55 protein-coding genes and 1 pseudogene (1 of these 56 running past the window's edge) are annotated in these 57,671 nt (G+C 24.9%); 13 read left to right on the top strand and 43 right to left on the bottom strand.

Annotated elements, in window-relative coordinates; genetic code table 11:
* Together MBBAR_RS09365 and MBBAR_RS09360 are read right to left on the bottom strand one after the other, a co-directional pair.
* Positions 1–371, bottom strand: the 5' end (the start) of a protein-coding gene (locus MBBAR_RS09365; RefSeq protein ID WP_080461082.1) for a replication factor C large subunit. 1,252 nt of this gene lie to the left of the window's left edge; the window shows 371 of its 1,623 coding nt (coding positions 1–371); its start codon is at positions 369–371; its stop codon lies off the left edge, out of view.
* Positions 372–540: 169 nt separating this feature from the next.
* A complete protein-coding gene (locus MBBAR_RS09360; RefSeq protein ID WP_080461081.1) occupies positions 541–1,488 on the bottom strand; it encodes a replication factor C small subunit in 948 nt (315 codons plus the stop codon).
* A 628-nt stretch (positions 1,489–2,116) separates the two neighbouring features.
* Here MBBAR_RS09360 and MBBAR_RS09355 point away from each other — a divergent pair.
* From MBBAR_RS09355 to MBBAR_RS09345, 3 genes are all read left to right on the top strand, one after another.
* Entirely contained in the window at positions 2,117–2,533 is a 417-nt protein-coding gene (locus tag MBBAR_RS09355; protein ID WP_158082577.1) for a pentapeptide repeat-containing protein, read from the top strand.
* A 110-nt stretch (positions 2,534–2,643) separates the two neighbouring features.
* Positions 2,644–3,573: a hypothetical protein gene (locus tag MBBAR_RS09350; protein WP_080461079.1), complete on the top strand. Its 930-nt coding sequence runs from the start codon at positions 2,644–2,646 to the stop codon at positions 3,571–3,573.
* Between the two features lie 353 nt (positions 3,574–3,926).
* Positions 3,927–4,886, top strand: a complete 960-nt coding sequence (locus MBBAR_RS09345) for a zinc metalloprotease HtpX (RefSeq protein ID WP_143746188.1) — start codon at positions 3,927–3,929, stop codon at positions 4,884–4,886.
* Positions 4,887–5,118: 232 nt separating this feature from the next.
* Here the strand turns inward: MBBAR_RS09345 and MBBAR_RS09340 are convergent, their stop codons facing one another.
* From MBBAR_RS09340 to MBBAR_RS09300, 9 genes are all read right to left on the bottom strand, one after another.
* Complete coding sequence (locus MBBAR_RS09340; RefSeq protein WP_080461077.1) at positions 5,119–5,496, bottom strand: zinc-ribbon domain-containing protein; 378 nt, start codon at positions 5,494–5,496, stop codon at positions 5,119–5,121.
* 177 nt (positions 5,497–5,673) lie between these two features.
* Complete coding sequence (locus tag MBBAR_RS09335; RefSeq protein WP_080461076.1) at positions 5,674–6,105, bottom strand: ACT domain-containing protein; 432 nt, start codon at positions 6,103–6,105, stop codon at positions 5,674–5,676.
* Positions 6,106–6,217: 112 nt separating this feature from the next.
* On the bottom strand, positions 6,218–7,519 hold the full coding sequence (locus tag MBBAR_RS09330) for a phenylacetate--CoA ligase family protein (RefSeq protein ID WP_080461075.1): 1,302 nt from the start codon (positions 7,517–7,519) through the stop codon (positions 6,218–6,220).
* Between the two features lie 423 nt (positions 7,520–7,942).
* Positions 7,943–8,686: a sugar phosphate isomerase/epimerase family protein gene (locus tag MBBAR_RS09325; protein ID WP_080461074.1), complete on the bottom strand. Its 744-nt coding sequence runs from the start codon at positions 8,684–8,686 to the stop codon at positions 7,943–7,945.
* A 347-nt stretch (positions 8,687–9,033) separates the two neighbouring features.
* Positions 9,034–9,594: an FmdE family protein gene (locus MBBAR_RS09320; RefSeq protein ID WP_080461073.1), complete on the bottom strand. Its 561-nt coding sequence runs from the start codon at positions 9,592–9,594 to the stop codon at positions 9,034–9,036.
* A gap of 247 nt (positions 9,595–9,841) precedes the next feature.
* Complete coding sequence (locus MBBAR_RS09315) at positions 9,842–10,177, bottom strand: DUF2149 domain-containing protein (RefSeq protein ID WP_080461072.1); 336 nt, start codon at positions 10,175–10,177, stop codon at positions 9,842–9,844.
* Positions 10,178–10,231: 54 nt separating this feature from the next.
* Complete coding sequence (locus MBBAR_RS09310) at positions 10,232–10,888, bottom strand: MotA/TolQ/ExbB proton channel family protein (protein WP_080461071.1); 657 nt, start codon at positions 10,886–10,888, stop codon at positions 10,232–10,234.
* Positions 10,889–11,104: 216 nt separating this feature from the next.
* Complete coding sequence (locus MBBAR_RS09305) at positions 11,105–11,815, bottom strand: DUF2162 domain-containing protein (protein WP_158082576.1); 711 nt, start codon at positions 11,813–11,815, stop codon at positions 11,105–11,107.
* Positions 11,816–12,520: 705 nt separating this feature from the next.
* Positions 12,521–14,275 (bottom strand): right-handed parallel beta-helix repeat-containing protein, encoded by a 1,755-nt coding sequence (locus MBBAR_RS09300; protein WP_080461069.1) that lies wholly within the window; start codon positions 14,273–14,275, stop codon positions 12,521–12,523.
* Between the two features lie 937 nt (positions 14,276–15,212).
* On the opposite strand from MBBAR_RS09300, the gene MBBAR_RS09295 reads away from it, so the two are divergent.
* Positions 15,213–16,820: a right-handed parallel beta-helix repeat-containing protein gene (locus tag MBBAR_RS09295; protein WP_080461068.1), complete on the top strand. Its 1,608-nt coding sequence runs from the start codon at positions 15,213–15,215 to the stop codon at positions 16,818–16,820.
* Between the two features lie 166 nt (positions 16,821–16,986).
* On the opposite strand, the gene MBBAR_RS09290 is transcribed toward MBBAR_RS09295, so the two are convergent.
* The 3 genes from MBBAR_RS09290 to hisS all read right to left on the bottom strand — a co-directional run bounded on the left by MBBAR_RS09290 (position 16,987) and on the right by hisS (position 20,841).
* Positions 16,987–18,867, bottom strand: a complete 1,881-nt coding sequence (locus tag MBBAR_RS09290) for a PINc/VapC family ATPase (protein WP_080461093.1) — start codon at positions 18,865–18,867, stop codon at positions 16,987–16,989.
* Between the two features lie 146 nt (positions 18,868–19,013).
* Positions 19,014–19,442 (bottom strand): phosphoribosyl-AMP cyclohydrolase, encoded by a 429-nt coding sequence (hisI, locus tag MBBAR_RS09285; RefSeq protein ID WP_080461067.1) that lies wholly within the window; start codon positions 19,440–19,442, stop codon positions 19,014–19,016.
* A gap of 37 nt (positions 19,443–19,479) precedes the next feature.
* Positions 19,480–20,841, bottom strand: a complete 1,362-nt coding sequence (gene hisS, locus MBBAR_RS09280) for a histidine--tRNA ligase (protein WP_080461066.1) — start codon at positions 20,839–20,841, stop codon at positions 19,480–19,482.
* 517 nt (positions 20,842–21,358) lie between these two features.
* Between hisS and aroE the strand changes: the two genes are divergently transcribed.
* The 3 genes from aroE to MBBAR_RS09265 all read left to right on the top strand — a co-directional run bounded on the left by aroE (position 21,359) and on the right by MBBAR_RS09265 (position 23,834).
* Complete coding sequence (aroE, locus tag MBBAR_RS09275) at positions 21,359–22,264, top strand: shikimate dehydrogenase (protein WP_080461065.1); 906 nt, start codon at positions 21,359–21,361, stop codon at positions 22,262–22,264.
* A gap of 188 nt (positions 22,265–22,452) precedes the next feature.
* Positions 22,453–22,785, top strand: a complete 333-nt coding sequence (locus MBBAR_RS09270) for a NifB/NifX family molybdenum-iron cluster-binding protein (protein ID WP_080461064.1) — start codon at positions 22,453–22,455, stop codon at positions 22,783–22,785.
* 68 nt (positions 22,786–22,853) lie between these two features.
* Complete coding sequence (locus MBBAR_RS09265) at positions 22,854–23,834, top strand: hypothetical protein (RefSeq protein ID WP_080461063.1); 981 nt, start codon at positions 22,854–22,856, stop codon at positions 23,832–23,834.
* A 150-nt stretch (positions 23,835–23,984) separates the two neighbouring features.
* Here MBBAR_RS09265 and MBBAR_RS09260 read toward each other — a convergent pair whose 3' ends face one another.
* From MBBAR_RS09260 to MBBAR_RS09240, 5 genes are all read right to left on the bottom strand, one after another.
* Positions 23,985–24,494, bottom strand: a complete 510-nt coding sequence (locus MBBAR_RS09260; protein WP_080461062.1) for a ferritin — start codon at positions 24,492–24,494, stop codon at positions 23,985–23,987.
* A gap of 97 nt (positions 24,495–24,591) precedes the next feature.
* On the bottom strand, positions 24,592–24,753 hold the full coding sequence (gene rd, locus MBBAR_RS09255) for a rubredoxin (protein ID WP_080461061.1): 162 nt from the start codon (positions 24,751–24,753) through the stop codon (positions 24,592–24,594).
* Between the two features lie 214 nt (positions 24,754–24,967).
* Positions 24,968–25,129 carry a rubredoxin gene (locus MBBAR_RS09250; RefSeq protein ID WP_211272931.1) on the bottom strand — a complete coding sequence of 54 codons (162 nt, stop codon included), beginning with the start codon at positions 25,127–25,129 and terminating at the stop codon, positions 24,968–24,970.
* Positions 25,130–25,393: 264 nt separating this feature from the next.
* Positions 25,394–25,789, bottom strand: coding sequence for a universal stress protein (locus tag MBBAR_RS09245; RefSeq protein ID WP_080461060.1), 396 nt, complete (start codon positions 25,787–25,789; stop codon positions 25,394–25,396).
* A 157-nt stretch (positions 25,790–25,946) separates the two neighbouring features.
* Positions 25,947–27,770, bottom strand: coding sequence for an ATP-binding cassette domain-containing protein (locus MBBAR_RS09240; protein ID WP_080461059.1), 1,824 nt, complete (start codon positions 27,768–27,770; stop codon positions 25,947–25,949).
* Between the two features lie 326 nt (positions 27,771–28,096).
* Here MBBAR_RS09240 and MBBAR_RS09235 point away from each other — a divergent pair, with 326 nt between their 5' ends.
* Both MBBAR_RS09235 and MBBAR_RS09230 read left to right on the top strand, forming a co-directional pair.
* Entirely contained in the window at positions 28,097–28,636 is a 540-nt protein-coding gene (locus tag MBBAR_RS09235) for a nicotinamide-nucleotide adenylyltransferase (RefSeq protein WP_080461058.1), read from the top strand.
* Between the two features lie 365 nt (positions 28,637–29,001).
* Positions 29,002–29,451: a molybdenum cofactor biosynthesis protein MoaE gene (locus MBBAR_RS09230; protein WP_080461057.1), complete on the top strand. Its 450-nt coding sequence runs from the start codon at positions 29,002–29,004 to the stop codon at positions 29,449–29,451.
* A gap of 224 nt (positions 29,452–29,675) precedes the next feature.
* On the opposite strand, the gene MBBAR_RS09225 is transcribed toward MBBAR_RS09230, so the two are convergent.
* Entirely contained in the window at positions 29,676–29,885 is a 210-nt protein-coding gene (locus MBBAR_RS09225; protein ID WP_080461056.1) for a TOBE domain-containing protein, read from the bottom strand.
* A gap of 363 nt (positions 29,886–30,248) precedes the next feature.
* Here MBBAR_RS09225 and tsaA point away from each other — a divergent pair, with 363 nt between their 5' ends.
* Entirely contained in the window at positions 30,249–30,740 is a 492-nt protein-coding gene (tsaA, locus tag MBBAR_RS09220; RefSeq protein WP_080461055.1) for a tRNA (N6-threonylcarbamoyladenosine(37)-N6)-methyltransferase TrmO, read from the top strand.
* Positions 30,741–30,936: 196 nt separating this feature from the next.
* Positions 30,937–31,761 (top strand): molybdenum cofactor guanylyltransferase, encoded by an 825-nt coding sequence (locus tag MBBAR_RS09215; protein ID WP_080461054.1) that lies wholly within the window; start codon positions 30,937–30,939, stop codon positions 31,759–31,761.
* 262 nt (positions 31,762–32,023) lie between these two features.
* On the opposite strand, the gene MBBAR_RS09210 is transcribed toward MBBAR_RS09215, so the two are convergent.
* The 22 genes and pseudogenes from MBBAR_RS09210 to MBBAR_RS09105 form a co-directional block, all read right to left on the bottom strand.
* Positions 32,024–32,224 (bottom strand): pseudomurein-binding repeat-containing protein, encoded by a 201-nt coding sequence (locus MBBAR_RS09210; protein ID WP_042703778.1) that lies wholly within the window; start codon positions 32,222–32,224, stop codon positions 32,024–32,026.
* Positions 32,225–32,439: 215 nt separating this feature from the next.
* Positions 32,440–33,201, bottom strand: a complete 762-nt coding sequence (locus MBBAR_RS09205) for a hypothetical protein (RefSeq protein WP_080461053.1) — start codon at positions 33,199–33,201, stop codon at positions 32,440–32,442.
* A gap of 39 nt (positions 33,202–33,240) precedes the next feature.
* Positions 33,241–33,804, bottom strand: a complete 564-nt coding sequence (gene cbiT / locus MBBAR_RS09200; RefSeq protein WP_080461052.1) for a precorrin-6Y C5,15-methyltransferase (decarboxylating) subunit CbiT — start codon at positions 33,802–33,804, stop codon at positions 33,241–33,243.
* 46 nt (positions 33,805–33,850) lie between these two features.
* Positions 33,851–34,399, bottom strand: a complete 549-nt coding sequence (locus MBBAR_RS09195) for a UbiX family flavin prenyltransferase (protein WP_080461051.1) — start codon at positions 34,397–34,399, stop codon at positions 33,851–33,853.
* Positions 34,400–34,767: 368 nt separating this feature from the next.
* The gene (locus tag MBBAR_RS09190) at positions 34,768–36,015 is read right to left on the bottom strand and encodes an HD domain-containing protein (protein WP_080461050.1); all 1,248 of its coding nucleotides are present in this window, start codon (positions 36,013–36,015) and stop codon (positions 34,768–34,770) included.
* Between the two features lie 300 nt (positions 36,016–36,315).
* A complete protein-coding gene (locus tag MBBAR_RS09185) occupies positions 36,316–37,188 on the bottom strand; it encodes an Rpn family recombination-promoting nuclease/putative transposase (RefSeq protein WP_080461049.1) in 873 nt (290 codons plus the stop codon).
* A gap of 392 nt (positions 37,189–37,580) precedes the next feature.
* Positions 37,581–39,062, bottom strand: a complete 1,482-nt coding sequence (guaB, locus tag MBBAR_RS09180) for an IMP dehydrogenase (protein ID WP_080461048.1) — start codon at positions 39,060–39,062, stop codon at positions 37,581–37,583.
* 87 nt (positions 39,063–39,149) lie between these two features.
* The gene (locus tag MBBAR_RS09175; RefSeq protein WP_080461047.1) at positions 39,150–39,866 is read right to left on the bottom strand and encodes a (5-formylfuran-3-yl)methyl phosphate synthase; all 717 of its coding nucleotides are present in this window, start codon (positions 39,864–39,866) and stop codon (positions 39,150–39,152) included.
* Positions 39,867–40,284: 418 nt separating this feature from the next.
* Entirely contained in the window at positions 40,285–40,512 is a 228-nt protein-coding gene (locus tag MBBAR_RS09170) for a hypothetical protein (RefSeq protein WP_042703767.1), read from the bottom strand.
* A gap of 625 nt (positions 40,513–41,137) precedes the next feature.
* On the bottom strand, positions 41,138–42,451 hold the full coding sequence (locus MBBAR_RS09165; RefSeq protein WP_080461046.1) for an LUD domain-containing protein: 1,314 nt from the start codon (positions 42,449–42,451) through the stop codon (positions 41,138–41,140).
* Between the two features lie 234 nt (positions 42,452–42,685).
* Positions 42,686–43,402, bottom strand: a pseudogene (locus tag MBBAR_RS09160) ((Fe-S)-binding protein); the annotation flags it as partial.
* A gap of 348 nt (positions 43,403–43,750) precedes the next feature.
* Positions 43,751–44,149, bottom strand: coding sequence for a DUF2304 domain-containing protein (locus tag MBBAR_RS09155; RefSeq protein WP_080461044.1), 399 nt, complete (start codon positions 44,147–44,149; stop codon positions 43,751–43,753).
* A 127-nt stretch (positions 44,150–44,276) separates the two neighbouring features.
* Positions 44,277–45,014, bottom strand: a complete 738-nt coding sequence (locus tag MBBAR_RS09150) for a glycosyltransferase family 2 protein (protein ID WP_080461043.1) — start codon at positions 45,012–45,014, stop codon at positions 44,277–44,279.
* Positions 45,015–45,476: 462 nt separating this feature from the next.
* Complete coding sequence (gene ribC / locus MBBAR_RS09145) at positions 45,477–45,935, bottom strand: riboflavin synthase (RefSeq protein ID WP_080461042.1); 459 nt, start codon at positions 45,933–45,935, stop codon at positions 45,477–45,479.
* A 234-nt stretch (positions 45,936–46,169) separates the two neighbouring features.
* Positions 46,170–47,012 carry an ATP-binding cassette domain-containing protein gene (locus MBBAR_RS09140; RefSeq protein WP_211272932.1) on the bottom strand — a complete coding sequence of 281 codons (843 nt, stop codon included), beginning with the start codon at positions 47,010–47,012 and terminating at the stop codon, positions 46,170–46,172.
* A gap of 221 nt (positions 47,013–47,233) precedes the next feature.
* Complete coding sequence (locus MBBAR_RS09135; protein WP_080461040.1) at positions 47,234–48,340, bottom strand: DMT family transporter; 1,107 nt, start codon at positions 48,338–48,340, stop codon at positions 47,234–47,236.
* A 291-nt stretch (positions 48,341–48,631) separates the two neighbouring features.
* Positions 48,632–49,306 carry a cobalt ECF transporter T component CbiQ gene (gene cbiQ, locus MBBAR_RS09130; protein WP_231493735.1) on the bottom strand — a complete coding sequence of 225 codons (675 nt, stop codon included), beginning with the start codon at positions 49,304–49,306 and terminating at the stop codon, positions 48,632–48,634.
* Between the two features lie 71 nt (positions 49,307–49,377).
* Complete coding sequence (locus MBBAR_RS09125) at positions 49,378–49,674, bottom strand: energy-coupling factor ABC transporter substrate-binding protein (protein WP_080461039.1); 297 nt, start codon at positions 49,672–49,674, stop codon at positions 49,378–49,380.
* A 21-nt stretch (positions 49,675–49,695) separates the two neighbouring features.
* A complete protein-coding gene (cbiM, locus tag MBBAR_RS09120) occupies positions 49,696–50,394 on the bottom strand; it encodes a cobalt ECF transporter S component CbiM (protein WP_080461038.1) in 699 nt (232 codons plus the stop codon).
* A 563-nt stretch (positions 50,395–50,957) separates the two neighbouring features.
* Positions 50,958–51,605 carry an orotidine-5'-phosphate decarboxylase gene (gene pyrF / locus MBBAR_RS09115; protein WP_080461037.1) on the bottom strand — a complete coding sequence of 216 codons (648 nt, stop codon included), beginning with the start codon at positions 51,603–51,605 and terminating at the stop codon, positions 50,958–50,960.
* Positions 51,606–51,684: 79 nt separating this feature from the next.
* Positions 51,685–52,668, bottom strand: coding sequence for an ATP phosphoribosyltransferase (locus MBBAR_RS09110; protein WP_080461036.1), 984 nt, complete (start codon positions 52,666–52,668; stop codon positions 51,685–51,687).
* A gap of 444 nt (positions 52,669–53,112) precedes the next feature.
* Positions 53,113–54,552 (bottom strand): MFS transporter, encoded by a 1,440-nt coding sequence (locus MBBAR_RS09105; RefSeq protein WP_080461035.1) that lies wholly within the window; start codon positions 54,550–54,552, stop codon positions 53,113–53,115.
* Between the two features lie 449 nt (positions 54,553–55,001).
* Between MBBAR_RS09105 and MBBAR_RS09100 the strand changes: the two genes are divergently transcribed.
* Both MBBAR_RS09100 and MBBAR_RS09095 read left to right on the top strand, forming a co-directional pair.
* Positions 55,002–55,169, top strand: coding sequence for a TIGR04165 family Cys-rich peptide (locus MBBAR_RS09100; protein WP_080461034.1), 168 nt, complete (start codon positions 55,002–55,004; stop codon positions 55,167–55,169).
* A gap of 219 nt (positions 55,170–55,388) precedes the next feature.
* On the top strand, positions 55,389–56,525 hold the full coding sequence (locus MBBAR_RS09095) for a TIGR04083 family peptide-modifying radical SAM enzyme (RefSeq protein ID WP_080461033.1): 1,137 nt from the start codon (positions 55,389–55,391) through the stop codon (positions 56,523–56,525).
* Between the two features lie 146 nt (positions 56,526–56,671).
* Here the strand turns inward: MBBAR_RS09095 and MBBAR_RS10355 are convergent.
* The coding region (locus tag MBBAR_RS10355) for an Ig-like domain-containing protein (protein WP_158082575.1) at positions 56,672–57,671 on the bottom strand (1,000 nt) is incomplete at its 5' end.

Raw genomic sequence — 57,671 nt, 5'->3', positions numbered from 1 at the left:
TTACCAATAGCTTTAGTTCCACCTCTATCATCAGTTCCATGAATACCATCGATTTCATCTAATATAATAAGTTTATACTCATTATCATTAGTAAAGAATGATTTTGTAGTTGCTGATTGACCTACAGTATTCATGATTATGTCATATGAACGTTTATCACTTGCATTAAGCTCAATAAAGTCTGAAAATTCACGAGCTATTACATGAGCAATGGTTGTTTTTCCAGTCCCAGCTGGTCCAACAAGTAATAAGCATGGCTGAGGATTACCTTCCTTCCATTCTTTAACCCATGCTTCAATTTCTTTTTTTTGTTTACCGTTTCCAATAATTTCATCAAAATTTTTTGGTCGGTATTTTTCTGTCCAACGCATATTACTTACCTAGATATAATAAATAGCTAATCTAATGCTAAATAGCTTAATGTTAAATAGCTTATCTAATGCTAAATAGCTTAATGTTAAATAGCTAATCTAATGTTAAATAGCCACAATGCTAAAATATAATAATCCAATACATTAAATATTTTATAATATAATTTAATTATAAGAATTTAGTTAAAAGCGCTTCTAATTGAATCCTTGGGTTTGCACCTTCTCTAATTCTAAAGTCAGAATTAGCTATAGCTTCAATTAAGGGAATATACACTTCTCCATCCATTTTCCCTTCCATTGCTCTTTTAGTAACATCTTGATAAATCTGATTTACCATATCTTCTCCACTAGTTCCTTGTAAAACCATAGCTTCACGAAGTAAGTCTCTCGCACCCATGAAATCACCAGTAAGAGCCTTAGTAACCATATCACTAATATCCTTTGGCCTTGCCTTTGAAACAACATCATATATCCTATCTTCTGTTATTGTACCTTCACCAGATGCTGCAGCTTGAAGGAGATTAATTGCTTTACGTAGGTCTCCTTCAGCAAAGTAAACTATAGTTTCAATAGAATTTAATTCATAGTCTAGATTTTCTTGATTAGCTATGTATTCTAATCTATCTGCAACATCTTGACCTTTAATTGGAGCAAATCTAAATATAGCACATCTTGATTGAATAGGGTCAATAATCTTAGAAGAGTAATTACATGAGAGTATAAATGAAGCAGTTTTAGTATACATCTCCATCTCACGACGCAATGCATGTTGAGCATCTTTAGTCATGTTATCAACTTCATCTAAGAAAATTATCCTAAATGGAGCTCCAACAGGTTTTAAACGACAAAAATTCTTAATATTAGTACGAACAGTTTCAATACCTCTTGCATCTGAAGCATTTAATTCTAAAAAGTTTTGACGCCAATATTCACCTAGAATAGATTTAACTAGAGCAAGCGCAGTTGTTGTTTTTCCAACTCCTGCTGGACCTGTAAACATTAAGTTTGGCATTCCTTCCTCATTTACATAATTTTTTAATCGTTCAATAATGTGTTTCTGCCCTACGACATCTTCTAAAGTTTGTGGTCTGTATTTTTCTACCCAAGGTCCTTTCATTATATCACCAATTAGCTAATAAATATAATTGATTTAAAATTTCATTTAATTATAAACATTCAGTAAAAATAAATCATTATTTTTGATATTAATATCATTCATTACTAATAATATAACTATCTTTTATATATTATACTATAAGATTTATAAAATAATATTTTAACTATTTCTATACTTCATAATATTATTTTATCTATTATTACTTTATCATAATTTTATATCATAACACTTATATTATTATTTTTTATAACATTATTTCTTTTATATTATTATTTAATAAAATATTATTTTTGTTAGTAGATGAAAAATATTCTAAATAATAAAAATAATAATGATTTAAATGAATTTAATAGTTTTATAAATATCTTTATTTTTGTTATATTTATTTATTACCATTATAAATTTTTTATTTAAAATATAAAAAAATTCTCATTGAAATATAAATAATTTTTATATAAATAATTTTTATAAAAAAGTTATTATAAAAAAATCTTTATTATTATAAAAGAATTTTTATTCTATTATTAACATATATTATCAATATATCTAATAACAATAATTTATTTTTATTTAAAAATACATGTTAATTAAACTCTTATGGAATTTTAAATCTATTAGGAGGAAAATTATGAAAGATTATAGAAAAGCTAATCTAGTAGGGTCTGATTTAAGAAAAATGGATTTTAATAATATTGATTTCAGACGTGCTAATTTAAGCAATGCTAACTTAGCAAAAATCAATATAGAAAATTGTGATTTTACATGTGCTAATCTTAAAGGTGCAAATTTGCAGGGGTCTGATCTAAAAGGTGTTAATTTTCGTGGAGCAGATATGAGTTACTGCAATCTTAAAAATGTGAATCTTGATGGAGCAGATCTATCTGGAACTAAACTATATAATGCTAAATTAGATGGTTCAAGCTTAAATAAAACATATATTAGAGGAACAGACATTAGAGGAGTAAACTTTGATAATGTCGATACAAAGAATGCCATTATAAAACTTGTATATGATGGAAATTATAAAAGAACAAGAAGCTTATAGTATATCAAATAACTAATAATCAACTTTTACTAATAACTAATAGCTAAACTATCAAATAATAGCTAAAATATTTAAAATAATCAAAAATAATCATGAAATGGATTGGTAATATGTTTGGGAGATTTAAAAAGAAAGAAAAAATATCTGATGAAAATATGATTGAATTGGATATTGAAGAACCTGTTGATTGTCTTTGTGATTTTACATATAATTTTTATTGGAATCATAAAGGAGAAAAAATGGGTTTAACCGATAAAATCCCCAACAACGATTATACTTTCCAAGACCTTGTTGAACATTTGAAAAAAGGAAATTCTATAAAGATAAATGGAGATGTAGGCCATAGACTTTGTTCAAGTATGGGTGTTGATTTAGTATATTTTGGTGGAACTGGATCTGCAATTTCAGTCGGTAATGTATTCATAAATGGGAATGTAGCTAGTAGAATGGGAATAAGTATTAGAAAAGGAAATATTTATGTTAATGGGAAGATTAAAGATCCAATTGGAAATTTAGTTGAAATTGAGTCTGATATTAAAGGATATAGAAAATTTATTTCAGTTACAGAGCTATTAATGGATGAACCTAAAAATATTAAATTGATAGGTGCAAATATCTCTGGTAAAAAGCTTGAAATTAGTGATGGGTTAATAAGAGATACTTTAGGTGCTAGATTAGATAAAAATTTTGAAATTATCTTAGCTGGAGATGCTGATCTTTCAACAGGAATTTTAATGAAAAATGGAATTGTTAGGATTAATGGGAATGCTGGAAACAATACAGCTGCTCTTTTAAATGGAGGAACTGTTATAATAAATGGAAATTGTGATGATTTTACAGCAGTTGAAATGAAAAAAGGCATTGTTATTGTTAATGGAGATGCTGGAAAATTTTTAGGTCCTAAAAAAGTTTCTGGAAAAATATATTGTAAAAAAGGAAGTCCAATACATCCAATAAAAAAACAAAAATTAGACATTGAAGATAAGAAGATTCTGCAAGAATATAAATTTAATCCAAACGGGTTTTTTAAATTTGATTAAATAAAGTGAAATTATCATGAATTTAATCTTAAAAGTTAATTTTTTTTAAGTATGTCTTAATATATCTATATAAAATTAAAATAACAATTTGTAATAATAACAAAATTTATATAGATAAAAATACATACTAATATCGATATTTTAATATTATATATTTAAGACCATATATTTTCTTAAAAATTATTTTAATTAAATTTTAAAAAATTAAAATACTTTATCAAATCTGAAAATGTATAGTTAATAAAAAATAGTATTAATCATGAATAAATAATAAATAAAGAAACTATAATTAAATAAATCATAGTTAATAGATTATAAATAAAGAATATTTTATAATAAAAGGTATTTAAATGATTTCAAACACATGGAAACTTAAAATAAGATTATTTTTAGCTGTAGCCCTATTAATGGGTTTAATATATGCTATCGTAATATTAATAGCGACATTTCTAGGTTATGGTGGTAATTACACATTATTTGCAATAATGGGATTCGCAATAATATTTATACAATATTTAATAAGCCCTTCAATTGTTGAAAAAACGATGGGGGTAAAATATGTTACAGAACAACAAGCCCCAGAATTACACCAAATGGTTAGTGAATTAGCTATGAATGCAGGAATTCCAAAACCTAAAATCGGAGTTTCTGAAACAAATATTCCGAATGCATTTGCTTTTGGAAGAACTAAAAGAGATGGAAGGGTTTGTGTTACAAGAGGAATTCTTAATACATTAAACAAGGATGAACTAAAAGCCGTTCTTGGACATGAGTTATCCCATATTAAACATAATGATATGGCTGTTACAACCTTAGTAAGTGCAGTTCCACTTATATGTTATTATATTGCTCTTTCATTTATATTTAGTGGAGACAGTAGGAATGGTGGAGGTATTTTAATCGGAGTTTTAGCTATTGCTGCTTACTTCATAGGTCAATTAATTGTTTTATTCATATCAAGAACTAGAGAATATTATGCAGATCAGGGAAGTATTGAAATTGGTGGAAAACCAGATAAATTAGCTTCAGCTTTATATAAACTTGTTTATGGTGCTGCAAAATCTCCTAAAGAAGAAGTTAAAGATATTCAAGGAGTAAAAGCATTCTTTTTAAATGATATATCAAATGCTAGAGATGATATAGAACAATTATCTCAACTAGATCTAAATAGAGATGGTGAAATATCTGAAATTGAGTTAGCTCAATTAAAAAGTAAAAATGTTAATATAAAAACTAGTGATAAAGTTATGGAATTGTTTTCAACCCATCCAAATATGTTAAAAAGAATAGAAAGATTAGCTGAGTATAGCTAATCAATATTTAATTTTTAATTCTTTAATTTTTTAATTAATTAGTTTTTAATAATTAATTTTAGTTAATTTTTAGTTAATTTTAGTTAATTAGTTTTTTAATATTTAATTATTCAATTTTCTTTGTTTTTTGTATTTTTTTGTTTTTAATTTTATCTTTTAAGTAATTATTGCTACTAATATACCTATTATCATTAATAATTTTTCTTTAATCTACTTATAAATAAACAGATTATTAGTAAATACCTGCATTAATATCTTTAGCTGTATTATAAGCATCATAAATAGCATATACCCATAAAATTACTGCTATGACAGGCGGAATTATAAGGAAGAATAAAGCTATACATATATATGATACAACTAATAGAATTAATCCTTTAGCAATTTCTCCATTATATATTTGACCTAAACCAATAATTAAGAATGATAAAACAGCTGCTAAACCAGGACTTTTCTCATCTTTAACTATTATTTTTGTTTGTTCATAAGTACTTTCATTGTTTTTTTCAAAATCATTTACACTTTCAGAATTAACTTTAGTTCCACAATCAGAACAAAAGTCACTTCCTTCTTCTAATTTTTTCCCGCATTCTGGACAATAACTATCCATTTTTTCACCTTTTTATATTTTTATAAAATATAAAGTTAAGATATGATAAAATTAAGAAATAATAATATTAATAATAATTATTAACTAGTAATACTTAATAATAATTAGTATTAGTTAGTAATAATTAATAATAATTAGTATTAATTAGTAATAGTTAATAATTAATAATAAGAATTTTTACAAGTTATAAACTTCTTTAGATGGAACTATATTAACATTATTATTTTCTAAAACATTTATAAGGATATCTAAATCTTTAGATTGAAGTAATAATATAGCCTTTTCTGTTTTTTCATGAGTAAAAGCGTAAATATATTCCAAATTAATATTATTTTCATTCAATAATTTTAAAACATTAGCAAGTCCTCCAGGAGTATCATCTAACTCAACTCCAACCACATCAATAATTTTTACAATAAAATCATTTTCTTCAAGTATTTTTTTTGCTTTTTCTGGATCATGAACAATAATTCTTAAAATTCCAAAATCAGAAGTATCTGCTAATGATAATGCTCTGATATTTATCCCACCATTAGCTAGAGCATCTAATGCATTCCATAATCTTCCTTCTTTATTTTCTAAAAATATTGATAATTGACTAATTTTCATTATATCCCTCACATTATTACTAACAAATTTTTAATCATATCCCTATATAAACTAATTTTCAATTATATCCTCATATCATTATTAAGATAAAGCTATTTAATACAAATTTTATTTAATGCAAATCTCTTTTATCTATTACCCTAACAGCTTTTCCTTCACTTCTAGGAATACTTTTAGGTTCAACAAGTGAAACTTTAACCCTTAGACCAATTTCATTTTCAATATAATCTTCAATCTTCTTTTTTATATTAATCATTTCTTTTACTTCATCAAAAAATATATCTGGAGATGCTTCAACCTTAACCTCAATTTCATCCATTAAATGAGGTCTATTCACAATAATCTGATAATGAGGTTCTATACTATCAATTTTAAGTAATGCCTTCTCAATTTGAGATGGAAAGATAGCTACACCTTTAACTTTAATCATATCATCAGATCTACCAGTTATTCTATCCATTTTTACAAAAGTCCTAGTACATTCACATTTGTCATAATGAAGAGATGTAATATCCTTTGTTCTAAAACGAATAATAGGCATTCCCTCTCTTTCTAAATTTGTTAAAACTAATTCTCCTTTTTTTCCTTCTTCTAATTGTTTTCCAGTGTTAGGATCTATAATCTCTGGTAAAAAGTAATCTTCAGAAATATGTAATCCATTTTGAGAGCTACATTCAACAGCTATTCCTGGTCCCATTAACTCAGTTAGCCCATAAATATTAAATGCTGGAGCATTAAAATCATTTTCAATTTTTTTTCTCATTTCTTCAGTCCACATCTCAGCTCCAAATCCAATAGCTTTTAATCCAACAGATTTTGGATCAATTCCCTCTTCTTTTGCTACTTCAGCAAGATATAAACCATAAGAAGGAGTGAATATCAATGTAGTAGTTCCAAAATCTTTCATAATTTCAATTTGTCTTCTTGTTTGACCAGTAGAAATTGGAACAACTATTGATCCGATTTTTTGAGCACCATAATGAACTCCAAAGCCTCCAGTAAAAAGACCATAACCATGAGTATTTTGAATAATATCCTCTTCATGAATACCCATCATATTAAGACCTCTTGCCATAATTTCACTCCAATTATCCAGATCTTTTCTTGTATAACCTGAAACAACAGGTTTTCCAGTGGTTCCAGAGGAGCTATGAACTTCCACTATTTCTTTTGGAGGTACTGCAAACATACCAAATGGATAACCCTCTCTAAGATCATCTTTAGTAGTGAAAGGAAGTTTGTTAATGTCTTCAAGAGTTTCAATATCTTCAGGAAATACTCCTAATTTTGTATATTTTTTATTATAATATGGTACATTTTCATAAGCTTTTTTAACAATCTTTTGTAGCTTCTTTAGTTGAATTTCTCTTAATTCCTCTCTAGACATACATTCTGCTTCTTCATTCCATATCATATTATTTACCTTTCCTTATTTACCTTACCTTCAAAGATTTTAATAAAATAAATTAATATTAATTAATTATAATAAATTTTAATAATATTATAAATATAATAGATATTAAAAATATTATCTAATATTACAAGTATTAAAACGATCCAATCTATTAAAACTATTAAAAATATTAAATAATAAGTATTAATAGCTATAATAACTATTAATAATTACAATAATTAATACTGTACTAATTAATAACTCTAGTAACTCTAATAACTATAATAACTATAATAACTATTAATCAATAAACATGATATTTATAAATAAATATTAGTTTTTATTTTTATTATATGAATAATCTTTATTATATAACTCTTTATATATAATTTCTATTTTTATATTATACCTTGTTAAAAATTAAAAATAGTTTATAAATTTAATTTATAATTTTTCTAGATATTCTAAACTCTTTAGAACAGATTCTTTATCATTTACTTCAATTACATATATACCATCATAATTATTTTCCTCAAAGTTTTTAATCACTGCCTTAAAATCGATTGATCCTTCACCTAAAGCATAGTGCATATCATGATCATGATTATTATCAGATAAATGTACATGTTTAATTGAATCAAAATACATATCATTTTCTAAAAAACCATTAACACCAGCATGACCAACATCAAGAGTCATTCCTATATCTAAATTAATTAACAGTTTATTAAGCTCATTAATATCTTTATAAAGAAAATCATCAATATTTGGCATATTTTCAACAGCTATATTAACTCCCAAATCTTTAGCATAATTTTCACAAGTTATAAGTGACTCACGACACTTAACTAAAACTTTATCAATATAGCCACGTGCTAAAAAAGGAACAGAACCAGGATGAACAACAACAATATTACTATCAAGACTATTAGCTAAATCTATAGATTTTCCAACTTCATTTATAGAAGCCATTTGAATAGATTTGTTCAAAGAGGCAATGTTCAAATCAATAATAGGAGAATGAATCGTATAATGAAAATTAAATGAATTTAATAAATCAACATCAATATTAGAATTTGGATACTCTTGTAATATTTCAACATAATCAATATCCAACTCTTCTAAAAATTTTAAGTTTTCATATAATTCATTATTATTAATAGCTAATGTTGATACTCCTATTTTCATTTTATCACACAAATTATTTTAATTCTTCTTGCTATTTATCAGATTTTATTATATAATTTTATTTAAAATATTTCATAATAATTTATAATATACTCTAATTATAATAATGTTTAAAAGATTAATATAATTTATTATTTGTAATTTGACTTTAAAACATATCTTATTTTAATAAAATTAATATATAAAAATATCAAAATAATTGTTCATAAAAAAGAATAAAATAAGAAATATCAATAAATAATAACTAAATAAAAATAGACATTCTAATAGCTAATAATAGTAATTAAAAAGAATAACTAATAAAATAGGAAAAAACATTGTAATTAATGTTTAATTATAATTAATGTTTAGATTATTTCATAATAAGATCCTTTAAAACAAGACTGACAAATAGGCTTACCATTAATTAATGAATGCTTATTATCTAAAACAACTTCATCACAAACAGAACATCTTTTTTTAATTGTTGGCATGCCAGGCAAATTATTTTCATCAAAAAAGACTTTAACATCTTCGATTTTAAATAATTCATTAGCAGGTGTGTTTTTATACCTCTCAATTCTTTCATCTATAGTTTCACCAGTATTAACACTTGAACTTGCATCAACATCAGTTAATCTAATAGCTTCATCAGTTTCCTTATTATAAAAAGTAACTGCAAATTTTCCATAGTCTATTAGTTTAACAGACTTAGTTCCAGTTGAACCTTGTGTAATAGCTTGAACCGCATCATAAACACAACGATCAATTTCAACAATAGCTATTAATTCAGGATTTTTTTCATTAAAATTGAGATTAAGTTCTTCAATTGCATAAATTGTCATTTTAGTTCCTGTTAAAACTCCACCGCATATTTCTCCATGAAAATTTTTAGCTTTCTCTAATTGTTCATTAAAAATATTATTCATTATATTACCTCCATATTTATTTAAAAGAAATATCAAAAAATATAATATTAGAAAGATGAAATTAAAAAGATTATTAAAAATATATATTAAAAATATACTAATAGAATATAATATTATAGATATAATATTATAATTATAATATTATAAATATAGTATTATAAATATAGTATTAAAATTATAAGTATCAAAAAAGATTATATAAAACAATTATATAAAAATCTTGAAATACTTAAAAAATAGTTTCATATTACTCAACCATTATTAGCTTCCCCGTGTTTGGATCTTTGTAAACTTTACCCATTTCCACATATCCTTCACCAGAGCTATTAGATGAGTTTATATTATCATCTATTTCTTTTCCTTGTTTTACTTCAGAAACACTTTTTATTTTCTCCATAGTTGATTCTTTTTCTTCAGGAGTCATATCAGCATTAAAAACAACAGATTGCATATTCCATGACATTACAAGAAAAACTAATAAACCTACAGATATCACAAGCATTGCATCAACAAGATTAGTTGTACCTGCCATTGGATCCTCTTCAGTTCTTGAAGACCTCCTATTTTTTTTGGACCTAACCATAAAAACCACAAATAACTTTTATAAATCAAATAACTCATAAATTTATTGAAAGTATTAATTTTGATAATTTTTTTTCATAAAATCAAGTACTGCATCTGAAAGTGCATCTAAATTAGATAAGTAATCATCATACCATCTTTTTCTTATTTTAGATACAAAATAACCTACTGCACCTGCACCAATACCAACGACAGTTGTATCAAAAGCAACAATAATTGCATTAGCAAGGCCAGTGACATCACCACTACCTAAAGCTGCAAGTCCTGGACCCATAGGAATTAAAGTTCCCATCAAACCTAAAGTTGGACCAATACGAGCCATAATATCAGTTTTTTCAAGAATTTTATCTATTAAATTCTCTTCATTCTCAATCAATTTCCTAGCTAAAGCTTCGCGAGATTCTTTAGATAAATCTTCAGAAGATATTAAATCTAATAAATCCTCTTTTTGCTTTTCAGGAATTTCTGAAGAATTAATAGCACTTTTGGCAACTTCAGCATTTTCAGCTAAAGAAATATCATGAATTAAATTTTTCATAACTGAAACTGGAACCTTCTTTCTAGAACTATACTCAGAAATAAGACTACCAATTGTAATAACTGCATAAACAACAAATACTAACAAAAGAATAATAACAGGAATCAGCAAACTTTGAGAAATCACATTTAAAGTTGAAGTTAAAATTCCACTTCCAGGAATACTTAAAACCATTTAACCACCTAATAATTTAAAAACATCAAAAATATTTATTTTTAGTTTTAATTTTAAATTTATATTTATATTTATATTTAGAAAATAATCAACCACAGACAACCAATAAAATATAATCAATAAGATATAACCAACAGAATATAACCAACAAGATATTTTTAACAAGATATAACCAATAATATATACTTATTTTGAATACATCCATTATTTAGAATATCAATTATTTAAAAAACTATTTTTCTTAGAGAAGAACACTCCAATAATCATTAATATTATTATTACAGGAATTAAGTATATTATAAGGTTTGCATCAATTAAACTAATGGGTTTCATAATTTTTTTGAATCCATCAATTAAATTTGGAAGCAATAACGCAGCAAGCAAAAAATAAATTCCTAAAAAAAGCATGAAATTTCCAAGAATAACTGGATAAGGTTTTTTAATCAATTTAACAATTATATTTGCAAAGAAATATGATAATATAATTACTAATGCTAAAATTACAGCTATTATGGGACTTAATTCACCAATAGACAATCCTAATATCGGAGCAACAAATATAGCAGTTATAGTGATAGATAAAAAACAACAAGGAGATGGTGCAATTACAGCAAGGGCAGATGTTGTTGAAGTGTTGCATTTATGAACTTTCCATTCTCTTATAGTTATTAAACCAGCTAAAATCATTATTATAGACATAGCTATAAATATAGGAGTATTATACGATATAACAAAATTTGTAAATTGGCTTGAATAAATCGATGCAATTTGAGTAGTGATATAGATACCAACACCATAAATAGATATAAGTAACAATATTGCTTTCTTTGAAAGGTTAGCCATAGAGGAACCTAAACCAATTTTAACACCAAAGACTATAATTGCTGCTATCACACCTGCTTGCCATAAAATATCCATTGGATTCATACTTTTACCTATAATTAAGTTCTTAATTAGATATATTTTAGTCATACATGTTCTAATCAGATATAATTTAATCTGATATATTTTATTCACATATTTCTAATCAGATATAATTTAATCTAACAATTTAATAATTTCAATAATAATCATAATTCTTATAAAATTCTTAATTCTTAAAACTATTAATTCTCATAAAAATTAATTCATATAAACAATTAATTTCTACAACATTCTTATTTATACAATCCATAAATATAAATGTTATCATGACGACATTATTTTTTAAAAAATTAACTTGATTTAAAATTATTAATTTATAATTAAAAAATTTAATTAGAGTAAAAAACTTTAAAAATTCTTATAATCTTTCAATTTTATTTATATTATAATAAGTTGAATCAGTGCAAATTTAAAAGAAATAATAATCGATAATAAATAGTATTCTATTAAAAATAAAAAATAAAAATATAATATAAAATATGATTAATATTCATAGAAATAGTATATAGTAGTAATAATTATAAAATAATAATAAATATAAGATGGAAATAAGCAGAAAATAGTAATAAATAGAATATGTTAATAAATAGAAGATAGTAAAAACTGTTAAATATAATTTAATACATATCTCCTATTTATCTTCATATTTATCTTCCAATTTATATTTCAATGTATATTTCCATATATAATATTAGTATTCTAATATTATTATTTAACAACTTTTACAGATTTGGTTTGTGATTTGCCGTTTGTTGTTACTTTTACTTTTTGTGTTCCAGTTTTTGTTGCTTTGACTTTCATTTTTAAAGTTATTGATTTTTTAGCAGGAACTTTTTTGACTGTCCATGTTTGGCTTTTTTTGTTGTATGATGCATAGCTACTTTTACTTACTGTTGCTACTTTTAATCCTTTGGTGGTTGCTATTTTACTATTGAATGTACTGGAGTTATCTAATCCAGTGTTTTTAATTGTAGTTGTTACATAGAAATATTTATTTCTCTTTACTTTACTTGCACTGAATGCATTACTACTAGATACTTTAATATCTTTATCTACAGTTAATGTAGTTTTAGTTCCATTAAGATCAACCCAATTGTTACCTTTGTTCAAGTTATCATTATAGGTTGCACTAATAGTATTAGCAAAAGTTCCAGATTTTGAAGGTTTTGCATAGAAAACTAAAATAGCATCATTATCATTAGATAATGAATCAATAGTCCATACACCATTAGAAAAGTTACCTTTAGTTACAATTACAGAATTTGCACTTACTCCACTAGGTAAAATATTAGAGATAGTTATATTGCTTCCAGAAGCATTTCCAGTATTAGATACTTTAACAGTATATTTTACAGTCTGCCCATTAGTTATAGAAGCCTTTTCATAAGAAGAATCTATAGAAATTTTTGCAGGAGTTTGAGAACTATCAGAATAAGTTCCATCAACATTAGAATTAGAAGTTGCAGTATTTGCAGTTACTAAGTTATATCCAAAGTTAGGAGAGGTTGATTTTGAAGTGTAAGTGAAATTATTGTCAGTTAAAGTTATATTACGGTAGCTACTAGCTAATAAAATACCAATAATCCCATTTTTCATAGTATTATTTTGAATTAAAACATCATATGCCCCATAAACAGTAATAGCACTTAAAGTAGTATTAATTATTGTGTTATTTGCAAATATATGTCCACCAGAATGCATAGTGTAGATACCTTCACTTGCATTGGTTATTGTATTATTAGAAACTACTGTATTTGAACTGCTTCCATGCCTTACATCTATACCATGCCTTCCAACATTAGATATTGTATTATTATTAATTATAGCTGAACCAGAACCAAAATTGATTATACCAGTATCTGCCATATTAGTAACAACATTATTATAAACTGACATTGTAGTTGCACCAGTACTCATTGCTAAAAATACACCCCATGCAGAGTTATTAAGAGTATTATCATGAATACTTATATTATTAGTATTACGTAATGCATAAATTAATGCGTTTTTTGAAGTTGCAGAAGAATTATCTAAATAGTCAAATCCAGGCATACTAGTAATGTTTAAACCGTGAATATCACTATTATTAGACCCATTTACAAAATAAAATGCTGCTGCTCTATCAATAGCATATTTAGAAATATCACCTGTGTCCAATGTTGAATTATCAACTATGGCCTTTATGAGAGCGTTTGAACTAGCAGTTATGGTTATAGTCTTATTAATAATTAAACCTATATTTTCAAATACTCCCTCATTAAAAAACAAAGTATCTCCATCTGACATTCCATTTATAATATCTTGTATCTCATTATTTGAATTGGTAGAATTTACATCATAAATAGTTGCAGCAGAAGAAGTATTAATGCTTAAAGCTATTCCACCAATAACCAATAAGACAAAAAATATAAAAGCTATGCTTTTATTAGAATCATCTTTACTCTTTAATTTAATATTATTCACATCCTTAATATTATAATAAATATAAATTGTATTTTATAACCACAAAACAATAATGCATACAATGACATATAAATAATGAATATAGACATATAATTAATGAATATAGATATATTAAATAAATATAAATAAAGTATTTAATTAAATAGACTTAAATAAACTATTTGATTAGATAAATTTAATATTATATAAATTCCATATAAGATAAATCTGATATATTGATATAAGATAAATCTGATATAAAATAGAATATATAACTATAGTTATGTTGAGTATTATAAATACTAAAAATTTTCAAACAATATTAAATAATAAATATATAATAAAAATATTAATAAAATATGACTGGATTCCATATCATATTTACATATAATTTATTTATATAATTTATAGCCATATATACTAGATTTATCTACATTAATAGTTTTAATAATTAATTCTGAATAAAATTCATTAATTATAATATTAATATACACAAATTATACAAATATCGTTATGTAATTATATAATAATCGATTTGGTATACATTATATTTAAATATTACTATTATAATATATTTTAAATAAAAGTAATCTTTTAATCATATAAGATAAATAATTACAATTACAGCTTAAAAACAAATAAATATATAAATTACAATCTAATAATATTTAAAAAATACAAAAAATAAAAATAATAATTTAAAATAGTAAAAAAAGAATAAAGCAGCTTAAAATGTTAAAATAAAAGATATTAAGTGATATATATCAACATAAATTAAACGATATGTAGAAATATATTAAAAAATAATTATTATTTTTGACAAGGCAAAAATCTATATATTAGATTAAATTGAATTTATATGATTATAAAGAATTAATATAATGCAATATTCAGTTAATTTTCATTATATTAATTTAAGATAATGAAAATTTAAAATAATAAAAATTGGACTGTTTAAATGGATAAATTTAAAAAAATAAAAAAAAATAGAATTAAATATCTATGCTTATCGATTTTATTTATTATTTCTATTTTTATTTTTATTTCTCCCAGCTACTCTGCAACGATAAAAGTTGAGCATAATGCAACAAATCAGGAAATACAAAGCTTGATTGATTCAGCCAAATCTGGAGACATAATTCAATTTAAAAATTCAACTTACAATGAAATATCACTAATAATAAACAAAAAATTAACTTTAAAAGGAAATGGAACTACAATCATCACAAATAATTCAAAAGAGAATAATGGAAATGCAAATATTGGAAATAACACTTTTGGATTTTATTTTACAAAAAGTGCTTTAGGTAGTCAATTAATAGGATTTAATATAATTAGTAACTCTGACTATGCTGTGATAGTTAATTCCTCATCACTGACTATGACTTCAAATATCATTATTGGAGGTCAAAAAGGAGGAGTATTATTCAATAATAGTAAAGATTCCAAAATAAACAACAATAATATATCTAATTCAAAAGGTTATGGAATAAATATTATAAACTCCAAGAATATTAACATCACATCAAGTAATATAAAAAATAATAATGATTCAGGAATATTAATATATAAATCTTTATATGTTTCAATTTTTAATAGTGCAATATTCAATAATCTAAAACATGGAATTGAATTAATACATTCAAACAATACAAAAATAGTTAAAAATAAAATTGAAAATAATTATGATGGAATATTTTTATCAAACACAAAATTAGCTAATATAACCGATAATCTAATTAATAATAATAAAAGAAATGGAATAAATCTTAATGATAGAACTGAAAAAAGTTATATTATAAATAATACTATTTCTAAAAATGCTAATGGAATTCAATTAAATGGTAAATCGATTAATGATATAATAAAATTTAATCTTATTAAAGAGCAAAAACAAACAGCTGATACAGATGTAGATATGTTTGAAACAGGAAATGGAATTGTAATAGGAGATAATTATGATCCTTCTTCAAGTTTTACTATAGAATATAATTCTATTTTAAATAATGAAAATTTTGGTATTAAAAATAAGCCACAATTTGATGAAGTAAGTGTTGGAGCTAATTATTTTGGAGATAGTGGAAACCATATATGTCCAAGAATACTTGCTTCTATTTTAACAGCGAAATTATCTGCTTCTGGTGAATTACATCTGTTTGATGGTAAAAAACAAACAGGTTATATTATTGGTGCTGATCAAAGAATCTATTCTGCTAAAAAAATAGGAACACCATCAAAACCTCCAAATACAAGTTCTAATAATACTAATAGTAATATTAATACTAATACTGATTCTGGTTCAAATGGAAACTTAAATAATGCTTCCATTCAAAATGGAACTAACAATGCTAAAACACAAAGTAATAATAACCCTAAAAAAACAAATACAACCACTAATCAATATTCAGTTGGAGACAGTGGAAAACCATTATTAAGTAAAGTATATGAAGTAATATCCAATCAAATTGCAAAAGCTATGGGAGAAAATTCTATACTTCCTTATTTAGTTCTTATTATAATAGCAGGAATATTTGGTTTAGGCTATTTAAAAAAGAGAAAAATATAATGAATAATTAATATAAAATATAGTGAATGATTTTATAATCAAAATTTAGAATAATATCTAAAAATAATTATCCAAACAAATAATTATCTAATAAATAATTATCTAATAAATAATTAATAAAATTTAAAAAGCTAATAAAAAAGTTAATAAAAAATACTATAGATAATTATCTAAAAGTTCCTATAATAGGAACATCCATATCAATAGCATCTAAAAGTATTTCAGTAATTTCAAGACCCTGTTTCAACCTAACAAGTCCTTTTTTACCAACAGTAGCTGTAAAAAGATATTCCCCATTAACAGAAACATCAAACTCCTCACCAATGTTCTCATAACCAATATCAAGATTTAAATGTTTTTTAGATATTTCATAAGGAATTTCAAACTCTTCACTAAACTTTTTAGATTTAGTTTTATTATCATTTTTATCATCATAATCTTTTAAAGATTCAATAGGCTCAACACCAATACTAATTCCTACTTTTCTTTCAAGATCATCGATTCTTTTTCCTTTTTTACCAATTATTTTTGGAATAAACTTTTCATTTACAAAAATTTTTATTCTATCATTAGAAACAAGTTCAGCTTGAACAGTAGCTTTTGGAACTATCTTTTTAACAGCACGAATAACTTCCTTTTCAACAATCTTATCTACAGCTGATTTAGAATCACTACTCTTTGAATCCTCTTGAACTAGATCAACATCCATAACAATAGTCTGCTCACCATAAGTATAAATCTCATTTTTTAAATCCCCATTTTCAAAATCACGAACTTCAATAACAGGTCTTGCAAGATCAGCCTCCTGCATACCAGAAGGAACTTTTACAGTAAGATTAGTTTCATAAATAGCTTTAATCTCACCATCTTCAATATAAATAGTAGTATCAACAACAGAAGGAATAATTCCCAGCTCTACTCTTGCCGCAATCCTTTGAATAGCATCGATTGGGCGAGTAGCATGAACAACACCAATCATTCCAACACCAGCTAATCTCATATCAGCAAAAATATTAAAATCATGATTCTTTCTAAGTTCATCATAAATAGTAAAATCAGGCCGTACAAGTAAAAGAATATCTGCTGTTTTTTCCATATCTCCATCTAAAGGTGCATATTGGGTTATCTCATCTCCAACCTGAAGATCACGAGGAGATTCCATAGTCTTAACAATCTTATTCATATCTTCAGAGAAAAATTTAGCTACAGCCTGGGCAAATGTACTTTTACCTGCACCAGGAGAACCAGAAATAAGAATACCGTTAGCAGTGCTTTTAAGTCTATCAATCAATTTTTCAGAAAGCTTATAACTTTCAAGAGAAACCTCAGCTACAGGACGAACAGCTGTAATCTCCATTCCTTCAGAAAAAGGAGGTTTAGCTATTGAAATCCTATATTCTCTTGATTGAACAACTGTAGCTCCCTCTTCATCAAGCTCAAGGTAAGTCTTAAAATCATGACGAGCTTTTTCAATTATGTCTTCAGCAAGCTTATTAAGATAATCATAAGAAATAAGTTTTGAATCAAGTTTTACAAGATTTATATTTCCAGGTTTTCCCTTTTTAGCCATAGGAGGAACATTTTCTTTAAGATGAACTGACATTGTATCATCATCAAAATATTTAGAAATTTTCAGTTCCTCATTTGATTTATCAACTTGTTCAACATAAATAACATTTATTCCTTGAGCTTTAGCTACCTCACTTTGAACTCTATCTGATGTGACTAAAATAGCTAATTCAGATTTTGCAACATCCCTTATAATTGCATCTATTTCACCAGTTTTAGAAAGAGAAATCTCATAATTATTAGGTCTTTTCCCAGTGAAACTAATAGCTATTTCACCATTATCAGCAAGATTTTGAAGTTTTTTTAACTCAGTTAATCCTTTTTTACCAATAAACTGACCCTTATTAGTTTGATATTCAAGTTCAGCTACAACAGCCTCAGGAACAATAATTTCAGGATAATTTAAATTATTTTTATCAATAATTTTACTAACTGCTCCTTCAATAACAGCACTAGTATCAGGAACAATCTTTTCAATATTCCCTTCGTCTTCTATTTCCAATTTTTCAAAATATTCCAATTAATAATCCCCTGTGTTTTTAATTTTAATTTATAAATGTATAAAATCTAAAAATGTATGAAATCTAAAAATGTATAAAATCTAAAAATACATAAATAAAATCTTTATTTATTCCCATATACATCTTCAGGATTAAATAATCTTTTAGAAATAATTTTTAAATCATCTTCATTTAGATCTTCTAAATCAGTTTTATTCTCATTTATTTTTTCAACATCAAACTCTCTAAAGAAGCATGAATAATACCCTTCATGACAAGCTGCACCAGTTTGCTCAACCTTTAACACAACAGCATCCATATCACAATCAGTGAAAATTTCTTTAACTTTTTGTGTATTTCCAGAACTTTCACCTTTTAACCATAGCTTATTTCTTGAAGTACTCCAATAATGAGCAACACCAGTTTTTAAAGTTTTTGTAAGTGCCTCTTTATTCATATAAGCTACCATTAAAACTTGAGAAGTTTCATAATCTTGAACAACAGCTATCACTAGTTTTTGTCCATTAACATCATGCTTAAAATTAATTTTAATAATTACAACCCCTATTTAATCAATATTCAATCAATATCTAATCAAATATATTATTATTTAAAAATTCTTTAATATTATCAATAGCTACTAATTCCTGATTTCCAGAAGCCATATCTTTTATAGTAACGCTATCTTTTTCTAAATCATTTTTTCCAACTAAAATAACATATTTAGCATTCAATTTATTAGCTGCATTAAGTAATTTCTTAAATTTCTTCCTTGAAAGGTCTATCTCAGTAGAAATACCGGAATTCCTAAGTTTTTGACCAATTTCAAAAGATTTTTCTCTTTGTTCATTAGATATAGGAACTACAAAAACATCAACGATAGATTCTTCTTCAAATTCATCTCCATTATCATTTTTATTGTTATTTTTATTCTTGATTTTATTCATATTTTTAGAATTATGTTCAATAGCATTCATTAACCTGTCAAAACCAAAAGCAAATCCAGTAGATTCAACTTGTTCTCCACCGAATAGCTCTACAAGATTATAACTACCTCCACCAGCTACTTGTTTTTGAGCTCCAAGTTCTGGAATGTAAATTTCAAAAACAATACCAGTATAATAATCTAAACCTCTAGCTATCCCAAGATTAAGCGTATAATTTGAAACATTGAAACTTTTTAATAAATTAATCAATTCTTTAAATTCATTAATAGAATCTTTTGTTTCTTCATAATCATTTAAAAGATCTTCAACATCAATTAAAACATCCTCATTTCCAACAAAATCAATAATTTTAATTAATATGTCTTTTAATATAGAATTTAAATTAGAATCTTCAACTAAATCTTTTTCTAATATTTCTTTTTCAAATAATTCTTTATCTCCTTTATCTATTAAAATCATGACCTGTTCTTGAATTTCATTATCAATTTTGAAATGTTTAAATAATCCTCTTACTATTCCAAGATGATTAATATGAATTTCAGCTGTATTAATTCCTAAATATTCAAGGGATTGTTCAGCCATTGCAATAGCTTCAGCTTCCCCTTCAGGAGACTTAGCACCTATTAATTCACATCCAAACTGCCAAAACTGGCGAAACCTACCTTTTTGAGGTCTTTCATACCTAAAACAACTTCCAAAATAATAAAGTTTTATTGGTTTAGCTGTTTTTTGAAGTTCATTAATGTATAATCTAGCTACTGGAGCTGTAATTTCAGGCCTAAGAGTTATTTCACGGTCAGATTTATCAGTGAAATTATAAAGTTGATCAACTATTTGTTCTCCAGATTTTGTGGTGAAGAGTTTTAAATCTTCAAATAAAGGAGTTTTTATTTCTTGATAAGCATAAGTTTCAAAGACTTTTCTTAATGTATTTTCACACTTTTTTCTTTCTCTCATTTCATCAAAAAGAAAGTCTCTTGTTCCACGAGGTCTTGTAAATTCCAATAATATTCCTCCAACTATAATGAAAAAGTAATTCTTAAATTTAAATTTTTAAAATTGAGTAAATTTTAATATTTAATACTAGTAAATGTTAATATTTAATACTAATAATATAACTAATTCTAATAATATAATTAATTCTAATAAAGTTAATTTTAATATTATAACTAGTTATAAATATTATATTTTAATAATTATTATTTTTTAGTAACTTAATTATTTATCTAAATATTAAATTATTTATTTATTAAAGTTTATATAATTATATGCTAAAAATCAAAGTTTATATTTAATGATTTACAAATATTTAACAGATTCCCTAAATATACAAAAAATAATTAAAAATTTTCAAACAAAAACAAAACAATAAAACAACACACAACACAAATAACAACAATAAACTAAAGTACAACATAATAACACTAAAACAAAACAATATAGAATTCTAATAATATTAAAATATTAAAAAATACAATGATGATAATAATAAGATAAAATAAAGTTCGGAGAGAGTGTTTAATTGATAAATGGAACCACAAAAGTTGTTGGAGTAATTGGAAATCCTGTTGGACATAGTTTTTCTCCAGCAATGTTTAATGCTGCATTTAAGTCTATGAATATGAACTATGTTTATGTTCCATTTAAAGTAGAAAAAGAAAATCTTAAATATGCTATTCGAGGAGCTAAAGCATTTGGTATTAAAGGAATTAATGTTACTATTCCTCATAAACAAAAAGTAATAAATGAACTTGATAAATTCAGTATAATGGCAAACTTAATTGGTGCAGTTAATACAATTGACTTTAAAAATGGAAAGTCAAAAGGTTATAATACTGATTGTGTTGGGGCTATTCGTGCTATTAAAGAAGTTTGTGACTTAAGAAATAAAAGTGTAGTGATAGTTGGAGCTGGAGGAGCTGCAAGAGCAATATCTTTCCAATTAGCTATTGAAGGAGTTAATAATATAAATATGATTAATAGAAGTCCTAAAAAAGCTAAATCACTTGCTTATGATATTAAAACTTTATTATCTGCAGATTTTACAGATAATTCAAAATTAGATGAAGTAACTATTGATTTTTCACATATTGATTTGAATTTTGAATATGGAAGCCTTGATGAACTTCCTAAAAGTATAGCTAATGCAGATATTTTAATCGATACAACCCCAGTAGGGATGCATCCAAATATAGATGATGAACCAATAGCTAAACATGAAGAAATGCATTCTGACCTTGTTGTAAATGATATTGTTTATAATCCTATTGAAACAAGTCTTTTAAAAGAAGCTAAAAAAGCAGGTGCAACATTAATCTATGGAACTAAAATGCTTTTATACCAGGGTGCAGAAAGCTTCAAAATATGGACTGGAAAAGAAGCTCCATTAGATGTTATGGAAAAAAGTATATTAGAATCTATAAAATAATCCTGTATAAATTTTACAATGAAAATACTAATAAAAATTATTTATTTTGTAAAATAATTAAACAATTCTATTAAGAAATTATTAAATAATGAATAAATATATAATAAATTTTAAATAAACTATAATTAATATATAAATATATTAAAAATAATTAAAATATCAAAATAAATTTTTTAAGGAAAAATAAAATGTCTTATAGAATCGCAGTAACAAGTGATGATGGAAAATATGTTAATCAACATTTTGGTCAAGCTACACATTTTTTACTTTTTGAAGTTGAAGATGATGGTAAATATGAATATCTAGGTTCAGTTAAAAATAACCCTACTTGTAGTAGTGATGAAAAAAATAAGTCAGAACAAGCTATTAGTCTTATAGATGATGTTAGTATTTTAATCACGCAAAATCTAGGGAAAAAACCCCTTGAAATATGTATGAAAAAAGGGATTAAGCCAGTAATATCCTACAAAGCTATTGATGATGCTTTAGATGAAGTAATAAATGATTATAAACTAAAATAACTATTTCAATAATATAATCTATTTTATATATTATTAGCATATTTAATTATTAGTCATTTGATGATTTTATGGATAAAGATAATATTAATAAAAAAGAAATTTTAAAACTACTTGGAATAATTGGTATAGACACTAGATATATTAGTTATACACCAAATATCATTTATATAAACGATCAAAGATTTGCTAAATTTTCTAAAAAGCGACAAGAAACTTTTAAAAAATATTATCCAGAAATAGAGATTATTAGTTCAGGTATTCTTAGAAAAATATGCATAAAATTCTCAGAAATCATAGCTAATGAAATATCACCTAAAAACAATGTTCTAATTTTAAAACCTAAAAATAAGGTGGATTATCTTTTAAAGATAGTTTTAGAACCTTATACACGGAAATATGGGATAAATATTATTGAATATGATATTGATGATATTGAGTCTTTTATTTCTAATTTAAACTCTGAAAAACCTTTTTCTCTAAATATTAATGAGTTAGAAAATACTCATGATTTAAAATTTATAAATAGAAAAAGAAATGAAGAAAAAAAGAAAAATATAAACTCTGATAATATAGTTATAATCGATTCTATTCTTACATCATTAACATTAGATGAAAAAGTTGAATCCATTTTATCAAGTTTTTTTAAAGGAAATGGAATTTCAATCTCTAATGGTAAAAATAATAGTAATACCCATAATAATATTAATAATAATACTTATAACAATATTAATAATAATGCTGATAATTGTAATACATTCAATAGTAATAAAAAAGGCAATAATAAACAAACCAAAGTTGTTTATCCATTTATAAATGTTCCAAATAATTGGATTGATACATTTTTAGACAGTTTAGATATTGAGTTAAATTCAAAACCTGAGATTTTAAATAAAAGTAAAGATGTATCCTACCCCGATAATGACAGCTCCATTAAAATTACTAAATCTTTCATGGAATTTATTGAAGAAATAATACCTCAATATAAATGGAACATCTTAAAATCGTCTAATTTCATAGAAGAAAAATTAAATGATATTAAGAATGATTAAAAAATAAATTGATTAAAAATGAATAAAAGATAAAAATAAGATAAAAAATAAAATAGATAAAAAATAAGATAAAAAAATTAAATTATATTATAATAACAACTAAAAAGTTAAATTATTATAATAATTTAAACTAAAAAGACAAATAATTAGTTATTCGCTTGTACTTGGAGTATAAACTCTAGTCCCAAATTCAGAATCAAGTAAAAACAAACCATTAGATGCTTCACTAGCAAATTTAACTTTACTCAAAGCATCACTTGCAGATTCTTCTTCTTCAACTTGTTCAGCTACAAACCATTGTAAAAAATTATTTGTTGAATGGTCTCTTTCTTCAATTGCTAAATCAACTAAATCATTAATCATGCCTGAAACTACTTTTTCATGAGATAAAACATGCTCAAACACATCAACAGGAGATTCCCAAGAAAATTGAGGTTTTTTTATCTCAGAAAGTGTAACTCTTGTTCCTCTTTGAACTAAGTAATCATAGAATTTCATTCCATGAGAAAGTTCTTCTTGAGCTTGAACTCTCATCCAGTTTGCAAAACCACTTAAATCTGTTTCTTCAAAATATGCAGCCATTGACAAGTATAAGTATCCAGAATACACTTCAGCATTAAGTTGTTTATTTAATGCTTCTTCCATTTTTGTACTTACCATAAAAACACCTCCTAAATTATTGTATTATAATTAAAAAAATTATAATGCTAGAGTATTAAATATAAAAGTATAAAAATTCATTAATAGAATTCATTAATTATTCTTGTTTAACAAATTCATCCTTTCCTACACCACACAATGGACAAACCCAATCATCAGGCAAATCTTCAAATGCAGTTCCAGGTTCTATTCCATTATCTGGGTCACCTTTAGCAGGGTCATAAACATATCCACACATATCACAAACATATTTATCCATATTATCACCTTAAAAGTTTATTTTCAGAATTTATATTATAAATTAGCTAAATTTTAGCTATTTATTAAATCAAACATACCTCAATCAATATTTCATCAATATACTAAAGACTTTTCAAATATACTAAACACGATTCAAATATACTAAACACCTTTCAAATATACTAAATATATCAATATGTAAATTACTAAACCAAAATAGACTATGAAATTAATTATAATGGTTTAAACATTCTTTTTGGAGCACCACAAGAAGGACATTTAAACTTATCAGGTACATTTTCCCATTCAGTTCCTGGTTCTACCTTAGCTCTTGGTTCTCCTTTTTCTGGATCATAAATATATCCACAAACTTTACATTTCATTCTTCCACTCATAAGATACATCCCCTTAACTAAACATTAACTTAGATAATGTTTAAATTATGTATTTCAACAATATAAAATTATATCAATATAATTATGTCAATTATAATATTGTATATTCTAATATTTATTATTATTGAAAAAAATTTTATTATAACTTATATAATACAATTTAATAATTGTTTATTAATGATTATTTAATAACAATAATTCAATAATAATAATAATAATAATAATAATAGCTTAATGATAATTATTAATAATAATAGCTTAATACTATTTAACTAAGACAATTGGAATATCAAATGTTTCAATGACTCTACTAGCTATACTTCCGATCATTAAATCCTCAGATTTATTTTTTCCAGAAGAATTAATAACAATAGAGTCAACCTGAGTTCTTTCAGCTATTATCTTCATATCTCGAAGAGGATCAGCAGTGATTAAATGTTCTATAACCATAACTCCCTCTTTTTTACCTTTTTCACTAATACCCTTTAAAATTTCATTTCCTTCGTTTTCTAAAGTATCATAAGAAAAGCTAGTATTTTCATCAAGAACAAAAACAGCTGTAATTTTTGAATTAAACTTTTTAGCTATTTCAATAGCTGCATCAACTGCTTTATCTGAATACTCAGAACCATCTGAAGGAACCATTATATTTCCAAACATCAAAACCACCAAAAATACATTATAATATTAAAAATACAATATAAAATACAATACAATACCAATAACATTATAAATACACTATAATATCAATAAGATTATAAATACAATACCAATAACATTATAAATACAATATAATATCAAAAATATAATATAACCATTAACTCAAATAATCTGCCTTACAAAAATCAACAAAATCATCAACTAACTTAATAGGGTTACCATCATCAATGATTTTTCCATTATCCATGAAAATAGCTCTTTTACTAAGCTCTTTTATAAAATCGATATTGTGTGAAACCATTATTATAGTTGTTTTAAACTCTTTATTAATCTTTTTAATAGAATTTGCAACAATTCTAAGTGTTATTGGATCTAAATCACCAAATGGTTCATCAAGTAACAAAGTTTCAGGTTTTGAAGATAAAGCTAAAGCTAACATAGCACGAACCTTCTGACCACCAGAAAGCTCATAAGACTTTCTATTTAGTATTTCAAGAGGAAGATCTAATGCATCAAATATTGGCTTAATTTCTTCTTTAACAGCTTTTTCAGGGAATTTAGGGAACAAATCATCTAAAATATCAGGAAGAAGACCAATCTGTTCAAGACGTGATTTAGCTTCATTTTCAGGTAAATCAGTGAGCTGATACAATGCATCTAAAAGTTCATCACCTAATTCTAATTCTTTAGCTTTTTTTCTTGCCTCATCCACTACAAACTCATTTTTAAAACCTAATTTTGTAGCTAACTGATCCTTAATAGTTGAATGGTGCTGAAGTGCAAATTCTTGATACATAAAACCGATTTTTCTTCTAACTTTCATTCTATTGATTCCAGGATCATCAAGATCTACCCAAACTCCTTCATCAATATCTTCATCATTTTTATCTGTATATTTATTATCAACATCATTTTTATCTTCAGAATTATTGTCTTTATAGTTATTGTCTTTAGAATTATTGTCTTTATAGTTATCATTCGAATCTTCACTACCTAACCTATAAAGAACTTCTCCTTTTTCAGGAAAATCTAATCCAGCAAGCATTCTAAGAAGAATAGTCTTACCAGCACCACTAGGGCCAAGAATAGTTAAAATATCACGTTTTTTAATTTCTAAATTAATATCCTCAATATCAAGAACATTTCCACCTTTTAAGAGGAAAAATCTCTTTTCAAGATTATTAACTTTAATAATTGTTTCATCATCAACTGTTGGATCAATAGCTATTTCTGTATCAAGTTCATCTAAAAAATCATCAGTAACATCTTTAGGACATCCCTCTTCTTTTATTTTACCATCTTCAAGTAAAATAACCCTGTTTGCTAAATATCTATGGACTTCGGGCAAGTGTGATACTAAAACTACAGTTACTCCTAACTCTTTATTAATTCTTTTTATTGAATCAAGTATAGCTTGCTTTGTTCTTGGACAAGCCATAGTAGCAGGTTCATCAAGAAGTAAAACTTTTGGTTTTTTAGCTAGTTGTCTTGCCATAACAAGACGTTGTTTTTCACCACCACTTAATACTGGTGCAAAATGATCTGCCTTTTCTTCAAGACCAACAACCTTTAAAATTTCTCTAGCTTCATCACCAAACTGATCATAAGCAAATTCAAAATCAGTGGACCCCTCATCACCATATTTAGCACCATATAATTTTCTTATGACATTATTAATAGTTGTTTCTGGCCATAAACCAAAAGATCTTTGAAGATGAATTGCTGTATCCTTTCTAAGTTTATTATAATAATATTGACTTGAATCAAAAGAAACTTCTATGTCATCAAGTGTTATCTTCCCACTATCAAACTTTTCAACACCTCTAAGTATTCTAAGAAGACTAGTTTTTCCAGAACCACTCATTCCAATTATACCTAATATTTCACCATCTTCAACCTCAAGATTGATATTTTTTAGTGCAGATACTTCTTCACCATTGTCTAATTTGTAAGATTTACTAATATTTTCCAATTTAATCATAAATACCACTAATTTTTTTAATAAAACCAATAATTTCTTCTAATATGATGAGTTATAACCTTTTAAAGAATAATTAACATGAAATTAAATAAAATAATTCTAAAAATTTTATTATAAACTTTTAAATTTTAATAAACTTTATTATAAAACTCTATTATAATTTTTATTATAATAATTATATTATAATAATTATAATAATGTTTATTATAATAATAAAATGTATTAAAACCTGATCTTATAAATTTTGTTCTTTAGTTTTTTGTTTTTAAATATAGGTTAAAAAATTATAGCTAAATTTAATAATATGAAAATTATATATTATAATAATGAAAGAAAAAAGAGGATTATTAATTGGTAGGATGCAACCAGTTCATAATGGACATATTCAAGTGATTAAAAAAACACTTGAGGAAGTTGATGAAATCATTATTGGAATTGGAAGTGCTCAGCTAAGTCATACAATAGTTGATCCATTTACAGCTGGTGAAAGGGTAATGATGCTTACAAAAGCATTAGCTGAAAACAGTATCAACTCTGCAAGATATTATATTATACCTATCCAAGATATTCAAATGAATGCTGTGTGGGTTTCCCATATAAAAATGTTAACTCCACCTTTTGGAAATGTTTTTAGTGGAAATCCATTAGTACAGCAATTGTTTGAAGAAGAAGGTTATGATGTAGCTAGGCCTCCTCTTTTTAAAAGGGAAAAACTTTCTGGAACAGAAGTAAGAAGAAGAATGCTTGAAGATGAAAATTGGAAAAAGCTAGTTCCAACTTCAACAGCTAAGATCATTGAAGAAATAAATGGAATTGAAAGATTAAAACATTTAGCTAAAAAAGAAGTTAGTGAAATAGTTAAATAATATTAACTTAGTTTATTAATTAATATTAAGGATTATTGATTAATATTATGACTTGTTGATCAATATATGACCTATTTATTAATATTATGACTTGTTGATCAATATTATACATATAAATAAAATTAGTATATAAAATAATAATAAAAAATTTATATAACTATAGTTATATTTATATGTATAATTAAAATAATACTATAATATAATTATTATAATACTAAAACTATTATTGTTATGAATACTACAATTTAATTATTATAATACTATAATTAATATTGTTATGAATACTATAATTAATTATTATAAAAATTTATTGTAATAAAGTTTTATTGTAATAAAATGTTAGTATAATAAGGAGAGAAGATAAAATGGTTATTAAAATAGTTGAAAAGGATGATGAATATTATCAAATACAAGATTTAATTGATTCATTAAAGAAAAATAAGAGAATAGATGAATCAGGAGCTATATTTACATTTGAAGGCTTTGTTCGTGGAATAGAAAAAAGTGTTGAAGGTGAAAAAATAGTTGATAAAATGATATTAACCACACCTAATAAAGAAAAAGCTCAAAACGATCTTGAAAAAATTGCCGAAAGTGTTAAAATCAAATATGGTGTTTACGGAGTAGCTATCGTACATTTTATAGGAGAATTCTACACAGGAGACCCTTTATTTTTAACAGCTGTTTTAGGACCTCACAGAAATGAAACTCTTGATGCTTTAAAAGAAGTTATAGAAAGAACTAAATTTGATGTTGATTTTAAAAAAGAAGAGATATCCAGTACTGGAACTAAGATTATTATGGCTGGAGGATAATAAAAATTAAATAATAAAAACTAAATACTTGAAAATTAAATATTTGAAAACTAAATACTTGAAAAAGTAATTTAAAAAATTATTTAAAAAGTAATTCAAAAAACATTTAAAAAATAAGTAAAACATGTATAAAAACTAAATAAAAAAAAAAATACTCAAAAAGTGAAAAAACTAAATAAAAAACATAAAAAAAGAAAAGAATGTTAGAAATATTATTCTTTTTCTTATTCTTTTCCAACAATTATTTCTGTAGATTTTATAATAGCTGAAACTTTATCTCCTTTTTTAAGACCTAAACCTTCAGCAGATTCTTTGGTTATTAATGCTGTTAGAACTCCAGGATCCTCAACTTTAATTTTAATACTTGCCATTACAGCACCTAAATTAACAGCTTCAATTTCTCCATCTAATTTATTTCTTGCACTAATTTTCATAATATTCCTCCTAAAAGCATAATTAAAAATACAAAATAATATATGTTTTATAATTTATAATTATGCACTTAATTTTATAATACTTAATTCTATAGTTATATACTTAATTATATTAATGATATTATATAAATCTTGTTATTTAACTTCTATTTTGTAAAATAAAAGTTTTATTATCGACCACGAAAAATAGTTCATATCGAACTTTATATTTGATTTATCATTAATAATAATAATAATAATAATAGGAGTAGTGCTTAAAAAATATAGAGATAATACTAAAAAATATAGAGATGATACTAAAAAATATAGAAATAGTATTTAAAAAAATAAAATATATAAATTAAAAAGTATATAATTTCAGATATGAACAAAATAGAATTTACACCTATTGGAACAGTACACTCACCTTTTGATGAACTTGAAGGAATGCCAATTCAACCGATTGGTGCTCAAGGAATAAAAGGAGAAATTCACTTAAGAGATGACTTAATACCAGGATTAAAAGATTTAGATGGTTTTTCACATTTAACATTAGTTTACTATCTACACAAAGTTAAAGGATATTCATTAGAAGTAAAGCCATTTTTAGATAATGACCATCATGGTGTTTTTGCAACAAGATCACCAAGAAGATTAAATCCAATTGGAATATCCGTAGTGAAATTAGATTCAGTTAATGAAAATGTTATAGAAATATCTAATGTAGATATTTTAAATGGAACACCTCTTTTAGATATTAAACCTTATGTTCCACAACTGTATCAAGATACCTGTAAAGATTTGAAAATTGGATGGTTTGAAGATAAACATGAAAATGCTGAAAAAACAAGATCAGATGATCGTTTTATTGATTAATACAAATTATTAATAAAAAAATAATATTTTAAAAATAATTTTATAATATAAAATAATATTTTAGAATAGATATATACAAAATAAATATACACTATTAAATATAATTTTATTAAAAATATACAGATTCTATTAAAAGAATCTATTAAATGATATTTTAAAATAATATTCTTTATATTAAATGTTTAAGAGATATTCTATGAAAAGCCAATCTAATAAATCTATTATTATATTATGTGGAGGTATGAGTAAACGTATGGGTCAAGATAAAGGATCCCTGCAAATACAAGAAACACCTATGATAATTCATGTACTTGAAGCTATAACTCCCCAAATTAATGAAGTAATAATTGTTTTAAATGATAGAGATAGAATAGCTAAATATAAGTCAATCATTGATAGCTATCTTAAAAAACTTGATAAAAAGTTTAATTTTAAATTAATTTTCGTAGAAGATGAAATAAAAAATAAAGGACCAATTTCAGGTATAATGACTGGCCTTAAGAATATTTCTAGTGAATATGGACTTATTTTACCCTGTGATTCCCCATTTATAAGTAATGAATATATTAATAATATGTTTAAGATTCTAAATGAAATTAAATCCATTTATACCGATGTTGATGGGATAGTTCCATTTCATTTCAAAAAAAAGCTTGAAAATAAAGAAAAAAATGGAAAAAATAAAGAAAATGATAATGAAAATGATAATGAAAAAAATAACGAAAATGAAATTGATCTTCCTAAATCAGGTTTTTATAAAGAAGGAGTCATGAAAAACTTTATAATAGAAAATACAGAACCACTACATAGTATCTATAAAAAAAACACATATAAAACCATAGAATTATTATTAGAACAAAATGAAATGAAAGTAAAATCCCTCATAAAATCAATGAACTCTTATTTTATTTTGATTGATGAAGATAAAGTCATATCTACCAATGAAAAACTTAATTATAATATATCTGGTTCTAATTTTAAAAATATCAATTATAAAAAAGATATAGATGAAATAAACTGATATAAAATATGATATAAAATAAAAAATTCCTAAAATAAACTAGTATAATAAAAAATAATAATAATTTTGAAAAACACTCTCAAAGTGTGTATTTATAGTAATAAATAACTACCTAATAATATATAATTATAATATTCAGTATATTTATAGTAAATTAACACTGAAATAATTCTATATTATTATTAAATAGATTTAATTAGCTATTTTTGCATTGTTGGTTTAATTAAAAAAAATTCTGGAAATATACTTATTTTAAATTGAATCAATCGATTTCAATTGAACGAGGACTTCTGCCCATCTCTAAAATAAATTTATTGACACGCTCAATCATATTACAATAATCTTCACGATTAATCCTAATATTACTTACTTGAGCATACTCTGGCATTTCACCAGTAGTATTTTTTATATCCATAATCTCTTCTACCATTCCTCTATATTCTTCTAGCGTTAAATGTGTCATAGATACCCACCATGATATAAAAAAATATACATGGGTTTTATTATGATTATAAATACCTTTTTTCTAGTATATAAAGTATTCTATTATTAGCTAGACAAAATTATGAAAAAACATTAAAAATTAAAAAATTAAAAGGTAAATAAAAAAGGAGAAATAAATTATAACTCTCCTTAAATAAAATAATATAAGACTTAGAAAAAATAGTTATAAATAAATTAAGATTCATTTACATATATACTTGCATTATCATCAAAAGGATTTGTACGAACAGCAATAGAGAACATATAAGGATAATGCAGTTTTAAATAGTATAAATAATTAACCCATTCATAAATTAAACTAGAATAAACTCTATTAATATCATTAGCAAGATGTTCATAATCACTTTCTATAAGATCTCTATTAAAATCTCTTCTTTCAAGCTCTTCATCTAAGTGGAAAATAGCTAAAAGAAGATTTGAAAAAGTATCTTTTTCAAGTAAATTTGGATTTTCTAATAATCTTATTAAAAACCCTCTATTTTCAACAAGTAATTGTTTTAAATCTATGAGAAATTCTTTACGTTGGTCAATACCTAAATCAAGATTAATTTCTAAATCTGTTTTTTTTAAATCCTTTAAAAAATTGCTAAATTCTTTATCAGACCAAATATTAAGATTTTTTAATAACTTGTTAATTTTTTCATTTTTATTAGAAATATTAATAAATTTAGATAAAAATTCAGTTCCAAATTCTGAAAAGAAGACACTCATAATCATATCAAGCTTTTCTAGTATATTTTCTTTCTCTTTTTTATTAATTATTCCTTCAACAACAAGAACAACTACAAGAACATCTAAAGGCATAAAAGCAAAATCAATTACCAAGTAAAATATAACCTTCTCATGTTCATTTAAAGCAAAGAAAGCAAAAGAATACATAGCTACAGATGTTAAAAGCAAAATTATTCCTAATTTAATTTTCCAGTTGATTTTCAATGTGATCCTCCTTCAATACTCATATATTAACTAAAATTATCATTTAATCTTTGAAGAAATAATAGCTATAGGATTTTCAGCTAACATCATCGTTCCAAGACCAATAGAATTACCTCTTGAAATAGTAACCTCAACAACTTTAGGTTCTAAGCCTAAACTCTTTAGTTTTTTAATAGCAACATACTTTGTTTCAATTAAAATCCCTGTTACTATTATTCTACCATTTTTATTCAACTTTGAAAAAACTAATTCTAAAATTTCATCAAGGTCCCCACCACTTCCACCAATAATAACTATATCAAAGTTTTCTATTGATTTAAGAGCAGAAATAGCATCATTTTCTATTAAATCTACATTTTCAAAAACACCATGCTTTTTAATATTTTTAGAAGTTAATTCAATAGCATTTGGATTTTTATCAATGGATATTACTTTTTTAGCTACTTTTGCAAAGTCTGTTGTTATTCCACCAGTTCCACAACCAATATCAACAACTATGTCCTCATTTGAAACTTCACTTTTACATAATAGTAAACATCTAATTTCTTCCTTTGTAGGTCCTGGAACCTCTTTAAAACTTATAAATTCATGATCTTGAATCATAAAATTCTCCTCTTAATGATAAATATACTATTTATTTAATTGGAAATTATTCCCATCTTTTAAATAAGTCATTTTCAATATTTAATGAATCCAATATTTTACCAACTACAAAGTTGATTATATCATCTATATTTTCAGGATTATGATAAAATCCAGGCATTGCTGGTAAAATTATTCCACCTTCTCTACTTATTTCAAGCATATTTTCAAGATGAATAGATCTAAGAGGGGTTTCACGAGGAACAAGGATAATTTTTCTCCTTTCTTTTAGTGCAACATCAGCCACTCTTGTTATTGCATTGTTGCCATATCCATTAGCTATAGCAGATAAAGTTTTCATAGAACATGGAACAATTACAAGAGAATCAAATTTAAAAGAACCACTATTTATAGAGGAAGTTAAATCATTTGGTTCATAGAAGTGATTAGCTAATTCTTTTATATCATCTAATTTTATTCCTAATTCATAATCAAAAATTATTTCTGCTGGTTTACTTACCACAACACCAGTTTCCATATCCAATTTTTTAAGTGCTTTAAGTAGCTTTAAGCTATAAACAACACCACTTGCACCAGTAATAGCTATAATTATCATTTTAACCCCTATTAAATTATTTATTATTAAGAATTATTTATTATTAAATATGAACTTTAAATATTAAAAGATATTTATATTATTTATACTATTTATAATAATTATATAACTAAATAATAATAATTAATTAAATAATTAATTAAATAAAATATCTTTAAAAATAATGAAATAAATTATCTTAAACCTAATAATATTAATAATATTATACTATTAATAGTATTCATAATATTCCAATAGTATAATTTAAACAATGAAAAGTTTAAATAATGAAAAGTTTAAACAATAAGTGATTTAATAAGCAATAATAATAGTAAATAATATTTTAAGTAATAATTCTAATAATTGTAAGTTAATAACAAAATAAATGTTTAATCAAATAATTTAGATTGTTCAAAATGAACTTTATCAAATTTATTCTCTGCTCTTTTTGGAAGATTTAAATAATTATCCAATTTAAAATTTTTAAATTTATCCTTATCTTCTTTTGGAACATATAAACAAATATCAGGATAATTGAACCTTGCACTTTGAAGTGCTTTAACAATACTTGAAATCTCATTAAGATGGAAAAGCTCATCACCAAGAGCGACTTGAGTTTTCATCTCATCAAATCTAGGATATTCTGGAATATTTAAAATAACATAATCCCTATCAATGCCCATATCCTCACTAATCTCTTCCTCACACTTATCAAGAGCTATTTTTTTTATATCGAAAATTTCAGGAGGATTTTCAAACTCATTTAACCGAGTCGAACATACACTCTTAAGTAAATTTCTATTATCTAACCTTGTTACAATATCTTTAATAAAAGCATTATCCTTAGATTCCTTTTCATCAACATTTCTACATATACAAAGCATATCAGCATCATCATATTTGTATATATCATCACTACAAATAATATTTGCCTTAAAAACCTTTTTAAGACACCTCCTAAACATAGCATTAACAATACGAGTAGTATGGTGTTGATAAACACTAGGATACATTTGATATCTAGCTACAAGAGCTTCTTCAGCAGCTTGCACACCTTTAATATCCAAAATAAGATATTGATTAAGTTTTAAGTTAGCTATAATCCTATCAACATCTATTACTCCATACGCCACACCAGTATAATGAGAATCACGAATTAAATAATCCATACGATCTACATCAAGCTCTCCAGAAATAATAGGTCCAAGAGAACCCTTACCATTAATAATATCAATAACTTCCCTTGAATCAAATTCTTTAGTTATTATATCGTTTAATGAAGTTTCTTTAATAACTTTAGCTGTTAAAACTTCATGTTTAACATCTAAAACTGCTTCTGAAACATGTGAAAATGGTCCATGACCAATGTCATGAAGTAATGCAGCAATTCTAACTAGATTTTTATCATAGTCAGATAATTCAAGATGATCTGCTAATTTAGATCCTAAAAACATAGTCCCTGTTGAATGTTCAAACCTAGAGTGATTTGCACCAGGATATATTAAAGATATAAATCCAAGTTGTTTTATTCTTCTTAATCTTTGAATTTGAGGAGAATCCATTATTTCAACTTCAAATTCATTTAATGGAAGATTTCCATGAACACTATCTCTCAGAAATTTAGTTGGATTAGACATTATAACACTTCTTAAATCTTCTCAATAAGTTTTAATAAATTTTAATAAGTTTTTAAAATAAATCAAAATATAATATTAAATCAATATATTAAATCAATACATACTTAACTCAATATATTAAATCAATGAACTTCAATAAATGATTAACTCAATCTATTAGTTTTATTAATAATATTTATGAAAATAAAATGTAATAAGTTTTTCTATGAAGTTAAGAAAAATATATAAAAAAATTCCATAAAAATAATAAAAAATAATAAAAAACAAGCATTCACTACTATAAAAAAATATAAAAAAAGACTACAACTTTTCAAGTTTAGCTATAGAAAGACCAGTAGTTTTAGCTATCTCTTCAATAGACATACCTGCTTCAATCAATTTTTTAGCTATATTTAACTCACCTTGCTCAATACCTTTTTTCTTTCCTTTTTTTACACCTTTATCTTCAGCATAAGCCATTTCACTTTCATACTTTAACTCGCGTTGACTTTCAATATTCATTTTATGCAAAAATTTTTCATCTTTTAACAATTCTTTTACTTTTTCATGAGCTAATTTAATTGCTTCATCTTTGCTCATAACCATTTCAATCATCTCAATTGTACTATTTTTATCCAAAAATACTAAACATCTATGTAAAGGATTATCAAAATCAATCTTTTTTATCTTTCTAAAAGGAACAAGACTAATATTAATTATTTTTATACATTGGCTATATTCACATTTAATGTCTGTTTTATCAATTATATTAAATTTTCGGGTGATTTTCACATTTTCACAAAATTTAAACCCTAATATATTAATCTGGATATGTTCCTTTAAAAACCTAAATTTTCCTTCATTAGCTGAATTAGAAAATTCTCTAGATATATAAAGTTGATTTCTCCTTTTAAAAAATTTTTCATTCTGCCTTTGAACTTCGATGTTAATTATTCTACCATCTAATGCAACAGAGCGAAGATCAAGAATACAAGACTTTTTACCCATAATATTAGCTGGTAAAGATTTATTATCAACAATTTCCAACTCAGAAACTAAATTTTCATCATTTTCAACTAAAATAGCATTGATTAAACTAGTCAATTGCCTTTCACATCCAGAACTTGCCATATAACCCCTAAAAAGAAAATCATACAAAGGATCATAATTCCTAATTTCATTATTAAAACTCAAAAATAAATCTCTCCATAAAAATTATTTTAAAACTATAATTAAATAATTATTTAACCAAAACAAATATAAAACCTTTACTAACACCAAAAAAGAAAATTTATCCTAAATAGCTAAATTATAATGAAATAAACAAATTGTAACTAAAATCCGAAAATAAAATCCCAAAAAAAACTAATAAAAAATAAATAATAAAAAAATAATTAAATACAAGCAACAATGATGGAAAAAATTACTAATTAAAAATTAATTATTCATAAAAAAAGATTAAATTTAAATAAAATAAATTAACAAGAAAAAAAGATTAAATAAAAAACAAAAATTAACACTAAAAATAAAACAAGAATTAATACTAAAAATAATAAAATAAAAAAAAATAAAATAAACCCTAAAAATCAATCCAAAGTAGGATAATTAGGACTTTCATTAGTAATCAAAAGATCATGAGGGTGACTTTCTTTTATACCACTAGAAGTAATTCTAACAAATTTAGCTACTTCCTGCATTGATTTAATATCTTTAGCACCACAGTAACCCATAGATGCTTTAAGTCCACCAACAAGTTGGAATATCACTTCATTAATAGTTCCTTTATAAGGTACAGCACCTTCAACTCCTTCTGGAACAAGTTTTGAATGCTTCATTGGACCTTTAATTTCTTGGAAATATCTATCAGCTCCACCACCAAAACCACCAGTCATAGCTCCCATTGAACCCATACCACGATATTGTTTGTATTTTCTTCCATTCATGACAACAACATCACCCGGAGATTCATAAGTACCTGCAAGTAAATTCCCAAGCATTACTAAATCAGCACCAGCACCTAAAGCTTTAGCTATATCTCCAGAATAACGAAGACCACCATCAGCAATTACAGGAACACCATATTCACTAGCTACATCAGCAACAGATGAAATAGCTGATAATTGAGGAACACCAACACCAGCAATGATTCTTGTTGTACACATTGAACCAGGACCAATTCCAACCTTCAAACCATCAATACCCTGAGCTATTAAGTCTTCTGCAGCTTCACTAGTTGCAATATTACCCATAATAAGATCAGCGTTAATATTTTCTTTCATTGTCTTTGCAAATTTAACAACATTCATATTATGAGCATGAGCACAATCAACAGCAATAATATCAGCACCAGCTTCATCAAGTGCCATAGCTCTTTCTAAATCAAATGGTCCAGCAGCAGCAGCCACTAAAAAGTTTCCATTTTTATCACGAGCAGCATTAGGATATTTTTTATGATTTAAAATATCACGAATAGTAACAATCCCAGCTAATTTACCATCACGAATAACAGGAAGCCTTTCAACCTTATTTTCATAAGCAAGTTCAAGAGCTTCAGATGGAGTAATAGGTTCTTCAATTGTTACAACATCAGAAGTCATTATATCTTCAACTTTTTTATCAGAATTATTATTTAAAAAAGGTTTAATATCCCTTTTACTAATAATACCAATTAGTTTTTCATCTTCAATAACAGGAAGCCCACTAACCTCTTCCTCTTCCATGATAGTTTTAACTGTTGAAATAGATGAGTTTGGAGTAATAGTAACAACATCTTTAATTGTTAAATCTCCAGACATTTTTACTTTTTTAACCTCTTTAACTTGTTGTTCTAAGGTCATATTACGATGTATGACACCAAGACCTCCTTCTTGAGCTAAAGCAATAGCCATGTCTGACTCTGTTACAGTATCCATAGCTGAACTAATAATCGGAATATTTAATTCAAAATTCCTAGATACTTTAGCTTTAGTATCAACATCTTTTGCTTCTGTATATGATGCATTTGGAACAAGTAAAAAGTCATCATATGTAAACCCAAGTTCAGCTTCTTTTAATTTTTTTGAATACACTTCCCTCACACCTATTTATTATAAATAATAATCAATTTTAATTTTAATATTTAATTTTTTAATGAAAAATTGTTAATTTCTTTATGACTAATCAAAAGAATTAACTAATTCTTTCAATTCAGCTACAGCAGTTCGACTGATTTTACCATTATTTCTATCTCCACCAGTACAAGCAGCACCTCTAACACCAACAACATCACAACCAATATCATAAAGTGGTTTTAATTGTTCTTTTTTAACAGAACCTGCAAGAGCTGATTTTAAGCCATAGCTATGAGTTTCCTCAACAAATTTTTTTAAATCATCGATATTTAAATAATCAAACAAAGTTTTGCCATCTTTAACTGCCGTATCCAACATAGCTAAATCACTTCCAGACTCTTTAGCTACTTTTGGAATATCCCATGGTGAAACTGCTCCAACTCTATGAGCATCGCCGTAACCAGATGCAACAACTGTAGCATTAGGATTATTACTCTTAACAGTTTTAACAACATTAGTCATAACTTCTAAAGCCTCATCATAATTAGATGTACCATACAATCCTACTTTAATATAATCTGCACCAGATGTTAAAGCACCCATCGCTGCAAGAGACACCGTTCCAGGTTTATAGGGAACATCTCCAAGAGTTGCACTTACTAACATATCATCGGGAGTCATTTTTCTAATTTCACTAATCACCCACGGGAAATTAGCTCCGAGAGATCCTTCTTTAGGATTTTTAACATCGACTATATCTGCACCGCCTTCAATAGACTCTAGTGCTTCTTCATTGTTTATAGGGCTTATTAATAGAAGCAATACATTTCCTCCATAAATTTACTTTCTAACTTAAAATAGCTAAATTAAAATGAATATATTTAAAAAATATCAATTTACATTATTTATTAAATCTATAATATAAAAACTTTTAGATTAAATAAATTAATAACATAATTTTATAAAAAAATAAGTTATTTTATGAAAATAAGTTATTTTATAAAAATGAGCTATTTTATAGAAATGAGCTATTTTATAGAAATAAGTTATACTATAGAAATAATTTATAAAAATAATATAAAAATCCCTAAATAATATATAAAAATTCCTATATAAAAATTCCTATTTAATAAATAACTAAACTTAATTAATTAAACTTAAAAAACATTTTAAGATATATACATTCTATTATTAATAAATTAACATTAATTAATACATAACTAAAAATCTTAGATATTAATCAAATGTTAAAAGACAAAAATTGGATATCATTTAAAGAATACCATAAAAAGTTGTCCTCATTAGTTTTAATTTCAATAAATCCGGTCTTTGTATTAATATTAATATAATTTATAGGACTATCAACCGTTAAAAGTTCAAATTTATCAGATGTTAAAGTCTGTCCTACTTTAAATGTCAAAGAGTCCTTTGAATTTTTTGTTTGGATTATTAAAGTATTAACTTTCATTTTAAATCTTCCTTTAGCATATCCTCAGTATAATATTTATCTATACTAATATTTATCTATATTATATAATAAGCTATTATAAAATACATTCTATAATTACATTATAATAAGCTATTATAAAATACATTCTATAATTACATTATAATAAGCTATTATAAAATACATTATGATTACATTTAATAAGCTAATAACTATATTACAATTATTAATATAATATTATATTATAAGCTTATATAATTTATAAGAAAATTATCAATAATTCTTAAAGAAATTTGTATATTAAATAAATTTTTATATTAAATAAATTTGTATAATAATTATTTTAATAAATTATATATTTAATGATTTTGAATATTTAATTGTTTTCAAATTGTTGCAAAATATACTATTAAAACTTAATTTTTCAAGTAAAATTGCAATCTTTAACTAACATTATAATTTTTAATAATATTACAATTTTTTATTTAATCTATATTTAATTATTGTATTTAATTATTATTCTATTTATTTTTTATTTAGTAATACTTTTTTATTTTTTAATTATATTTTTAACTATAATCTATTAATAACGAATTTATATATTAATAAAGAATTTATACAAGTCTGATTAAGTTATTAGAATAAATTAATAAGGAGAACCTTTATTCTTAATATTATCCTTGAATTTCCCATGTTTTTCAGGATATAAACCCTTTTTAAGAGTTTCAGCACGAATATTCTCAATAATATCAGATGTAGAAATAGTCACAGGACAGTTAATTTTACAAAGACCACATAATGTACATTTATAAAGTCCAGAAGAAATACTAGTTTCAGTATCCTGAATAAACTTACTCATAGCTACTCCACGACCACCTAGATAATTATTAAAACCAAATTCATTACCTATAGCATTATAAACAGGACAAGTAACAATACAACTACCACAACCAATACAATAAAGACATTCAGTAATTGATTCAATAGCTTCTAAACGTCCATTGTCTAAAATAATGACAAAGACTTTTTCTGCACCATACATATTTTTAAGTAGCTTTTTCTCAATATCAGCAGTTTTTGAAGGCCCTGAAACAATATTAATATAAGAAGTTACCTTGCTTCCAGTAGCATATATAGTTTCAAGTTTAGCTATTGAAATAGCATCTTCAATAGTCCTAACAAGTTTTTCTATACCTGCCACAATAATATGAGTCTTCATGAGAGAAACAAGAGATATATTACCTTCATTATGAACAAAAACTAAAGATCCATCTTCACAAGCTACTGCATTAGCTCCACTTAATCCAATATCAGCCTCAGAGACTTTATTTAAAATATCCTCTTTTACAACTTCCATAATAGCTTTAGGATCACAAGCAACATCTATATTCAACCCTTTACTTACAATTTTTGAAATTTCTTCAACATTTAAATGGGATGCGGGGCCTGTTGGATGTGTAGGTTTATTATCTTTTCCTTTTAATTGTAATATCCTATCTCCCAAGTCTGTTTCAATAACATTTATACCTTTTGATTGAAGAAATTTAGAAGCTGCAATTTCTCCAAGAGTATTAGATTTAGACTTAGCTACAACAATTGAATTTTTATCATTAAAGCTATTATCATCATTAAAATCATTATCATTAAAGTTATTATTATCATTAAAACTATAATTTGATGTATCATCTTTCAAATCTTCATTAATTTCACTTTTAATAACATCACAAATAATATTTCTGGCCTCTTCAGCATTATCTGCAAAAGCATAATCAATATCATTTTTTTTGAAAGATTCTTTAAGAGTTTCAATTAACTTCTCATTGTTATCAATAGAATCTTTTCTAATATCAATGACTTTTTCTTGAAGATTTTTAACTTGAGGATCGTTTAAAATACTTTTACGTTTATTATAAACAGTTTTAAATGAATTTCTCATTGATTCTAATTCATTTTCATTCATTTAAAGATCCTCCACTTTTTCATCAATTAGTTCTTTTTTATCTTTCTCTTTTTTATCTTTTTCTTCCTTATCTTTTTTTTGATTATCTTTCTCTTTCTTATCTTTTTCTTGTTTATTTTTATTTTTTTTATCTTTTTCTTCTTTTTTATCCATTTTTTGTTTATTTTTCTCTTCTTCTTTAGTTTTTTCGTGTTTGTCATTTAAAAATTTATCAATATTACCTTCAATACAAGCTAAAATAAATTCTGAAAGATCTAAAACTTCCATAGAAGAATTTTCATTTAAATTTAATTTACAAAAAGGACAAGAAGTTATTAAAATTTCAGCTCCAGTATCTTCTGCTTCTTCACCTCTTCTAGAAGCTATTAAATTTGCAATTTCTGGAAAAGCAGATTTGACCCCTCCACCAGAACCACAACATAAAGAGTTTTCACGAATATTTTCCATCTCAATAAGATTTGAAAAACTCTTTATAACCTCTCGCGGAGCATCAAATTCACCACTATGCCTACCTAAATGACAGGGATCATGATATGTAACTGAAATATCTTCATCTATCAAAGAATCAAAATCAAAATCAAAATTATTATTATTATTATTATTACCATTAATATTACTATTATTATAATTATTAGATATTATTTCATTAAGTAACTGTGAGATATGAATAACATCTAAATCAGCCCCAATATAGTCCATATAATCTTGTTTTAATGTTTTATAGCAACCAGCACAAGAAACAACAATTTTTTCATCTTTTAGTTTAGGTAAATTCTTTTTCATCTGTTCTTTAGCATCATCCTCAAAACCAGTTCTAAGAAGAACAGAACCACAACATTCTTCATCATCTAAAGTTTTAAAATCAATATTAGCTAATTTTAAAAGTTTTTCTGTGGAATCAGAAATAGAATTTACTCTTTCACGAGCTGTACATCCCCTAAAATATAACATTATACATTCACCATACTCTCAAGATATTAAAATAATTAATAATTATAAGAATAATTATAAATCTATTAAAAATAGTAGAAAAATAAATTATTAAACAAATATATTAAATTAGAAATATATTAAATTAGATATATTAAGAAAATATATTAAAAAATATACTATAAAAATACATTATAAAAATTTTATCAAATTATATTATATATTTTATTATTAATAGCTTTTTCTATTATAATAATCATAAGAATTACAAAAAATAGAATTTTAAAAAATATTAAAAACAATATATCGAAATAAAATAATAATTAAATAAAGATTAAATAATAATTAAATAAAAATTAATCAATAAAATCATTTTTTATCTTTATTTTCATCTTGATCTTGTTCTAATTCATAATTTAGTTCTTTTTCTATTGAAATTATTCTTACTAATTTTGTTATATCTTGATCTATTTTTTCAAGCTTTAAATAAACCCTAAATATTAAATAATAAGAACCAATAATTCCAAAAATAATTATTAAATCCAAACCTCTTCCAATGCCGATAAGATTAGCTATATATGTACTAGATTCAGGTATTATAGCAAATATAGCCACTAAAACCCATAATACTACCCAAAGAATAAAAGTTGTAATAGAAGTTTTTTTCTTATGAAATCTATTAAAAACTAATAATATTGCTAAAATAGCTATAAACACAACCAATATCTGAAATAACCTTATATCTCCAAAAATAATTACACACTCCATTTATAAAACAACAGCATAATAGAATAATTTAATGTAAATATATTTTAATGTGAATTTACCAATCATCTAAAATAACAAACCAATCAACCAAATATAACAATTCAACCGCCTAAATATAATAAATCAATCATTTAAATATATCCATTATCATTTTAAATAAAATTTTAAGTCCAACTATTGCATTGGTTCCTTTAGCTTGAGTTTCAGGAGTGTAAATAGTAGTAATTGTAACTTCTTCTAGTTTAAGATGATTTCTTCTAATCTCCCTAATAAACTCTGAAGATACCCCATAACCTCTTGATAACAAATTTAATTTGGGAATAACTTCTGCTTTGAAAGCTCTAAGGCCAGATTGAGAATCTTTAACCTTGGTTCTATAAAACACATAAGTCATGAGATTCATAACTGTATTTGCAAAATTTTTAGAATTTGGCATATCTTCAAATGGTCTTGATCCAATGACCGCATCTGCATTTCCATCTTTTAATGGTTTGCAAACTTTAGCTATATCTTCCACAGCATGCTGACCATCAGCATCAAAAGTAACAATAAACTTAGCACCGTGAATTAATGCTCCAGTCATACCTGTTTTTAAAGCTGCACCTAAACCTCTGTTAATAACATGTTGATATATAAAAATATTATCTGGATATTTAGATTTAGAAGATTTAGCTATTTCATAAGTATTGTCACTAGAACCATCATCAACAAGAATGACATTATATCCTAATTTTACAATTTCTTCTATAACTGAACCAACTGTTTTATCTTCATTGAAAGCAGGAACAACAACAAATATCCCATCAGTATCTTTATTAATTAAATGATTATTAGAAAAGCTAGAGACTTCGTTTTTATCTGTCATATTTGAATTACCATTATCTGAATAAAATATAAATAAATTATAAATAAAGTTAAATGAAATATAAGATATATGATATAAACTATATGATATTTTTAGAAATATAATTATTTTAATTATATTTTTGAATTAATTTATTTTTATTATTTTGTTTTTATTATTTTGTTTTTATTACTTTGTTTTTATTACTTTGTTTTTAAATTATATATACTGAGTGTTTGCTTTTTAATATATTGTATGAATTATATAAATGTTATGATAGAAATATGTTATGATAGAAATAATTATAATTATTATTTTTATTATTTATATTGAAGATTGTAATAATAAATATAATTTTATATTGATTATAATTTAAGACTGTTTATAATTTAATACTAATTATAATTTAATACTAGTTATTATTTAATATCGGTTATAATTTATTATTAATATAATTTAAAAATGTTTATGATTTAATAATAATTATAATGGACCAACATCTTCTTTGCCTTCACGCATTCCCATTCCAGCTTCTTTTTGCATTTGTTTAGGAGAAAACATCATTTTTATTAAGTTTCGAGCATGTTCACGAGCTCGATTCTCAGCTAATTCTTTTAAAAGATCATCTTTTTCCTCTTCATCCTCATGAACAAAAACTTCTAGAATGTGAGTATTAGTCATCAATTGAGCTCTAATAAGACCAGTAGATGCCTCATGAGCACACATTTTATCTTTTTCCATAGGTCCTGGCATTCCAAGAGCCATGACAATTTCACAATCATCTTCCTCAATAAGTTTCTTAGAAGCTACTGGAAGATCCTTAATCCCAGGAACAGTCTTATGAATAATTTTTAAATCAGTAGCATTAGATTTTAATTCATCAATAGCTACCCCACCCATATCAAAACGGGCGAAAGTAGTATCACAAATACCAATTCGCATAAATTCACCTAATTATAAATTTAATTAAAAATTTAACCATAAATTTATTTATAAATTATTAAATATTTTATTATAGTTATTAAGTATTATAATTATTATATTATTTTTATTAAATAATATCTTTATTAAATATTCTTATTGAATTTAAATATCTCTATTAAGTTCTATTAAATAATATAATTATTATATTATTTTCATTATATATTATATTATTAAATATTAGATTTATCTTTACTAAATTTTCTCTTTATCAATATATTTCAATAAGTCTTTACGGGCTTCTCCAATAGTTAAAGGATATGAATCAGAGATTTTAAGATTATCTTCTTTTTCTAAAACTTCTAAAAGATGAGCTACTCTAGGCAATCTTAAATCAGCATCACGAATCAAATTAATATCATCAAAAACTTCATGAGGAGTGCCTTCCTTAATAATTGTCCCATTTTTAATAACATTAACTTTGTCAGAATAAAGAGGAACCAAGTCAACATCATGAGTAGATATGATAATAGTCATACCCTTGTTATTAAGTTCATACAATAATTTGAGCATTTTAGAAGCACCTTTAGGATCTAAACCAGAAGTTGGTTCATCTAAAACCATTATTTCAGGATTCATAGCTAAAATTCCTGCAATAGCTACTTTCTTCTTTTGACCACCACTAAGATGATGAGGAGGTTTTTTTTCATATCCTTCCATTCCTACACGTTTAAGAGAATCAGTAACACGTTTTTTTGTTTCTTCTTGCGAAAGACCAATATTAAGTGGACCAAAAGCAACATCTTCTTCAACAGTTGGTGCAAAAAGCTGATCATCAGGATTTTGAAAGACTATCCCTACTTTTTGTCTAGCTTTAAGTAACCCTTTTTTATTATATTCTAATTTTTCACCATCAATAAGTATTTCACCATTTTCTGGTTCAAATATTCCATTAAAATGGAGAAAAAGGGTAGATTTTCCTGCACCATTTTTACCAAGTAATGAAACGATCTGACCTTTTTCTACCTTGAAATTAATATTATCTAATGCTTTAGTGCCATCAGAATATAAGTAAGTAATATTCTTAGCTTCTATAATACTCATAGTCCCACCTATTACTATTTCCTGTTACTATTTATAAAATATGTTTTATCTCCATATATAATTACTTAATTCAATAATATTATTTAATATAAATATAGTTATTAATCCGAATAAAATTATTTAATTCAAAGAAAATTATTTAATATAAATATAGTTATTAATCCAAATATAATTCCTTAATTCAAATAATATTATTTAATATATAAAACTGAATTCTAATGATCATGTTTATGATGTAAATCTGGAAAATGATTATGTTCATGATGCTTTTCATTGTGTACATGGATATGAGTATGTTTTTTATTTTTATCTTTATTATAAATTTCAAATTCATTAGAATCATGTTTATGAACATGATGACCATCATCATGAGAATGAAGATGAAGATGTTCAACTTTATTATGATGATGTTTATGATTATGAACAATATTATTAGTGATTAATACTGCAACAATCAATAATATAATAGCTATAATCAAATTAAATGTTAGTGGTTCACCAATAAATATAGAAAACATTATTCCCCAAAATGGAGCAGTAGCAAACAAAATTTGACTTCTAGTAGCTCCAAGGTTTTGCGCAGAACTAACGAAAAATACAATACTTAAACCATAAGACACTACTCCTAATATTATTCCATAAAATATTAAGTTTAATGAAATCATTTGAGAAGCTATAATCATTCCAATGGTTAAATTAACTCCACCTCCAAAAATACCCTTAACAAATGTAATGAATTCTGGAGAATACCCATCAACTATAGAAGTGAGCTGATTATCCAATCCCCACGAAAAACAAGCCAAAATGATGAAAATTATAGAAAATATATCACCAAATCCATTTCCCCAAGATACTATTAAACCAGCGATAAATGTAAGTAATAAACCGATTGAAGCAAATTTATCTAAATTGTCTTTAAAAAATATTAATCCTAAAATAGCTGTAGCTACAAGCTCCATATTTAACCATACAGCAGTTGAACTTGCACTATTATGAGAAAGACCTATCATTAAAAATAAAGGACCTAATATTCCACCAAAAAGAATTATAAGTAAAATTTTTATAAAGTTCTTATCAAACTTAACCTCCAAAAAAGATTTTTTAGAAGTATTTTCATCTTTAGCTACATCCTTATCTTTATAAAAATTATTAAAATTCTTAATTATGCTAGGAATGATCACAATTCCTGATCCTAAATACAAAAGTCCAGATAATTGAAATGAATTTAAATCCACCAATAAAAGTTTGCTAAATGGTGTTGCAATACCAAATAATAAGCCAGCTAATAAGCCTAAAAAAACCCAATAGTTTTTAAGATTCAAATTTTCACCATTTAATTTATAAAAATTATTATATAAAAATGCTTTATAAAAATACTTTATAAAAATTACATTATAAAAAAATTATTTTATAGAAATTATTTTATAAAAGTTACCTATTATTATAAAAGAATTATTTATTAGTATATTTACTGTTATTACTTATTAGTATTACTTTTTTTGAATTTACTTATAAACTAGTATTACTATTATTCTATTAAAAAGTATTATCACATTGAAAAATTAAAAATTAAAAATAAATAGAATATTAATTATTAATAAGAGATCAATTATTTAAGGATCATACTTAGGTAATTCACCATTATAACCTCTAGAATCTAATGCATATTGTAATTTTTCACCTTTATCAAGGGATCTAAAAAACAAATTAGATATTAAAAGACCTAAAGACCTATAAGAATTTTTAAACCCATTATACCCCATTCTTGTTTTTTGAGCATTTGTCATTATTTTAATCTGATCTAAAAAGACAAAAATAGAAGTATACATTAATAAAGCTATTTCAATAAAAATTTTAGGAATTTTAATTTTACTTAAATCATTTAATATCAGAGCAATTGGAGTAGTTAAAGACAAAAAGCCAAGAGCAGAAAAGCAGGCTAAAGTTCTACAAAAAGTAGTTATTGCAAGCGATAAAGCATCTTCTCGAACAACAATACCTAAGATACCAGTATTAAAAATTACAGTTCCACTACCAAAGAAAAATGCCATGAAAATACAAGTTATCAAAGCAAATCCAAATGGAATAGACATGAACTTAATATAAAATTTAAATGGGATTTTAGCTATTGTAAGCAGAGAGATTCCAATTAAAAAGGTTATAAAAAGAGAAACAATTGGTAAATTGACTATTAAAGCAAATATCATTAAAGAAATGGATATTATAAGCTTATAAGTACTTTTAACATCTCTTAAATTATTTGTATGAGCAATATAATCAATTTCCAATTTAAACAATCCCTATATTAAAAAATATCCATATCAAATTAATCAAATTATATATGTGCTTCTTTCTATGATTATTCTTTTTTATTTTTAGAAGCTCCTCTCCAATAACCAATGAAATAACCAATGATTATTGCACCAATTGCAGCTTGAAGTGCAAAGAGTAAACTTTCTATTTCACCACTTGGAGGTTCCCAAAAAGAAGAAAACCATGGTTCATAACCAAGTTCCTCAATAGCTTCACCAGCAGCACCATCAGAACCACTAAAGTAACCTTGATCCTCTCCAAGCCCAGAATACATTACCATTGGAGCTATAGCAATAATAGCTACAAGAATTAATAAAATTATATCTCTATTTCTAGTACTCATAATATCAACATCACCATCAACTTAGCTATCTCCTGAAACTTCTGAAGATTTTTTAGAAGAAGAACTAATTTTTAAAGCATTTAATTTTTCAAGTAATCTTGGTTTATATTTAGTCAATTGATCCCAAATAACAACAGTTAACAATCCTTCAGCAATAGCTAATGGAATTTGAGTTATAGCGAATATTCCTAAAAATGTAGTAAGAGCTGCTTGAAAAGTAGGTTCTGGGAAAGCCATTGCTAATTGGAATGAAGTTGTAACATAGGTGAAAAGATCTCCAAGGAATGCTGCAAAGAATATAGCTATAGCAGCAGAAATTCCTGATTTTGTAAATCCTTTATAAACTCCCCAAGCTACTAAAGGTCCAATAATACCCATAGAAAATACATTTGCTCCAAGAGTAGTTAAACCACCATGAGCTAAAAGTATTGCCTGAAATAGTAATACAATTGTTGCAAGAACTGCAGCTACAGCAGGTCCAAATATAGCTGCTCCTAAACCATTACCAGTAGGATGTGAACAACTACCAGTAACAGAAGGTATTTTCAATGATGAAAGTACAAACATAAAAGCACCACTAACTGCCAACAATGACTTAGATTCTGGTGTTTCCTCAGTTACTTTTTTGATTCTTATAATACCATAAGCAATTACAGGAATTGAAAGTATATACCAGAAAAGACACCAAATTGGTGGTAAAAATCCTTCCATAATGTGCATAAAATATCTCTCCATATTATTTTTATTAAGCAAAAAATTTTATAGTTAAATTTAATGACAAATATTGATAATGACAAATATCGAATTAAAATATTAGATCTTTTTAATGATATAAATAACATTAAATTTAACTACATCATATAATATAAAACAAACTTTAATACAAATAAAGTTTATTTGATAATAATAATTTATTAATATATTATTTAAATGTTTTGATTTTTTAAAGTCAAATTTAATTAATTTAAATCAAATGGAAAAAAATATGCTTAATGTTAATAAGAAATATGTAAAATTAAGAAAAAATAAAGAAATAAAGTATATAATAAAATAAAAAATAATATTAATAAATATTAATCATAGATAAATACATGAATACTATATAAATAAAGGTCATATAAATAAAATTATACTAAATTATACTACTAAATAAAATTAAAAATATATTAAAATTAATAATAAAATTAATATTGAAAATAATATTAAAAATAATATTAAAAATCGTATTACTTTAATAATAAAAAATAAATATAATCATTTTAATAATTTAAAAAAAAATATAACTATTTTAAAGAATTTAAAATACTTTCAGTAGCTTCTTTAGGATTATTTGAAGCATAAATAGACCTTCCAATAATTAAAGCATCAGCATATTCCAAAGTATCCTTAGGATCTCCACCTTGAGTACCGACACCAGGAGATATGATAAAAGAATCCTTTCCAACAATATTCCTAATTTCAGAAAGCCTATTAAGTCTTGTTGAAGGAGCTACATAGTTTTTAATCCCCATTTCAAGACCCATTTTAGCTATATCATCAGCAACTCCTTGAAGAAACATCTGAGCCCCAGAATGAGACATTTCTGTTAAAAGAAAAACATCACCATCATAATCAGAGGCAACATCCAAACAAGCTTTAACACTATCCTCTCCAACAAAACCATGAGTTATAATAGCATCAGCACCAGCATTAAAAGTTAAATCAGCTATTTTAGAATTAGTTTCAGGAATATCAGCTACCTTATAATCACAAATAATATTAAAATCAAAATTATCCTTAAATATACCTATAGATTCAAGCCCTTCAGCTAATGTTAATGGATAACCAATTTTGATTGTGTTAATATAATCTGAAATTTCCTCAACAACCTCATAAGCTTCTAAAATATCCATTAAATCCATTGCTAAAATTATATTATTTTTAATATTCATAAAATACATCCTATTATTAAAATAGTAAGTTATTATTAAAAGAACTGATCTATTATTTAAAAAAAAATTATATAATGGCTCATTTTACATATTGTTTAACATCATTTCTAACAACAGACGAAGCATTATATTTTTTTATACCATTTAGCATTTCTGGAAACTTATTTTTTTCAATTAAAACATTAATCTGAGAAAATTTACTTCCAGAATTAATGGTAGGCTCATCAGAACAATAACCATTATCCACTAAAAAATCACTTACAACTAAAGCAATATCATTGTTAACATTAAATTTAACATCAAAGTATTTTCTAGCAGTAGTTGCACCATAAAGCTGTTCAAAAATCATTTTAGCTTTTTCCATTTTTTCATCAACACAGCTAACACCTGCATAAAGACCAGCAGATGAATGCATTATAGTTTCAAGCTCAACTAAACCAGCTTTCTTTAAACTACTACCTGTTTGAGTATTATCCACAATAAGATCTGCACCTTTAGCTATATATACCTCAGTAGCACCATCAGAATTAATTATCTGAACCATATCATTTTCACCATCAACTAAACCTCTAACTTGAACAAGAGGAATAGAATCTCCAAAAACTTCTTTATACCCATCATTTTCCATAATATGCTTACGAGTAAGGTTTGGATACTCTGTAAAACAGAGAATAGGAGTTTTACGATCTTTATTAAGTCTAAAAAATTCACTTAAAGAGAAATAAGGAGAATCAACTGGAACAGCTACTATAAGACGAGTTTGACCATAATCAAGGTCACCAATTTTTGTTATTCCTCCTTCATGAGAAACAGACTCTTCTTTAACCCAGTCTTCGCCAACAATAGCAATATCAACCATTCCCCTATTGAGTTCAACAGGAGTACTTTGAGGACGAGTTAAAAATGCCTTAATTTCCTCATCATTAGCAATATTAATTTCATAAGACTCGTTTCCAGGTTCATATCCACGAACTTCATACCCAGCATCTTTAAAAAGTTGATAGGTGTTCCCTCTATTTACATTATTTAAACTTCCCTTAGGAAGCCCAATTACAATCTCCATAAAATCTACCTAAATTTCTAAAAAATTACATAATATAAATTATATTTTATATAAAATATCTAATACAAATTGAATAAATAATACAAATTGAATAAAAAGTAAATTGAATTAAATTAATTGAATATAAATTATATTACATAAAGTATATAAATTTTTATAAAATAAACCATAATTTAATAAAACAATGTTTCATTATACTAAAATGAAATCATGATTATTAAAACAAAATTATGTTTAATTACTTTTTTATAAAAATAATTATATAATAAATAAAATTATAGATGTAAATAACTAATAGAAGAAAATAAATAATAGATGTAAATAACTAATATAAGAAAATAATTAATAAATAAAAAATATAATTATCTATTAAAATTACTATAAGTTATTATTTTTCAATATATGTTATTATTTTAATCTCTAAATTCTTAAAATTTTAAATTCTTAAAATTTTGAATTTTTTACCCCAATCAAAGAAAAAATAATACCTATCAAGCAACCACAAGCTAGTAAAATAGAAACAATTTGTGAACTTTCAATTAACAATGGATAATATTTAGGAATTATCTGAAGAGATCCCATTATAATTGCAAAAATAACAGTCCAAATCCCTAAACTTAAAGTTTCTCCTATAACTCTTGTTGTTGAAACAGTAGCTGATGCAATTGAGGCTAATTTATCTGGAAGAGAACTTACAACAATGTTTGTATTCGGAGATATAAATATTCCATAACCAATACCTTCAAGAACAATAGCTAAAATAACAACTGATAATGAAGTAGTTTCATTTAAGAGAGTAAGGATTATTAGAGCTATGAAAACTATACATAAACCAAAACTTGCAATAAATTGAGGATTAAATCTATCAGAAAATCTTCCAGCAAAAAATGTAGATATAGCCATTGAAATTGGAGCTAACATTAGAATTAATCCAGTAGTTTGAGGATCAACATTATTTATGTATTGTAAATGATAATCAACAATATAAATAACAACAAATGTTGAAAAAGAACATAATAATGCAGCAATACTTGAATAAGTAAATTTTTTATTTTTCAAAATTTTAACTGGAAATAGTGGAAACTTTATTTTTAACTGCCGTTTTCCAAAAATCACAAATAATATTATTGATAATATTAGTAAACCTACACCGTGTAATGTATGCATTATTGTAAAACCATAAGTTAAGAGTGAAATAGCTAATCCAAAAATTAAAGCTCCAACATAGTCAAACTTATCATCTTTTATTAAAACCCATTCATTTGGAACTTTAAAGTAAGTAATTAAAATAGTTAATATTAAAAATGGTATAACAAATAAAAAAACACTTCTCCATCCAAAATTATTAGTTAAAAAACCACCAATAACATTAGCTGCAATAAGTCCAACATATGCAATGGAAGTGATAATTCCAATTCCTTTACCTCTTTCATTTAATGGTAAAGATTCAGTTACAATAGCTAAGGTTGAAACATTTAAAATTGCAACACTTAAACCTTGTAAAGCTCTAAAAGCTATTAAAATATCAGAAGAATTTGAAATAGAAACTCCAAAAGAACCTATTATAAGAAGTATTAATCCTATATAGAAAGTCTTTTTTAATCCAAATTTTGCTGATATTTTTCCAAAAGGTAGTGAAAAAATAGCTATTGATAAGAAAAAAACCATAGCTATCCAATTTTGAGCTACAGCACTAACTGCAAAGTCTCGAGCCATAGTTGGTAATGCAACTGATATTACTGATACTGAAAAACCACACAAAAAATAAGATAGTGCAGTTATGATTACAACATATTTATTCTTAGATAGATTACCTTTAGACGAATTATCTTGAATTTTTTTCTCAAATTCTATATAATTTGATTCTTTTAATCTTGAACTCATATAAATACCTTTATTTACCTAAATTGGCTTTCAATTTTATTTAAATTAACTTTTTATAATTACTATTTCAAAATATTATTATGATAATATAATAAAACTATGATATTATAAAACTATGATATTTAGTATAAATTTTATAATTACTATAAAAATTATAATCCAATATAATGATAATGATTTAGTATAAAAATTATAATTCAGTGAATGATTATAACTTTATTTAAATAACATAGTATGATTAAATATAGTACGATTAAATATAGTATGATTAAATATAGTATAATTAATACTAGTATGATTAATATTAAAATAAGTAATATTTATCATTATTAATAATTATAAAAAGATAATTTATTAATCATATTATTTAAATTTTACCACAAACACTCACTATTTGATAGATAAAAATTAGAAAAATTTATTTAAAATATAAATACAAAAATAATAACATGAAATTAGAACAACTATTAGCAGAATGCCCAAAATGTGGCTCAAAAGACAAAACTGTTGAAAGAAGAATGTTAGACGAACATAAAGCTCATGCAGAAATGAAATGTATAAGTTGTGATAAATGTGGATATGTTTTTGAAACAAAAGAAGATAAAGAAACAGAATAAGATAAAAAAAGTCATAGAAAAATCATTAATTAATAAAAACAAAAATATAATATGAAAATATAATATTCAAAATAAATTCCTAAAAATAGAATAGTCAAAATAAATTCCTAAAATATAATATTTAAAATAAATTCCTAAAATAAAATAATAAAAACAAAAATAAAATATTTTAATCTTAATTAATACTAAAAATAATAGTGAATATAATATAGTGAAAATATGACTTTCCATGTAATGATTATACCAACTCTTGATTGTCCATCAAATTGTGAATACTGCTGGGGATCTAAAAAAGACTCTGGAATAATGGACATTGAAGTAATAGAGCAAATTGTAAAGTGGTTAGATGGATTTAGAGATGATTATGTTCATTTTACATTCCATGGAGGAGAACCATTACTTGTAGGTTATGAATTCTACAAAAAAGCTTTACCAATGCTTAAAAATACTACAACTCATAAAGAAGCTGGTTTTTCACTTCAAAGTAACCTATGGCTAATAGATGAAAAATTAGCTAAACTATTTGCTGAATACAATGTAGCTATCAGTACTAGTATTGATGGACCTCTAGAGATTAATGACCATCAACGTGGAAAAGGATATTTTGATAAAACTATGAAAGGATATAAAATAGCTACTGACAATGGAGTCAGAGTAAGCTTTATATGTACATTTACCTCATATTCTAAAGATTATGAAAAAGAAGTTTATGATTTCTTTTTAGAAAATGGTTATAATATTAAACTTCATGCAGCATTACCATCAATGAGAGGAGATAATGCAGATCCTTGGGCATTATCACAAGAAGACCATGGAAAATTATTAATCAGCCTTCTTGATAGATACTTAAATGACCTTGATAAAATTGAAATAAAAGATTTTGACCATATATGTAAAAGCTCATTTATGCGGAGAGGAACTCTATGTACATTTGCAGACTGTATGGGAGATACTTTAGCTATTGGGCATGATGGAAACATTTATCCATGTTATCGTTTTAATGGTATGGAAGAATGGGTAATGGGAAATGTTTCAGATAACCCCAGTATGGAAGATTTAACTAAAAGCAAAGCATGGAAAAAACTTGAAGAATTTAAAAGCTTTGTAGATGAAGATTGTGCAGACTGTACATATATAAAGTTTTGTAGAGGAGGTTGTCCTTATAATGGAATTGTAGCTACTGAAACAGCTAAATCAGTAGACCCCCAATGTACAGCATATAAAATGATATTTAAAGAAGTAAGTAATAGAGCTAACAAAGACTTCTTAAAATCATCTATGCCTCCACTAATGGGAAATTCAAAACCAACACAAAAAAAGAAATATAGTGTTATGGACCTAATGCTTAAAAGATAAACTAAATCAATATTGAATCATTAATACCTAAAAAAATAAATAAATCTCAAACGAAAAATAAAATAAGAATGAAAAACTAGTAAAAATCCTAAAAAATAATAAAAAAGTATGGAGGGAAAAATAAATAAATCCTCCTAAAAAAATGTTTAATTTTGTTTTCTTCTTAAGCTGATTCCAAATATACTTATCAATACTAGTATAATAGCCATTATTGGTATTCCTGTTTTTTTCATAGTAGCTATTGCTACAGGATTATCGCTTGTTTTATTGCCATTACCATTAGTATTATTAGTTTTATTAGTATTGTTAGTGTTGTTGGTGTTATTGTTGTTTTTGGTTTCAAATTCAGCAAATGCTAGATTACTAAAGTAATTTTCATTATCTGATAAAGCTGTAATCTTATGTTTACCCAGTGTAAGTTTAGAATTTGGTATATGGAATATTCCAACTCCATCAGAATCTGTTATCACAGATCCTATGTATTTACCATCTAATTCAACATCAACTTTATAATCTGGTATGGTATCACCATCTTCATCAACTACTTTAACAATCAATTCAACAGAACCATCCTTATTCTCATTAACAGTAACATTAACAAAGCTTTCACCTTTTTTAACATCAAAACTAGTGCTGTTAGTAAAACCTAAATATTTAGCATCACCATTGAAATTAAGTACAACTGTAGTTTTTCCAGTGCTTTTGGGTTTATAAGTTAAATACCAGTAACCATTGTAATTGGTTTTCACTAAATGTTTTTTACCATCAATAGTGATTTCTAATTCACTATCAGCTATTGTATTATCTTCCTCATCGAGAAGAACACCACTTATAACAGTAGTTTTCCCTACTCTAAAATCATCTGAAAGGTCAATACTAGAATATGTAGCTAATTTATTAACATTGAAGTTAGTATTATTGTTAAAACTAGTGTAATTTTCATTACCAGCATAGCTAACAGTAATAGTTATGTTTCCTGTGCGGTTAGTTGTGTAATTAAGACTCCAACCACCAGTAGAATTAATAATAACATTATCATAAACATTACCATCAACACTAACAGTTAAAATGTCAGAGCCATTACCAACATAACCCTCAAGCTCACCAGAAATAGTAACATTAGTACCAATTTGAACACTAACTACA

Origin of the sequence: Methanobrevibacter arboriphilus JCM 13429 = DSM 1125, assembly GCF_002072215.1 — an archaeon.
Classification (GTDB): domain Archaea; phylum Methanobacteriota; class Methanobacteria; order Methanobacteriales; family Methanobacteriaceae; genus Methanobinarius; species Methanobinarius arboriphilicus.
This window is presented reverse-complemented; position numbering and strand designations above follow the sequence as displayed.

Bases quoted from the DNA above. Each gene is read 5' to 3' on its own strand.
- tsaA (WP_080461055.1), top strand. From the start codon at position 30,249: ATGAACAAAATAGAATTTACACCTATTGGAACAGTACACTCACCTTTT.
- MBBAR_RS09170 (WP_042703767.1), bottom strand. From the start codon at position 40,512: ATGAAAGTTAATACTTTAATAATCCAAACAAAAAATTCAAAGGACTCT.
- ribC (WP_080461042.1), bottom strand. From the start codon at position 45,935: ATGCGAATTGGTATTTGTGATACTACTTTCGCCCGTTTTGATATGGGT.
- MBBAR_RS09210 (WP_042703778.1), bottom strand. From the start codon at position 32,224: ATGACACATTTAACGCTAGAAGAATATAGAGGAATGGTAGAAGAGATT.
- MBBAR_RS09165 (WP_080461046.1), bottom strand. From the start codon at position 42,451: ATGAATGAAAATGAATTAGAATCAATGAGAAATTCATTTAAAACTGTT.
- MBBAR_RS09325 (WP_080461074.1), bottom strand. From the start codon at position 8,686: ATGAAAATAGGAGTATCAACATTAGCTATTAATAATAATGAATTATAT.
- MBBAR_RS09225 (WP_080461056.1), bottom strand. From the start codon at position 29,885: ATGAAAATTAGTGCAAGAAATAAATTAGATGGAGAAATTGAAGCTGTT.
- MBBAR_RS09260 (WP_080461062.1), bottom strand. From the start codon at position 24,494: ATGGTAAGTACAAAAATGGAAGAAGCATTAAATAAACAACTTAATGCT.
- MBBAR_RS09235 (WP_080461058.1), top strand. From the start codon at position 28,097: ATGAAAGAAAAAAGAGGATTATTAATTGGTAGGATGCAACCAGTTCAT.
- MBBAR_RS09095 (WP_080461033.1), top strand. From the start codon at position 55,389: ATGACTTTCCATGTAATGATTATACCAACTCTTGATTGTCCATCAAAT.
- MBBAR_RS09150 (WP_080461043.1), bottom strand. From the start codon at position 45,014: ATGACAGATAAAAACGAAGTCTCTAGCTTTTCTAATAATCATTTAATT.
- rd (WP_080461061.1), bottom strand. From the start codon at position 24,753: ATGGATAAATATGTTTGTGATATGTGTGGATATGTTTATGACCCTGCT.
- MBBAR_RS09190 (WP_080461050.1), bottom strand. From the start codon at position 36,015: ATGTCTAATCCAACTAAATTTCTGAGAGATAGTGTTCATGGAAATCTT.
- cbiM (WP_080461038.1), bottom strand. From the start codon at position 50,394: ATGCACATTATGGAAGGATTTTTACCACCAATTTGGTGTCTTTTCTGG.
- MBBAR_RS09305 (WP_158082576.1), bottom strand. From the start codon at position 11,815: ATGAATCCAATGGATATTTTATGGCAAGCAGGTGTGATAGCAGCAATT.
- MBBAR_RS09110 (WP_080461036.1), bottom strand. From the start codon at position 52,668: ATGGAGATTGTAATTGGGCTTCCTAAGGGAAGTTTAAATAATGTAAAT.
- MBBAR_RS09355 (WP_158082577.1), top strand. From the start codon at position 2,117: ATGAAAGATTATAGAAAAGCTAATCTAGTAGGGTCTGATTTAAGAAAA.
- MBBAR_RS09330 (WP_080461075.1), bottom strand. From the start codon at position 7,519: ATGATATGGAATGAAGAAGCAGAATGTATGTCTAGAGAGGAATTAAGA.
- MBBAR_RS09125 (WP_080461039.1), bottom strand. From the start codon at position 49,674: ATGAGTACTAGAAATAGAGATATAATTTTATTAATTCTTGTAGCTATT.
- MBBAR_RS09310 (WP_080461071.1), bottom strand. From the start codon at position 10,888: ATGGTTTTAAGTATTCCTGGAAGTGGAATTTTAACTTCAACTTTAAAT.
- MBBAR_RS09240 (WP_080461059.1), bottom strand. From the start codon at position 27,770: ATGATTAAATTGGAAAATATTAGTAAATCTTACAAATTAGACAATGGT.
- MBBAR_RS09155 (WP_080461044.1), bottom strand. From the start codon at position 44,149: ATGGAGTGTGTAATTATTTTTGGAGATATAAGGTTATTTCAGATATTG.
- MBBAR_RS09335 (WP_080461076.1), bottom strand. From the start codon at position 6,105: ATGAAAATTAGTCAATTATCAATATTTTTAGAAAATAAAGAAGGAAGA.
- MBBAR_RS09105 (WP_080461035.1), bottom strand. From the start codon at position 54,552: ATGAGTTCAAGATTAAAAGAATCAAATTATATAGAATTTGAGAAAAAA.
- MBBAR_RS09100 (WP_080461034.1), top strand. From the start codon at position 55,002: ATGAAATTAGAACAACTATTAGCAGAATGCCCAAAATGTGGCTCAAAA.
- MBBAR_RS09320 (WP_080461073.1), bottom strand. From the start codon at position 9,594: ATGAATAATATTTTTAATGAACAATTAGAGAAAGCTAAAAATTTTCAT.
- MBBAR_RS09340 (WP_080461077.1), bottom strand. From the start codon at position 5,496: ATGGATAGTTATTGTCCAGAATGCGGGAAAAAATTAGAAGAAGGAAGT.
- pyrF (WP_080461037.1), bottom strand. From the start codon at position 51,605: ATGAATATTAAAAATAATATAATTTTAGCAATGGATTTAATGGATATT.
- MBBAR_RS09315 (WP_080461072.1), bottom strand. From the start codon at position 10,177: ATGGTTAGGTCCAAAAAAAATAGGAGGTCTTCAAGAACTGAAGAGGAT.
- MBBAR_RS09270 (WP_080461064.1), top strand. From the start codon at position 22,453: ATGTCTTATAGAATCGCAGTAACAAGTGATGATGGAAAATATGTTAAT.
- MBBAR_RS09230 (WP_080461057.1), top strand. From the start codon at position 29,002: ATGGTTATTAAAATAGTTGAAAAGGATGATGAATATTATCAAATACAA.
- MBBAR_RS09360 (WP_080461081.1), bottom strand. From the start codon at position 1,488: ATGAAAGGACCTTGGGTAGAAAAATACAGACCACAAACTTTAGAAGAT.
- MBBAR_RS09265 (WP_080461063.1), top strand. From the start codon at position 22,854: ATGGATAAAGATAATATTAATAAAAAAGAAATTTTAAAACTACTTGGA.
- cbiT (WP_080461052.1), bottom strand. From the start codon at position 33,804: ATGATTCAAGATCATGAATTTATAAGTTTTAAAGAGGTTCCAGGACCT.
- MBBAR_RS09195 (WP_080461051.1), bottom strand. From the start codon at position 34,399: ATGATAATTATAGCTATTACTGGTGCAAGTGGTGTTGTTTATAGCTTA.
- MBBAR_RS09245 (WP_080461060.1), bottom strand. From the start codon at position 25,789: ATGTTTGGAAATATAATGGTTCCTTCAGATGGTTCTGAGTATTCAGAT.
- MBBAR_RS09215 (WP_080461054.1), top strand. From the start codon at position 30,937: ATGAAAAGCCAATCTAATAAATCTATTATTATATTATGTGGAGGTATG.
- MBBAR_RS09350 (WP_080461079.1), top strand. From the start codon at position 2,644: ATGTTTGGGAGATTTAAAAAGAAAGAAAAAATATCTGATGAAAATATG.
- MBBAR_RS09295 (WP_080461068.1), top strand. From the start codon at position 15,213: ATGGATAAATTTAAAAAAATAAAAAAAAATAGAATTAAATATCTATGC.
- MBBAR_RS09250 (WP_211272931.1), bottom strand. From the start codon at position 25,129: ATGAGTGGAAGAATGAAATGTAAAGTTTGTGGATATATTTATGATCCA.